We start from the raw sequence: 55923 nt of genomic DNA on the forward strand, positions 1-55923 counted from the left end.
TCCTGTTTCGTCAGATTTCTCGCCAATTATGGGTTCGTACCAGCCTGATTGCCGCTCTCGCCGTGGTCAGCGCGGGGATTGGCACCTACCTCGGCGGCTTCGTCCCCGACTTTCTCGCACAACGGCTGAGCACCGAGGCCGTGGCGAAGATCCTCGGCATTCTGGCGTCATCCATGCTGGCGGTCACGACCTTTTCGCTGTCGATCATGGTCGCGGCACAACGATGGGCCTCGAACCAGTCCTCCCCGCGCGCCCAGCAGGTGATCGAAGAAGACAGCGTCTCGCAAAACGTGCTGGCCACGTTTCTCGGCGCATTCATCTTCGCGCTCGTATCGCTGATCCTTGTCGAAACCGGGGTCTACACCCAGCAGTCCATCGCCGTTGCGCTTGCGTTCACCTTGGTGGTGATCTTTTTGGTGACACTGGCGCTCTTGCTCTGGATCGACCAATTGCCCAGCTATGGCAGCATCTCCGAAACGGCACGCAAGATAGAAAAAAACGCCAGGGACACCATGACCCGAGCCATGGAGCTGCCGTGCCTCGGCGCCGTTCCATATCAAGCCGCCGCGGATGTTCCGCAAACCGGTCACGACGTGCGGGCTAGTTCGACAGGGAACGTGCGCCACGTGGATGTCGGCATGCTGACTTCCTGCGCCGAAGAGAACGACTGCGAAATCTGGATCATGGCGCTACCGGGGCAATTCGTGACCGAAGGCCAACCCCTGGCCAGAGCGACCCGAAAAATGGATGGTGAAACCATCCGGGAAGCCTTCGTGATCGGGACCGAGCGCAGCTTCAATCAAGACCCCCGCTTTGGCATTCAAACCCTGTCGGAAATCGCACAGCGCGCGCTCTCGCCGGGTATCAACGACCCAGTGACGGCAATTCAGATGGTCGAGAGGTTGCTCCGGGTTCTCCTGCCACTTGGCTCGCGGCCCACCCAGCCCGCCGACCCGCAGTTCCCGAAAATCCATGCCCCGGAGATCGCGATCGACACATTCCTTCGTGACGCTTATGCGGCCATTTCCCGGGATGCCGGCGACAAGGTCGAAGTCCACGAGGCCATTCTCAGCGCGCTGACCCGACTGACGCAGACTCAAGACGGAGCAATGACAACCGCGGCCCGGGCGGCTGCGAACCAGGCATTGACCGTTGCCGAGCGCGACCTCAGGCTGGAGGCCGACAAGGCACGCGTGCGCGAAATACCCAATCAGGTCACAGTCGAACCTGCTATCTGAGAGCAAAAGAAAACCCCGGGCAGCATGACCGCCCGGGGTTCGAATTTCCGAAAGAACGTGTCGGCTTATTCGCCCGAAGCTAGCGCCACATCCACGGTCACGCCGGGGCCCATGGTCGAGCTCAGCGCGATTTTCTTCATATAGGTGCCCTTGGCACCCGACGGCTTCGCCTTGGCAACGGCCGAGATGAAGGCACGGACGTTTTCCGCCAGCTTGGCTTCGTCGAACGACGCCTTGCCAACGCCTGCGTGCACTACACCACCTTTTTCCGCCTTGAACTGGACTTCACCACCCTTGGCCGCTTCCACGGCCGCTTTCACGTCCATGGTCACGGTGCCGACCTTGGGGTTCGGCATCAGGTTGCGGGGGCCCAGAACCTTACCCAGACGACCGACGATCGGCATCATGTCCGGGGTTGCGATGCAACGGTCAAAGTCGATGTTGCCGGCCTGGATGCTTTCCATCAGGTCCTCGGCGCCGACGATGTCCGCACCGGCTTCTTTCGCCTCTTCAGCCTTGGGGCCGCGCGCGAAGACAGCAACGCGCATGTCCTTGCCGGTACCGTTCGGCAGACCGACGACGCCGCGCACCATCTGGTCTGCGTGACGGGTGTCGACGCCCAGGTTCATGGCGATTTCGATGGTTTCGTCAAACTTCGAGGTTGCGTTGGCCTTGACCAGTGCAACTGCCTCTTCGACCGACAGGTTTTCCTTGCCGGCGACGGCTTCGCGCGCTGCGCGGGTACGTTTACCGAGTTTTGCCATCTTACTTCACCTCGATGCCCATGGAACGGGCCGAGCCCAGGATGATCTTCATTGCGCCTTCGACGTCGTTGGCGTTGAGATCCTTCATTTTGGCTTCGGCGATCTCGCGCACCTGCTTGGTGGTCACGGTTGCCACGGTCTCACGGCCGGGGTTCTCCGCGCCACGGGGGCGGTTACGCTTGCCGACCGGCTTCAGACCGGCCGCCTTCTTCAGGTAGTAAGACGCGGGCGGCGTCTTGATGTCCATGGTGAAGGACTTGTCCTGATAGTAGGTGATCACGGTCGGGCACGGAGCGCCGGGCTCCATGTCTGCGGTCTTGGCGTTGAACGCCTTGCAGAATTCCATGATGTTGATGCCGCGCTGACCCAGCGCCGGACCAACTGGCGGCGACGGGTTCGCCTGACCTGCAGGAACCTGCAGCTTCATCGTACCAGCAAGCTTCTTGGCCATTTGGTTTTCCTTTCAACGTGAATGGGACGCGTCCCATCCGGATTTATGTTGCGTGGTCCGATCCGGAATCGCGATCCCTGGGATCTCCCACGAGAGAATCTCGCCCGAAGACGATAGGGGCGGCGTTTACAGGGGAACGAATGGGTTGGCAAGAGCATGCCACTGAAAACAGGATGGCTGGCGAAGCCGCGGTCTCAACGGCGTTCGTCGGCATTCAAGGGCCCTCGCTATGGGTCAGCAGTCGCCTCCGGCTGCACGGCGCGTTGGTAGAGATGCCAAGTGGTATGCCCAAGGATCGGCAACGTGAAGACTAGCCCCAGAAACGCCGGCACCAGCGACAACAGCATCGTGACCGAGATGATGGCCGCCCAGCCAAGCATGACCACAGGGCTTTCGGCGACAACGCGGAGCGATGTAAGCATGGCCGTTACGAAATCGGTGTCGCGATCCAGCAGCAAGGGCATGGCAACAACAGTCACCGAAAACAGAACGGCGGACAGAAACGCACCGACGCAGGTGCCAACAGCCAGGAAAGCCCAGCCTTGGGGGGTAAAGAACACGGTGTTCAGGAAACCGTCGAAATCCGAAAACGAGGCATTCTGCAGGATGATCGCCAACCAAAGCCGAACCTGGTAGATCCATACCCAGAAAACAAACAGCGTAACGAAGGCCATCCAGCCCATTTCCCGCTTACGCTGATTGGCCATGACCGTCAGTATTTCCGACCAGCCAAAATCCTCTCCGGCCTGAAGTCGACGCGACATCTCATAGAGGCCTGCAGCAGCGAAAGGGGCGACCAGCGGAAATCCCACGACGGCAGGAATGATCATCCAAATCTTGCCAAGCCAGACCAGGCTCCAGACCAGCAGAAACCCGAAGACGGCATAGAACAGTCCGAAAAATCCGCTCATTATGGGACGCGCCAGAAAGTCGGAAAACCCGGCCTTCAGCGAGTCGGTGATGTCGGCGGCGGTGACCGTGTTGACCACAGGCATCGTCCGCTGAGGCGGGGTCAGCTTGTCGGGTGGCGTGGGGCCTGCAGCCTTGGATGTCATGACAGAGTCCTCCCAAAGCATCACTGCGCGCAAATCCTCTGGCCCATGAGCCCGGCTGCGCAACGGTCATACCTGTACCAAGCACAAGTGTGCATCAGGCAAGGAGTTAGGGCAAGCGGCCAAGGCTGTGGCGAAACCTTACCGGCAACCACCAGAAACAGTTGCGCCGCCTGTTACGGCGGCGCGTTCGGTTCCTGCAAAGTCAGTTCCTGAAAGAAAGATCAGCTCTGCTTGGTGACCTGCGTAAAGTCCAGCTCGACCGGAGTTTCGCGCCCGAAGATCGAGACGGTAACCTTCAGCTTCTGGTTCTCGTCGTCCACGCCCTCGACCATACCGTCGAAATCCTCGAACGGGCCGTCGTTGACTTTGACCTTCTCGCCAACCTCGAAGCTGATCATCAGCTTGGGTGCTTCCTCACCTTCCTGAACACGGTTGAGGATCTGGTTCACCTCGGCGTCGCGCATCGGCATCGGGCGGCCCTGAGGACCCAGGAAACCGGTGACCCGGTTGATCGAGTTGATCAGGTGATAGCCTTGATCCGACATTTCCATGTGCACCAATACGTAGCCGGGCATGAAACGGCGTTCAGTCGTGACCTTCTTGCCCCGGCGCACCTCGATCACCTCTTCGGTGGGAACCAGAACCTCGTCGATCTCGTCCTCAAGGCCGTGCTCGGCCACCGACGTGCGGATCTGCTCTGCGATCTTCTTTTCGAAATTCGAAAGAACGCTGACCGAGTACCACCGTTTCGCCATGAACCTGTCGTCCTTGTTTGCCTTTGGCGCGCCGCGTCGGGCGGACACACCTGAATTGAAATTTTGTCGCGGTCCGGCCGCGTGTTCCGGAATAAAAAGCGGCGCGCAGTCCGAATCGCCGCACGCCCATCCCGAAAGGTCCCGCGTCAACTACTCTGACATTGCCTGCTGTGCAAGGGGGCAGTGCCGGTCGGGCGCCCGAAGCGGGCGCGTCTCGGCGCGATCCGACGGGACCCGGCAGTCGGCTTTAGCTGAACATACCCAGGATCAGTTGCAGACCGCCGCGAATGCCCAGATCCACCAGAGCAAAGAACACGGCAGTCAGAGCCGCCATGATGAACACCATGACCGTGGTCAGCAGAACCTCGCGCCGCGTCGGCCAGACGACCTTTGCAACTTCGGCACGGACTTGCTGAATGAACTGGATCGGGTTTGTGGTGGCCATTAGGCTTGGTCTCTCTGCTAGCGGATGGGCCGGACATAGCCGGGCATTGCGGCAATTTCAAGGGCCGTCGGCATCACGATTGCACCCGGTCAGGACTTGGGGCGATCATCCCACTCGTTGCTCAGAATCCGTCGGGCATCGCCTTCGGGGTCGTCATATTGGTTGCTGCGGACCGTATAGATGAACGCCACCAGCCCAACACCGCCCAACAGCAGCGAAATCGGTATCAGATAGGCCAGAACTTCCATTCGGATCACCTCAGGCGCAGAGCGTTCAGGGATACGGTAATCGACGATGTGGACATCGCCAAGGCCGCGATCAAGGGCGTCGCAAGGCCGGCAACGGCCAAAGGCACCGCGATGACATTGTAGATCGTCGCAATCTGAAAATTCTCGCGGATGCGCTGCGTCGCCCGGACAGCAGTATGGCAGGCATCGGCGATCGGCGACAGGTCATTGCCTAGCAGAACGATGTCCGAAGCTACACGGGCCGCATCCAGTGCCGAAGCCGGAGAGATCGAGGCATGGGCCGCCGCCAGCGCGGCTGTGTCGTTCAACCCGTCACCGACCATCAAAACCCGGCGGCCTTGGTCTGCCAGCTTCTGAATGTGTCCCGCCTTGTCCTGCGGCAGTGCCCGCGCGATCCAGGTCTCGATCCCCAGCTTCTCGGCCAGAGCTTTCACGGCGTTGGTCGTGTCCCCGGACATGAGGATGACGTCCTTGCCCGCATCGCGCAAAGCCGCGACCGCGTCGGCGGCGCCGGGGCGCAATGAGTCGGCAAAGCGGAACTCGACCGGGCGATCGTCCCCCACCGCCAACCAAGCCGCGGTGTAATCACCTTCCGTCGCGCCCACCCATTCGGCTCGGCCCAGCCGCACGAGTTGCCCCTGAAACTGGCCTTCGGTCCCGCGACCGGGAATCTCGGTGACGTTTTCAACCTCGGCCGGGGTATACCCCTCGGCCCGAGCGGCCCGGGTCAGGGCGACCGCCAGCGGATGCGCCGAAGCCTGTGCCAAGGCCAGAGCGATCTCGATCTCACGGCATGTGTGTTCGCCACCGTTGACCAGTTGAGGCGCGCCTGATGTGAGCGTTCCGGTCTTGTCGAACACTACGGTGTCGACCTCGGCCAACCGCTCCAACGCGGTGGCGTCCTTGATCAGCATCCCCTTGCGGAACAGCCGCCCCGAGGCTGCGGTGGTGACCGCAGGAACCGCCAACCCCAACGCACAGGGGCAGGTGATGATCAGCACAGCGGCGGCGATGTTCAGAGCTGTGCGCAGATCGCCAGAATAGATGTACCAGCCAACGAAACTGAGTGCGGACAGGATATGAACCCCGGGGGCATACAGCTTGGCCGCCTTGTCCGCCAAGGACGTATAGCGCGACCGCCCGGATTCCGCGATGGCCACAAGATCTGCCATGCGGTGCAGCGAAGTCTCTTCGCCCACCGCCGTTGCCTGAATGGTCAGCGGCCCGGTCAGGTTGACCTCACCCGCGCTGACCTGTGTTCCCGGCTGGGCAAATACCGGCAGGGTTTCACCGGTCAGCAACGACCGGTCCAACTCGGATTCACCGGTCACGATCTTGCCGTCCACCGGCATCCGCCCCCCTGGTCGCACCAGGATCAGGTCACCGACGGCCAGTTCGGCAACAGCGACCTCGCGCTCGGCCCCGTCAACAAGACGGATGGCGCGCGGCACCTCGAGGGCTGTCAGCTCCTCGGCGGCGGAGCGGGCCGCGGCACGGGTGCGGTAATCCAGATAGCGCCCCGCCAGCAGAAAGAACGTCAGCGTCAAAGCCGCATCGAAATAGGCGTGCTCACCGCTCAGCGCCGTTTCCCAAAGCGAAGTGACCAAGGCCAGCAGGATTGCCAGAACGATCGGCACGTCCATGTTCAGGCGGCGAACACGCAGTGCGCTCCACGCGTTGGCAAAAAACGGTTGGGCCGAGAACGCAATGGCCGGGAGGGCGATGGCCGCCGAAATCCAGTGAAACATGTCGCGCGTCGCGTCGGTGGCGCCGGACCAGACCGACACTGACAGCAGCATCACGTTCATCGATGCAAAGCCGGCGACTGCGAGCCGCATCAAAAGGTCTCGTCCGGCCTTGTCCGATTGCGTGGCTGACAGGGCACCTGGATCCAGCTCATGCGCCTCGTACCCGGCCCGATCGAGGACCGGGATCAGATCCGTTGCCCGAACCTCGGGCCCCGCCTTGATCAGAGCGCGCTTGAGCGTCAGGTTGACCCGCGCGTCCTGTACGCCGGGGTGCGCGTTCAACGCACGTTCGACATTGGCAATACAGGCCGAGCAATGAATGCCCGGCAGTGACAGCGCGATCTGAACGTCGACCGGAACCGGCCTAGCCGGTTCCGCCGGAGCCGCGATGCAGCCCGGACAGGCTGCGGTCCCGGATGTCACCTGCGACGACATCAGCCTAACCCTTGATGTACAACGGAATGCGCCGACTGAATTCCGCGCCGTCCGCATCGCGCGCGACGATACGAACATTCCAGTTGCCTTTTCCAAGTGTCGCCGGGGTGGAATACGCCACACCGTCAAAGGTGAAGTCCGGCGAAAAATCCTCGCGCATATGAGTCGCGCGGCCGACCACGGCCTGCAGTTCGGCCACCCGCACAGGCACGCCTTGCGCATCCGTGATGCGAAGGATCAGCAGGCCGCCCTTGGTTTCCACGTCTGCATCCCAGCCCAGAGATTGCTGCTCCTGCAGCTTTTCATTGAACTCCTGACTGGCAACGTAGGAGTTCTTGACCTCGAGCCCGGGAAATGTCGCGACTGCCTTGTAGGCCAGCACCAGATTGACGGCGATGATGACCCCGAAGGCCCCGACAAAAACCGCAAGAGCGTGCTTTCCGGTGAATTTGCGCTCGGCCATGGTTCAGTTCCCCCGCCCGTTGAACGTGGTGTCCTTGTAGGCGCGCTCGCCGCTTTGCAGGTCTTCGACCCAGATCCGGACCGGTGTCGTTTCCGCCGTTGCGGGCGCTGTATCTTTCGCGGCAACGATGTAGACCCGGGTCAACTGCGCCGTGTCCGCAGTTACGTTTACCGTATCCAGTTCCGTTCCTTCAATCTGAACCTGCAGACTTGGATCGCCGACCAGGGACAGTTTGAACAGGCGGTCTTCGCCATGCTTGTTCCGCAACCGCACGTCGTAGGTGTTGCGGATCGAACCGTCGGACATGGTCACGAATGTCGGATTGCGCACCGGCGCCACCGTCAGATCGATATCCGACCGGATGAACAACGCAAACAGCAGGCCAAAACCCACCAGCGACCAAAGCGCGGTATACATGATCGTCCGGGGCCGCAGGATGTGTTTCCACACGTTCTTGGGAGGCTGGCCAGCGCGTTCACGCGTTTCATCGCTGAGCGCCATATAGTCGATCAGACCGCGCGGCTTGCCGATCTTGGCCATCATGTCGTCGCAGGCATCGATGCACAGCGCGCAGGTTATGCACTCCAGCTGTTGGCCATCACGGATGTCGATCCCGACCGGGCAGACATTGACGCAGGCCATGCAATCGATGCAGTCGCCCAGTTCAGAGTCGGCCGTCCGTTTGCCCTTGCCGCGCGGCTCGCCCCGCCATTCTCGGTAGCCAACCACCAGCGTGTCCTCGTCCATCATCGCCGCCTGAATTCGCGGCCACGGACAGGCATAGATGCAGATCTGCTCGCGCGCGAACCCGCCGAAGAAAAAGGTCGTGCCGGTCAGAACCAGCATGGTGGTATAGGCGATCGGATGCGCGTTGCCGGTCACAAGGTCCCGCGCCAGGGTCGGCGCATCCGCGAAATAGAACACCCAGGCCCCGCCGGTCGCCAGACCGATCAGAAACCAGACCACCCATTTGGTCAATCGCAGGCGGGCCTTGCGGAAATCCAGCTTCTTCTGACGATGAAGGCGCAGGCGGGCGTTTCGATCGCCTTCGATCCAGCGCTCGACCAGAATGAAAAGGTCGGTCCAAACCGTCTGTGGGCAGGCATAGCCGCACCACACCCGCCCCAAGGCCGACGTAAACAGGAACAGGCCCAAGCCGGCCATGATCAGCAGACCGGCCACAAAGTAGAATTCGTGTGGCCAGATCTCGATCCAGAAGAAGTAAAAGCGGCGGTTCGCAAGATCCAGCAGCACCGCCTGATCCGGAAGGCTGGGGCCCCTATCCCATCGGATCCACGGCGTCACATAGTAGATGCCAAGCGTGACGGCCATTATGATCCATTTGAGGTTCCGAAACTTGCCGGAAACGCGCCGTGGAAAGATCGGTTCCCTTGCGGCGTAAAGGCTGGGGGCTGGGGTGTGATCGCTCACGGCATGGCTCCGGATCTTGCTGTTGGTCGGGCGACTTGTTCCAGATCATACACCGGACAACTTTGACATGGGTCAAAAGCGCATCGCACAGACACCTTTTGTCACACCTGGTTCGCTTGGCGTTTCAACCACCCGACGAATGTCTTCACCGCCTTTCTTTGCGGCGTTTGCGCCGTCACAATGTGGTAGCCTCGGGCGTCCGGTGCGACATGAAGTTCAACTAGTCTTCCGGCCACGATATCACGTTCGACGAAATGTCGCACCGTCACCGTGACCCCCTGCCCCGCGCGCACGCCCTCAAGGACCAGATTGCCCGGCAAACTGGTCCGTCCGGCGCCGGGGTCCATAGCCGCCCCATGTTGTGCCAGCCATGTGCTGGCTTCGGTCGTGCCCACCTCTTCCAGCCACGGCAAACGGGCCAGATCAGCCGGCGACCACTCGGACCTGGACCCTAAGAGACTGGGCGCGGCAACGATGACCATCGGGGTTTTCAACAACATCTCGGATCGGACGCCCGGCCAACCGCCTGCCCCGTATCGAATCGCGACATCCACCCCGCCGGGGCGCAGATCGACCAGTTCCGGTGACGGATCCAAGGTCAGATCGATCCCAGGGTGATCCGACCGGAAAATCGGCAACCGCGGCATCAGCCATGAAGCAGCAAATGAGGAGGTCAGCGAAACGTGCACCGGCCGATCCTCGCCCGCGTTCACCAAGTCCGAAACCGCCGCATGGATGGCGCCAAACCCCAGCTGAACGCTGCGCGCCAGGTGTTCGCCATCCGACGTCAGGACCAGCGTCTTGCCCGACCGGTCCAACAGGGTCACGCCCATATGCGCCTCAAGCGCGCGCAACTGCTGGCTTATGGCGGCATGACTTACATTCAACGCATCGCCAGCCTTGACGATGTTTCTGTGCTCGGCGAATGCAGCGAAAGCCCGTAGCGCCGATAGTGGCGGAAGGTTCAGCCAGTCCATATGTAACCTTTGCTTACATGTGAACACGGTAATTGAGTCGCAAATATCCGGTCAAGAGCCGATGCTGGAACCTGAGTTCAACGCATCAGGAGAAAGACCATGCTGAACATCTACGCTGCTTCCTTCATGACCGCCACGCGGTTGAACGCACCCAAGCTGCGCGACGCGCCCAAACCGAATGCGCCAAAAAGGAAAAAATGGCTGCCCGCCGGACACTGGTGGGTCAGCAAGAGCCGCGAGTTGGATCCGCGCAACCTTTAGGATCAGTTTGCGTGCCCGCGCTGGACCGGGGCCATTGTCGGCACTATTTTCGGAAAATGCGGTGCCGGCTGTTCAGGAAACGCGCGAACAGATGGAACAGCCGGCACCTGGGCCTTCGGGCGGCACGCCGCCCGAAGGTGTTCCTGGATTTTATTGACCGCCACCCAACTGGTGGACATAGGCCGACACGGCGCGGATCTGCGCTTCGGTCAGACGCGTGTCCCAGGGGGGCATGACGCCAAACCGGCTGTAGGTCACCGTTTCGGTCAGCGTTTTCTCATCGCCGCCATACAGCCAGATCGCATCCGTCAGGTTCGGTGCGCCCTGCGCGATATCGCCCTTGCCGTCTTCACCGTGACAGGCCGCGCAATTGTCCTCGTAGACAACCTTGCCCGCCTGCGCCGCAGCATCGTCGGTTTGGGCGTTGGTCAGCGACATCACATATTGCACGACCTGGGTGATTTCCTCGGGCTCGAGGATCTCGCCGAACGCCGGCATTTCGGAGTAGCGCGCGTCGTCGCTTTCTTCGTTGCGAATGCCGTAGCTGACCGTTGTGACGATGTCATCCAAGGTGCCGCCCCACAGCCAGGCGTCGTCCAGAAGGTTCGGGAAACCTTTCGCACCCTGCGCGCCCGAACCGTGGCACTGCGCGCACCAGGTGCGGAACACGGCGCCACCGGCGTTGACCGCATATTGCTGCAGCTCGGCATCCTTGGCGATGTCATCCAGCGGTGTCTCGACCAGCTTGGCGTTCCACGGAGCGTTGGCCTCTTCGAACGAAACCATCTCCTTCTGCACCAGCTCGCGCGAAGACCAGCCAAGCACACCGGCGGTTGCGGATTGCACCAGCGGCCACGCCGGATACATGATCGTGTAGATCACACCCCAGAAGATGGTCGCGTAAAAGGTCCACAACCACCAACGCGGCATCGGGTTGTCGAATTCCTCGATGCCATCCCAGCTGTGACCGGTCGTCTTGGGATCACCCGGCTGTTTTTCAGGTGTCTTGCTCATTTCCGCGCCTCCTCGGATGTGGCGGGTTTGTCTTGATGCCGGAACGGGATGTTTGCGGTGTCCTTGTATTCCTTGCTGGCACCGGGGCGGAACACCCAGATGACGATGCCGACAAAGAAGGCGAACAACAGAAGCAGCATCCAGCTATCCGCGAATTGCCTCAGGATCGTGTATTCTTCCATCACACCCTCCTTTAGCGGCTTGCATCCGGGGTGAAGGTCGAGAAGTCGACCAGCGTTCCCAGCATCTGCAGATATGCAACCAACGCATCGGCTTCGGTCAGTTCCGGCTGACCATCGAAGTTGCGCACGTTGACGTTTTCGCCATAACGCTCCAGCAGCCCGTCATAGTCGCTGTCCGGATCGGCCTGCGCCCGGAAATCGGCAACTGCGTTTTCCAGCATCTCGTCTGTGTAAGGCGTGCCCAAAACCGCATTGGTTGCCATGATGTCACCGATATACCGGCCGTCGATCTTGCGGTTTTCCAGGAAGCCGTATTTCGGCATCACGGATTCCGGCACCACCGATTGCGGATCACGCAGATGGTCCACGTGCCATTGATCCGAGTAGCGGCCACCCACACGGGCCAGATCGGGCCCGGTGCGCTTGGACCCCCACTGGAACGGGTGGTCGTACATCGACTCGGCCGCCAGCGAGTAGTGGCCATAACGCTCGACCTCGTCCCGCATCGGGCGGATCATCTGACTGTGGCAGACATAGCAGCCTTCGCGGATGTAGATCTCACGCCCCGCCATCTCGAGAGGGGTGTAGGGGCGCATTCCCTCCACCTTCTCGATTGTATTCTCAAGGTAGAACAGCGGAGTGATCTGAACGATGCCACCGATGGTCACGACCAGGAAGCTGAAGATCAGCAGGAGGGTCGCGTTGGTCTCGAGGATCTTGTGTTTGTCGAGAATTGCCATTGCTCCGGCCCTCCTTATTCAGCCGGGACCGCGACGGTCAGGCTGGCCTCTTTGGCCGGGGCCCGCCGGACGGTCATCCACAGGTTGTAGCACATGATCAGCGCACCAGCGACGAACAGAACACCGCCCAGCGCACGCACCACATACATCGGGAACTTGGCCGCCACGGTGTCGGCGAACGAGTTCACCAGGAAGCCGTTGGCATCCACTTCGCGCCACATCAGGCCTTCCATGATACCGGTGACCCACATCGACGCGGCGTAGAGCACGATACCGATGGTGGCGAGCCAGAAGTGCCAGCTGACCATCTGCAGCGAGTACAGACGTTCACGTTTCCAAAGAACCGGCACCAGGAAGTACAGCGCACCAAAGGTGATCATGCCGTTCCAGCCCAGCGCGCCGGAATGTACGTGACCAATGGTCCAGTCAGTGTAGTGCGACAGCGAGTTCACCGCGCGGATCGACATCATCGGACCTTCGAAGGTGGACATGCCGTAGAAACCGACCGAGATGACCATCATGCGGATGACCGGGTCGGTACGCAGCTTGTCCCAAGCGCCCGACAGGGTCATCAGGCCGTTGATCATGCCACCCCACGAAGGCATCCACAGCACGACCGAGAACACCATGCCCAGCGTCGAGGCCCAGTCAGGCAGCGCGGTGTAGTGCAGGTGGTGCGGACCAGCCCAGATATACAGGAAGATCAGCGCCCAGAAGTGGATGATCGACAGTTTGTAGCTGAAGACCGGGCGTTCGGCCTGCTTGGGAATGAAGTAATACATCATGCCCAGGAAGCCCGCGGTCAGGAAGAAGCCCACGGCGTTGTGCCCATACCACCACTGGATCATGGCATCCTGCACACCAGACCAGACGATGACCGATTTCGAACCCCAGATGCTGACCGGAATGGTCATGTTGTTGACCAGGTGCAGCATCGCGACGGTAACGATGAACGCCAGGTAGAACCAGTTCGCCACATAGATGTGGGGCTCTTTCCGCTTGACGATCGTCCCCAGGAACACGGCCAGATAGGCCACCCAGACGATGGTCAGCCACAGGTCCACATACCATTCAGGCTCGGCATATTCCTTGGACTGGGTCCCGCCCAGCACATAGCCGGTCGCGGCAAGAACGATGAACAGCTGATAGCCCCAGAACACGAACCAGGCCAGGTTGCCGCCCCACAGACGCGCGGCGCTCGTGCGCTGCACGACATAGAAGGATGTGGCGATCAGGGCGTTGCCGCCAAACGCGAAAATAACCGCTGATGTGTGCAGCGGGCGCAACCGGCCAAAGTTCAGAAGCCCTTGCGCCCATTCGAAGTTCAGCACCGGAAAGGCCAGCTGGAACGCGATGAAGGTTCCCACCAGGAACCCTACGACACCCCAAAAAGCGGTTGCGATCACGCCATAGCGGATCACGCCATCCATGTACTCACCCGAACGATCGACAAGAATATCCGGCTCATCCGTGTTTCGCAGCGTCCAGATGAACAGGCCACCGGCGATGAGCATCACCAGTATCGCGTGCACCTGATACGCCAAATCCCGCGCATAGTTGGATCCGATCGCTGCGAACAGCACGACCAGACCAAGCGCGATCAGCTTGATGTAATTCGACATATTGCGTCCCTTTGCCATGCTCCGGGCGATTCTTGTGCCGCATAGAGCTTTCGTTGACTGGTTGCTGTATGATCCATGCACAACCAATGCTGCTTTGATCTGCATCAAGACAATAGCCTGAAAACTGTGACAGGCATAAGCAAATGAATGGGTTACCTGGTCGCACAGGTTTCAGAACCCGAAACACGAGGTCGAAATGGCTTATAAATCTCTTCTCACCGTCATGACGGAAACCAATTTTGCCAAGCCGGCTCTGGCCCAGTTGGTCGCCTTGGCCGAAGCGCAAGACGGCCATGCCGAAGCGCTGTGCCTCGGTGTCGACCGTAGCCAGACCGGCTACTACTACGCGGGCGCAAACGCCCTGATCCTTCAGGAGACCTTGAAGCGTGCAAATGCCGAGGCCGATGAAGTGCTTGCCTTTGCCGAGGATTTCCTGGGCAAGTCAGGCGTACGCTGGTCCGCTGAAAACGGCGTGGCGCAGATCGCCGACTTGGGTCGGCACGTCGCACATCGGGCCCGTTTCTCGGACCTTGTCGTTCTGCCGCAGCCCTATGGCAAAGATCGCGGCGCCGAGGCCGAACCGATCATCGAAGCCGCCATGTTCGAGGGTCACGCCCCGGTTCTGGTGGTCCCGGATGACGCGAAACCATTCGCAAGCCCTCGGACAGTGCTGATCGGCTGGAATGAGAGTGTCGAGGCGATGAATGCCATTCGGCGCGCGCTGCCGTTCCTGCGAGCGGCCGAACTGACCCGGATCGTTGTGATCGATCCGCCGCGTCACGGCCCTGATCGCTCGGACCCGGGCGGTATGCTGTCGCAAATGCTGTCCCGCCATGGCGTGAAATGCGAAATCGACGTGCTGAGCAAGACGATGACACGTGTGTCCGACATTCTGAACCGTCACGCCGCAGACGTCGAAGCCGACATGATCGTGATGGGCGCCTATGGTCACTCGCGGTTCCGCGAGGCCATTCTGGGCGGTGCGACCCGGAACATGTTGGAACAGTCCTCGGTTCCGGTTTTCCTGGCCCACTGAACTGCGGGCACGGCAAAAGGAATATCCGCCCCAGACGGGGCGGTTATTTCGTCAGACCTTTTTGACCAAACCGATCAGGAACAGAAGGATGACGGCTCCGATCGTTGCAAAGAAAATCGACGACACCATACCGCCGCCGACGGAAAACCCGAGTGCGGGAAAAATCGTTCCGGCGAGAAAAGCGCCAACGATCCCGACGATGATGTTCCCGATCACGCCAAAGCCGCGGCCCTTCATGATCCTGCCCGACAACCAGCCCGCGATCGCGCCGATGATCAGCATTGCCAATAGGCTACTGAATTCCATGCCTTGCTCCTGAATATTGTTTCACGCAAAGGCATTAGAACACGGCCGGGCCGTTGGGTCACGCACGAACGTAGTGCATCCCCTGGAACCCGGATCGCAGATCCCGCACCTTGGGCGCGACCGATGCGGGATCATCCGCAGACAGCGCCTCGGCGAACAGGGCCACAAGTTCGCTGGCATGTTCGGGCGTCACGCCCCGCCGGACCAATTCGGGCGTTCCGATCCGCAATCCGTTCATGTCACCCGCAACCGGGGCGATCGGCAAACCGATACCACATGCCAGGAACCCAGCCCGCCGCAGGTGTTTTGACACCGCCTGCCCGCCCCCATAGTCGGCGGCCTTCAGCGCGAATTGGTGCGAGGTGGTGGCTCCACCAGCCCCTTTGAACACTGGCAATCCCTGATCTTCCATCTTGCTGGCCATTGCCTGCGCAAGATCGATCATCGCTTGTCCATAGGCCGGCCCGAAGTCGACCCAGTCCAGCAATGAGATTGCCAGAGCCGCCGATTTCGCGGCATCGAAATTGGCCGTCATTCCGGGAAATGCAATGGCGTCCAGCCGTTCGGCAATTTCGGCGTCGTTGGTGACGATCAGCCCACCCGCCGGGCCGCCCAGGCTTTTGTAGGTGCTCATCGTCATCAGATGCGCGCCTTCATCCAACGGATTCGCCCAAGCCCCGCTGGCGATGATCCCGCATTGGTGGGCCGCATCGAACAGAACCTTGGCCCCGATTTCGTCGGCAATTTCGCGCACGGCCGACACAGGATGCGGAAACAGGTTCAGCGAGCCACCGACGGTGATCAACCGGGGCCGGTGCGTTCTGGCCATGTCGCGCAGAGCGGCCAGATCCAGACTGTACCCGTCCGCATCCACTGGTGAATTGACCGTTTGCAGACCATAAAGCCCTGCGCAGCCACCCTCATGGTGGGTGACATGCCCGCCGATCGCGGCCGGAGGCGCGATGATCGTATCGCCCGGCCGTGTCAGAGCCATGAAGCCATACAGATTGGCCAAGGCGCCGGATGCCACTCGGATTTCGGCGTATCGCGCGTTGAACACGCGGGCCGCAAGCTCGGCCGCGATCACCTCGATCTCCTCGATGGCCTCGAGACCCATCTCGTATTTGTCGCCCGGATAGCCCAAAGATGGACGACTGCCCAGACCCGCGGCCAGTGCTGCCTCGGCCCTTGGATTCATGACATTTGTCGCCGGATTCAGATTGAAACACTCGGCATCATGAATATCCGAGTTTCGCGCTATCAGCGCGTCGATCCGGGCCTCAATCGCCTCCGAGCTGCTGTCGGAAACCTTCCGGGCGATGGTCTGAACAAGGTTTTCGCAGTGGCCCGGAACCCAGGCACGGTGAGCAAGGTGCTGCATCTGATCCTCCGTCTTCGCGGCCAACGATGCAAAGATCCTGACTTGCGCGCAAATCAGTTTTGCGAAAAATTAGGGTCAGAAAAATTGAGCCTAAATCCATGCCCGTTGCTCCACCGCGCCCCAAGCCCCTGCCCCTGAACGCGCTGCGTGCGTTCGAGGCCGCAGCCCGCCTGGGAGGATTCTCGGCCGCGGCTACGGAACTTGGCGTCAGCGCAGGCGCGGTGTCAGCCCATGTCAAAACGTTGGAAGACGAACTGGGTGCGCCCCTTTTCGAGCGCACCGCAAGAGGCGTTGCCCTGACCGCGCTGGGACAGAAGGCATTGCCGGACCTGACCAAGGCCTTCGACACCTTGGGGCAAGCCACATTGGCCATGCGCGCCCAGGCACAGTCGCAGGTGGTGCATATCGTGACGCTGCCCTCGATTGCACAGCTGTGGCTGTCGCCAAGGTTGCCCGAACTTCGAGCCGCAGAGCCGGAAATCGAAGTTTCGCTCACGGCCGAGGAAACCCCGCCCAACCTCAAGCGCGCGCCCTTCGACATCTACCTGTTTTTTGGCGGAGATTTGGGGGACCCCATCGCCGAAGACGCCATCTTTCCGATTTGCGCGCCGGCCTTGGCGCGTCGCCTGACTACGCCCGAGGACTTGGCGAATGTGACCTGCCTGTCCGACTCTACCTGGTTCGACGATTGGCGAACCTGGGTGGCCGCGGCGCGACCCGGATGGGCGTTCACACCCCGCGGGCCGGTTTTCTCTTTGTACGCGCTGGCCGTCGAAGAAGCGCTGAACGGTGCGGGTGTGTTGATGGGACACAAGGCGCTGGTTCAGCCGCATCTGGACAGCGGTCGACTGGTGGCTCCGTTCGAAACGGTGGTCACTCTTCCCGACAGGCTCAAGCTGTGGTCGCCACGTGCCGTCCGATCGCAGACACCGGTCGGGTGCGTCGTCGAGTGGCTCAGAAAAACCGCTTAGACCAGAAACCCGCCGTCCGAATCATCCCCGGCCTCTTCCATCAGGCGGCCGATATCCGGAACGGTCACGTGGCGCTTGCCCTGCAGCAGGATCACTTCATCCTTTTTAAGCGCAGAAATCTGACGGCTGACTGTCTCCAGTGTCAGACCAAGGTAGTCGGCCATCGCCTCGCGGGTCAGCGGCAGGTCGAAGACGATGGGGCCGGATGAGCCCTTCTGGCTGGCAGACGCATCCCGGCGCGCGATGATCGACAGCAGGCTGGCGATCTTCTCTCGCGCGGTCTTGCGGCCAAGAACAAGCATCCATTCACGCGCCGCGTCCAACTCGTCCAACGTCATCTGCAGCAAGCGGTGGGCAATATGCGGCGTGCTGCCCATGAGGTCCTCGAACGGTTTCTTGCGGAAACAGCACATGACCACGTCAGTGGTCGCTTGAACGTCATAAGGCGCCGAGTCGCGCCCCGGCCGCCCTACGAAGTCGCTGGGCAGCAGCAGGCCCACCATCTGGGTGCGCCCGTCCTCCATGGTTTGGGTCAGAGACGCGATCCCGGACACAACCGAGCCTACGAAATTCATCTGATCGCCCGACCAGATGATCGTCTGACCGGCCTCGAAGCTGCGGTAATACTTGATTTCTTCCAACGCGACCAACTCGTCCGCATCGCAGCGCGCGCAGACGGCTCGATGCCGAATTGGGCAATCTTCGCAATTGGAGTGGTCAACGAGGGTATTAAGTGTCATGCGCGCGTCCACTTGATCTCGGTCAAGGTTTTCTGGTCGTCGAGCCTATACCGGTGTCGTCATGATAGTAAAACCTCAATTGGCAAAGCTCGGACTATTTGACGCGAAGGTACCGCGTTATACCAGCTATCCGACCGCCCCCCACTTCAGCAATGACGTGGGGCCCGACATGTTCAGCGACTGGATTTCCGCCATCCGGCCGGGCAGTTCGATCTCGCTCTATGTCCATGTGCCGTTCTGTCGCCGGCTGTGCTGGTTCTGCGCCTGCCGCACTCAGGGCACCCAGACCGACAACCCCGTCATCGCCTATGTCGATGTCCTCAAGGCCGAGCTGGACTTGCTGGCCGCGCGCCTGCCCAGCGGGGTGACCCTGTCGCGCCTGCACTGGGGCGGGGGTACGCCCACGCTGCTGAACCCCGACCTGATGCGTGAACTGGCTGCGCATATTCTGGGCATCGTCCCACTTGGACCCAACGCGGAATTCTCGGTCGAGATCGACCCCAACGAGGTGGATGCCGCTCGACTGGATGCGCTGGCCGAAGCCGGGATGAACCGCGCCTCGATCGGGGTTCAGGATTTCGACGACGAGATCCAGAAGACCATCGGGCGCATCCAGAGCTATGACACCACCCGCGAGGCGATCGACATGATCCGCGAGCGCGGTGTGCCCAGCCTGAACGCCGACATCCTGTACGGACTGCCGCACCAGACCAAGGCGCGGATGACCGAAAGCGTGCAGAAGCTGCTGTCCCTCAACCCCGACCGGGTGGCCCTGTATGGCTACGCGCATGTGCCGTGGATGGCGAAACGCCAGCAGCTGATCCCGTCCGACGCCCTTCCGACGCCGGAACAGCGGCTTGATCTGTTCGACACCGCGCGCCGTCTGTTCCTGTGGGACAATTACGAAGAAATCGGCATCGATCATTTCGCCACCAAGGATGACGGGCTGACCCACGCGCTGAAGGCCGGGCGGCTGAAACGCAACTTCCAGGGCTATACCGACGACCAGGCCGAGGTTCTGATTGGCGTCGGCGCCAGTTCGATCTCGCGCTTCCCGCAGGGCTATGCGCAGAATGCACCGGCCACGTCGGCCCATACCAAAGCGGTGCGCGATGGCCGGTTCTCGACCTCGCGCGGGCATCTGTTCAAGGATCAGGACATTCTGCGCGCCCGCCTGATCGAGGCCCTGATGTGCGACTTCCGCATCGAAACGGCCGAGATCCTGCGCGACCACGACATCTCGGCGGCCGAGCTGAAGGCGATGTACCAGCGCGCCAATGACGCCTTCGACGGGTTGTTGCAAATCACCGATGACGGGCTGTTCATCCCGCCCGAAGCGCGCGCCTTGGCTCGGATGATCGCCCGGACCTTCGACGCTTATGACCTGAGCAAGGCAGGCCACAGTTCGGCGATCTGACGACGGGCGACAGGCCGCAAGCCGGCCAGTCGCCACAATGCAAAAAAGCGGGGGGTTGACGCGCGCGGGGGGTTTTCCCCACACTCGGAAGGCGGGCGGCAGGCCGCCCGACGCCGAGGCAGGCCATCATTCAGACAGACTCGCCGGCGCATCCGCGTTCGACAGCTCCTTTCGTGCAACCACTCTGCAACTTGACGAAGGGACAGCACCCATGCGCGTTTTTACCGTCCTCGGCCCTAGCCAATCGGGCAAGACAACACTGGTCGAGGCCATCAGTCGCCTTGATGGCCGGCCCACCACATTCGACCTGTCCGGAACCGTGCATCTGCACGGTTTTTCTTATCTGGACGAACCGTGGTGCGCGATAGATGTCGATGGCGGCGGCGATGCGCTGGCCTATGCCGGACCCGCCATTGCCATTTCCGACGCGGCCGTGGTGGTGGTTCCGCCGGACCCCGACGCGGCGGTTCTGTGCGCCCCCTATCTGCGGCTGGTCGAGGAGGCGGGCATTCCCTGCTTTCTGTTCATCAACCGGATGGACAACCCCAACGGCCGCATCCGCGACATCATCGCCGCGCTGCAGACCTATTGCAGCCATCACATCACCCTACGGCAGGTGCCGATCCGTGAAGGCGAAACCATCGTCGGGGCCGTCGACCTGATCTCGGAGCGCGCGTGGAAATATCAGGAAGGTCAGCCCTCGGCGCTGATCGAACTGCCGCAATCGGTGGCCGATCGCGAGGCCGAAGCCCGCACTGAACTGCTCGAAACCTTGTCGGATTTCGACGACCACCTGCTCGAGCAGCTGATCGAGGACAAGCAGCCGCCAAGCGCCGAGATCTATGACCTGGCCGCGCAGGTGTTGCAGAACCACCAGCTGATCCCGGCCTGTCTGGGCGCGGCCAGCCATGGCAACGGGCTGACCCGCCTGATGAAGGCCCTGCGGCACGAGGCGCCCGAATTCGACATCGCCGCCGACCGGGACGCGGCGCCCGAGGCCGCCCGCGCCATCGCCGGGTTCGCCGACGTCAAAAAGCACATTGGCAAAATCATCGTCCTGCGGGGGCTGGGCGAGGGAATCAAGGCGCATGACCCGCTGGGCGGCGAAACTGTTGGCAACCTGACCGCGCTGGACGCAAAGACCCAAATCGACGGGCTGAAGGCCGGCGAGATCGGGCTGGCGGTGAAATCCGATCACCTCAACCCCGGCAATATCTATGACAGCAGCGGCTCCACGCCGCTGCCGGATTGGGCCACGGCGCATCCGGTCGCCTATCGGCAGGTGGTGTCGCCGGCCCATGAACGCGACGACGTGCGCCTGTCCAACGCGCTGTCCCGGCTGGTCGAGATCGACCCGGGCCTGACGCTGGAACAGGACGAGCTGAGCGGCCACGCCGTTCTCGGTTCCCAAGGGCCGCAGCACATGCGGCGGGTGGTCGCCAAGCTGGCCGAGGATTTCGGGATCGAGATCGAAACCTCTCCGGTCGAGACCGCGTATCGCGAGACCATCCGCGCCACGGTCGAACACCGACACCGCCACCGCAAGCAATCCGGCGGAGCGGGGCAGTTCGCCGATGTGGTGATCTCGGTCGCGCCGCTGCCGCGCGGATCGGGATTTCAATTCGACGAGGTGGTCAAGGGCGGCGCCGTGCCCAAGAACTATATCCCCTCGGTCGAACAAGGCGCGGTCGATGCATTGGCGCAGGGCCCCGAGGGCTTTCCGGTGGTGGATGTGAAGGTCACCCTGCATGACGGCAAGCATCACAACGTAGACAGTTCCGATTTTGCCTTCCGGACGGCAGGCAAGAACGCCGTGCGCGAAGCATTGCCACAGGCCAAGCCGGTTGTTTTGCAGCCGATCCTGAACGCCGAGATCCATGTTCCGTCGGCCTTCGTGGGCGATCTGGTGCCCACGATCAGCTCGCTTCAGGGGCAGGTACTGGGGTTCGAGGGCAACCCGAACGCGCCGGGCTGGGAGATATTCAACGCCCAACTGCCCGCCGTGGCCGAGGACGAACTACACCGCACACTGGCCAGCGCCACACGCGGCACCGGCTGGGTCAAGCTGCAGTTCGACCACTATGAAGAGCTGCGCGGCCCGGTGCCGAAATCGGCGGCGCGCGAAGCGGCCAACGCCTAGCCCGCCGCAGCGATCAGTTCGCGGGTATAGTCATCCTGGGCGTTGACGAAAAGATCTTCGGCAGCGCCCATCTCGACCACGTCTCCGTTGCGCATGACGATCACCTTGTGTGACATCGCCCGCACCACCTTCAGGTCGTGGCTGATGAACAGGTAGGCCAGCCCGTATTTCTTCTGCAGGTCGCGCAGCAATTCGACGATCTGCACCTGCACCGTCATGTCCAGCGCACTGGTGGGTTCATCCAGCACCAGCAGCTTGGGCCGCAGCACCATGGCGCGGGCAATCGCGATGCGCTGGCGTTGCCCGCCCGAAAACTCGTGCGGATAGCGGTCCATGGCCGCCGGGTCCAGACCCACCTCGGTCATCACCTCGGCCACCAGTTCGCGCGGGGCCCGGTGCGGGTCGACCTTGTGGATCGCCAGACCCTCGGCAATGATCTGCTGGCAGGTCATCCGCGGGCTGAGGCTGCCGAACGGGTCCTGAAACACGATCTGCATGTCCTTGCGCAAGCGGCGCAGCTCGCGCGTGGACCAGCGGCGCACATCCTGCCCGCGGAAGGTGATCCCGCCCTCGGAGGCGATCAGCCGCATGATCGCCAGCGCCAGCGTGGTCTTGCCCGAGCCGCTTTCGCCCACGATCCCAACGGTTTCGCCCGCCCGCACGCTGAGTGTGGCGTCGTTCACCGCCTTCACATAGCCGACCGTGCGCTTCAGGAACCCGCGCTGGATCGGAAACCAGACCTTCAGATGCTCGGTCCGGGCCACTTCTTCGGCGGCGGGGTCGATCGGGTCGGGTATGCCCGTGGGTTCGGCCGCCAGCAGCTTGCGGGTATAGGGGTGCTGAGGGTTGTCGAAGATCTCGGCCACGGGGCCGGTCTCGACGATCTCGCCATCCTTCATCACGCAGACCCGGTCAGCGATGCGTCGCACGATGCCCAGATCATGGGTGATGAACAGCATCCCCATGTTTTCCGATTTCTGCAGTTCGGCCAGCAGTTCGAGGATCTGCGCCTGAATCGTCACGTCCAGCGCAGTGGTCGGCTCGTCCGCGATCAGGATGTCGGGCTTGTTGGCCAGCGCCATGGCGATCATCACCCGCTGCCGCTGTCCGCCGGACAGCTGATGGGGATAGGCGTCCAGCCGTTCCTCGGGGTCGCGGATACCGACCTTGTTCAACAATTCGACGATCCGGGCGCGCGCCGCGTCGCCCGTCAGACCCTGGTGCAGGGCCAGCGATTCCGCCATCTGCTTCTGGATCGTGTGCAGCGGGTTCAGCGAGGTCATCGGCTCCTGGAAGATGAAGCTGATGTCGTTGCCGCGCACCTCCATCAGGCGCTGCTCGGATGCGCCAATCATCTCCTGCCCGTCATAGGTGACCGACCCTTCGACGATCGCGCTGTCGCCCAGCAGCGACACGGTGGACAGCGCGGTGACCGATTTGCCCGAACCGGATTCGCCCACCAGCGCCACGGTTTCCCCGCGATCGACATGGAACGACACGCCCCGAACCGCCGTGGTCACCTGCCCGTCCTGACGGAACGAGACCTTGAGGTTTTTCACATCCAGCAAGCTCATGAGAAGGTCTTTCGCGGGTCGAACGCGTCACGCACGCCTTCGAAGATGAAGACCAGCAGCGACAGCATGATGGCAAAGGTGAAAAAGGCAGTGAAGGCCAGCCATGGCGCCTGCAGGTTCTGCTTGGCCTGCAGAGTCAACTCGCCCAGCGAGGGCGCCGAGGACGGCAGACCGAAGCCCAGAAAATCGAGGCTGGCCAGCCCCCCGATCGTGCCGGTCACGATGAAGGGCATGAAGGTCAGCGTGGCCACCATCGCGTTGGGCAGCATGTGGCGGAACATGATGGTCAGGTTGCCCACGCCCAGCGCCTTGGCCGCGCGCACATATTCCAGGTTGCGGGCGCGCAGGAACTCGGCCCGCACCACGCCCACCAGACCTGTCCAAGAGAACAGGATCATGAGGAACACCAGCAGCCAGAAACTTCGCCCCAGCACCGCGAACATGATGATGATGACGTAAAGCGAGGGCGTCGCCGACCAGATCTCGATGATGCGCTGGAAGATCAGGTCCAGCCAGCCGCCGAAAAAGCCCTGCAGCGCGCCGGCAAATATACCGATCAGGCTGGCCGCGCCGGTGACGATCAGGGTGAACAGGATCGACAGGCGGAATCCGTAGATGACGCGCGCCAGAACGTCGCGTTTGGTGTCGTCGGTGCCCAGCAGGTTCTGCCCGTTGGGCGGCAGGGGCGCCGCACCGGGACGGTCGACGCTGGTGTTGTAGGAATAGGGGATCGGCGGCCAGATCGCCCAGCCGCGCTCGAATCCTTCGGCCTGGAACGTCCCCGCCTCGATCTGCTCGATGATGCCTTCGGGGTCGTCGAAACAGTCTTCCAGCCCGCCGCTGTCGATCAGGCAACGGACCTCGGGGTCGCGATAGATCGCCTCGGTCTGGAAGTCGCCGCCGAACTCGGTCTCGGCGTAGAAGTTGAAGATGGGCGTGTAGAACTCGCCCCGATACTTCACCAGGATCGGTTTGTCATTGGCGATGAATTCCGCGAACAGCGACAGGCCGAACAGCACTGAGAAGATGATCAGCGACCAAAAGGCCCTGCGGTTGCGGCAGAAATTGCGCCAGCGGCGCTGGTTCAGAGGAGAAAGTGCCATTTACCCCTCGCGTTTCTCGAAATCGATGCGCGGGTCGACCAGCACATACATCAGGTCGCTGATGATGCCGACGACCAGACCGAGCAGACCGAAAATGAACAGCGTCCCGAAGATCACCGGATAATCGCGCGCCACTGCGGCCTCAAAGCCCAGACGGCCCAGACCATCCAGCGAGAAGATCGTCTCGATGATGATCGACCCGCCGAAGAATACGCCGATGAACACCGCCGGGAAGCCGGCGATCACGATCAGCATCGCGTTGCGGAATACGTGGCCGTACAGAACGCGCTGCTCGCTCAGCCCCTTGGCGCGGGCGGTCATGACGTATTGTTTCTTGATCTCGTCCAGAAACGAATTCTTGGTCAGTAGCGTCAGCGTGGCAAACGCGGAAATCGTAAGTGCGATGGTCGGCAGGGCGATGTGCCAGAAGTAGTCGGCCACTTTGCCCAGCAGGCTGAGGTCTTCCCAATTGTCCGAGGTCAGCCCGCGCAGCGGGAAGATCTGCCAGTAGGAGCCGCCCGCAAACAGCACCAGCAGCAGGATCGCAAACAGGAAGCCGGGGATCGCATAGGCCACGATGATGGTCGCGCTGGTCCATGTGTCAAAGCGTGAACCATCCTTGACCGCCTTGCGAATGCCCAGCGGGATCGAGACCAGATAGGCGATCAGCGTCGACCACAGGCCCAGCGAGATCGAGACCGGCATCTTTTCCAGCACCAGGTCGATCACCGAGACCGAGCGGAAGTAGCTTTCGCCAAAATCCAGCGTCAGATAGTTGCCCATCATGTTCAGGAACCGCTCGACCGGCGGCTTGTCGAAGCCGAACTCTTTCTCCAGTTCGGCGATGAATTCCGGCGGTAGGCCGCGGGCGCCCACGTATTTGTCATCGAAAACGCCACCGGCGGGTTCGGCCCCGGCACCCGCGTCACCGGACCCCGCAAAACCCGCGAATACATCGCCCTGCCCTTCGATCTGGGCGATGATCTGCTCGACCGGACCGCCGGGCACGAACTGCACCAGCGTGAAGTTGACGATCATGATGCCCAGAAGGGTCGGAATGACCAGCAACAGGCGTCGAAGAATATATGCGCCCATGTTAACGCAGCGCGCCTTCTGCTTTCAGGGCCGCTTCCTTCTCGGGATTGATCCACCACAGATCAAGGTATCCCAGCGCATAGGGCGGCAACTGATCGGGGTATTCGTACATGTTGTAGTAGGCTGTCCAGTATTCCGCGATATACCCATCCGGTATGATGAAGAACTCATAGCGCAAGGCGCGATCCAAGGCCATAAGCGCTGCATCCTGATCGGTTTGATTGTTGGTCGCGAAAGACGCCTCGATGATGGCGTCCACCAACGGGCTTGCAAGGCCTGCCGGGTTGAACAGGCTGAACTCGGCCTCTTTCGAGCCATACATCTGACTGAGGCCGCCGCCAGTCGACAGGAACGCGCCATAGCGTGTCGAATAAACCATGTCATAGTCACGCTCGCGGCTGCGCAGGGTGTACTGCGCCGGATCGACCTTTTCGGCCGAAGCATCCACGCCCAGCGCCTGAAGGTTCTGGACAAAGGTCTCGATCATCGTGGCCGTCGATGTCGGCAGGTTGGACGGATAGGGGATGTTCACCCGCAGGGTCTGACCCTGAGCATTGCGGCGCAAGTTGCCGTCGCCCACCGGCCATCCGGCTTCGTCCAACAGTTTTGAGGCTTTGCGCAGGTTGCGCCGATCGTTCAGGCGCGCCGGGTTGGATTCGTGAACGGTCGTCACCGGTTCGGACAACAGCTCGGGTGGAACCACGTCGCCCAAGGCCTGCAGAAATGCCAGCTCTGCCCCCTGCGGTGTATCCATCGCTTCAAGCGGCGTGCCTTCGATGAACGAATCGCGGGGAGAGTTCAGGCCGAACAGCAGAGATTCATTGGCCCATTCAAAGTTGAATGCCAGCGCCAGTGCCTTTCGAACATTCTTGTCCGCGAATTGCGGACGCGCGAGGTTGAACACAAAGCCCGACGGGGTCGGTGGGCTGCCATTCGCAATCGCGTCCTTGACCACGTAGCCCTCTTTCAACTTGGGGAAGTCATAGCCGGTCGCCCACAGTTTGGGGTCGCTTTCGATCCGCAGCGTGTATTCGCCTGCCTTGAAGCCTTCAAAGGCGGCTGTCTGGTCCGCGAAATACTCGACTCGGATGGTATCGTAGTTGTGCCGGCCCTTGTTGAACGGCAAGTCCTTGCCCCAGTAGTCGTCCCGGCGTTTGTAGACGATGCGCCGGTTGATATCGTAGCTGTCCAATTTGTAAGGCCCAGATCCAACGGCGACTTCCAGGCGCGGCTCGTCGAGACGGCGGGACGGGTCTGCCTCGAACCACGCTTTCGAGAATACGGGCGTCGCGCCGACGGTTTCGATCCGGCTGCGGGCCGTCAATTCGGGATTGAACGTGAACTTGACCGTGTGCGTATCCAGCGCCTCGGCGCCGGTCACCATCCGCCCGACGGCCTGCGCATATGACGGCAGGCCCTGTTCGATGAACAGGCGGTGGCTGTAGACCACATCCTCGGCGGTGACGGGCGTGCCATCCCAGAACGTCGCTTCGGGGCGCAGGTGGAAAATGACCCAGTTGCGGTCGGCGTCATACTCCAGGCTCTCAGCCAATACGCCGTAGTACTGGCCGACACTGTCATCGGTGCTGTCCATCAGCCGATCGTATTGCAGTGTCGTCAACGCTCCGGGGCGACCTTTGCGTGAATATGGATTCAGGGAATCAAACGTGCCCGATGCGGCCAATGACAGCTCGCCGCCCTTGGGTGCATCCGGGTTGGCATAGTTCAAGTGCGTGTAGTCGGCGGGGTAGTCGAGATTGCCGAAGTACGAGTAGCCATGGCTGCGAATGATCTGGTCCTCGTCGGCCCGGACTGGCCCCGCCTGCCCCAGAACCAACGCCGCCGAAATGCCCAATGCCGCGACCCAATGACGAAAACCTTGTTCGCGCGCGCCAGGCAGATGGGAGATCATACGGGTCATCCTTCGATGTTGTCTTCTGTCCATGTCCTTGTGCGCAAGCTAAAAGCCCAGCACTGACACTTGCAAGTTTAGAATGCGTGAGCGCTTTGTTAAGTTTTGCTCAGACAAAAAAAGCCGCTGCACATGGCAGCGGCTTTCGCTTTTCGGTGTCTGGGTGGGCAGATCAGCCGCCAATCGTCTGCAGGTACGCGATCAGGTCTGCGCGTTCCTGAGCCTTTTTGAGACCGGCAAAGCTCATCGAAGTGCCTTGGATATAGCCTTTGGGGTTTGCAATGAACGCATCCAGCTCTTCCGGGGTCCAGTTGCCGCCATGCGACTGCATCGCCGCCGAGTAGCCGAAGCCCGCAGCCGCCGCCACAGGGCGGTCCACGACGCCATACAGGTAGGGACCGGTGCCATTGGCGCCTTCTTCCAGCTTGTGGCAAGCCGAACACTTGCGGAAAACCTTCGCGCCCTTTTCCGGGTCAGCTGCGGCCAGCAGATCGGCAAAGACCACTTCTTCGCCGTCAGCGCTTTCGCCCGAGCTTTCGGTTTCAATAACATAGGCGGCTTCGCCGTGCCCCCCGACATGGTAGAGAACATCGCCCCCCCATTTTGCCAGGAGGAGTACAAGGAAGGCACCGAACAGGCCGGCTGCGGCCTTGGTAACTGTCATCGTGTCGAACATTGATCGCGAGTCCATTTCAGCTGTCTTCGGGGTGTCTAAGGCTTCCCCTTGCAAGAGGCAAGGTATAGACACCGCGACGAAACGCCCAATTCTGGAACTTGTTGCACGGAATCGACCAAATGACCAAACGCATCGCCTTTCAGGGGGAACCCGGCGCCTACAGTCACGAAGCCTGTCGCAATGCGCGTCCGGATATGGAGGCGCTGCCCTGCCGAACATTCGAGGACGTGATCGAATCGGTGCGCTCGGGCGAGGCCGATCTGGCCATGCTGCCGGTCGAGAACAGCACCTATGGACGAGTGGCCGATATCCACCGCCTTCTTCCGCACAGCGGGCTGCACATCGTGGACGAGGCCTTCGTGCGGGTTCACATCAACTTGCTGGGCGTGCCGGGCGCAAAACTCGAAGATATCACCGAAGCCCATTCGCATCTGGTGCTATTGCCGCAATGCGCAAACTTCCTGAAGGCCCACGGCATCCGCGGGCGGGTCAGCCCTGACAACGCCCGCGCGGCGCGCGAGGTCTCGGAAGCGGGTGAGAAACATTCGGCGGCCCTGGCCAGCGAACTGGCTGGCGAAATCTATGGCCTTGAACTGCTGGCGCGCCACATCGAAGACAGCGACGACAACACGACCCGCTTTCTGGTGATGTCCCGCGAGGACGACCGCAGCCGCCGTGGCGAGCACGGGATGATCACCAGCTTCGTGTTCCAGGTCCGGAACATTCCGGCGGCGCTGTATAAGGCCATGGGCGGTTTTGCCACCAACGGCATCAACATGACCAAGCTGGAAAGCTACATGGTTGATGGCTCGTTCACGGCGACTCAGTTCTACGCCGACATCGTCGGCCACCCGGAAGACCGCAACGTGCAGCTCGCGATGGATGAACTGCAGCATTTCACCACGAATGTGGAAGTGCTGGGCGTGTACCCCGCTGCTCGACCACGCGGTTAGTCTGCTCCCACGCGCAGGCAGCTTGGGACTGCTCACCGCCAGTCAAACGCCGGCTCTCAAGCCCCGTGCAGATAGCGTTCTTCCATTTCGCGCGCAAAATCGCTCAGTCGCATCTGGAACTGGCGCCGGAATCTGGCCTTGCCCAGCTTCAACGACTGCAGAAGCAGACGCGCAGGCAAGGTCTTGGCCGCCAGTGACATCTCGATGCTCAGCCGCGTCTGCTTTTGCGACAGCGACAGAAGATCAATCGTGGTCAGGCCGTTCATCCCCTTGCTGGTCGATCGAAACCGCATGGCTGTGGGGCGATCGAACTCGGCCACCTCGATCGCGACGTGGCGTGGCTTGCCACGGATCATGATATCGGCTTCCCAGCACGACCCGACCCAGTGGCCCGGCATTTCGACAGTGCGTCGAACCTCGACACCGCGGCGCATCGCCATGCGCTCGAACCGTTCGAAGTCCGCGACCATGTCGAACACCGCATCGATCGGCGCCTGGATATCTTCGCGTGCTGAAACCTGCATGTCGGCCTTTTCTGCTCAGTCAGGGTGTCAGTGTTTCGTCAGTCCAGCGTATCTGCAAGCCAGTTACGCAAAAGAAAATGCGCGATTGCCCCCTTTCGCGCCGGCAGAAGCTTGGGGTGCTCGCCTGCAAAAGCCTGCATCATCTCGGACTTGGTGACCCACATCGCGTCCTCGATCTCGACCGGGTCGATCGTGATCTCGCGGGACAGCGCCTGCGCTGCACACCCGAACATCAGCGACGACGGAAATGGCCAGGGTTGACTTGCCAGATAGCTGACGTGTCCGACCGGAACGCCAGCCTCCTCCATGACCTCACGCCGCACGGCGGCTTCGAGGGTCTCGCCCGGCTCGACGAAACCGGCCAACAGTGAATACATGCCGTCGGGCCACCCCGGAGATCTGCCCATCAGGACGGAATCGCCATGCGTGACCAACATGATCACCACCGGATCGGTCCGTGGAAAGTGCTGACCGCCACAGGCCGGGCACAGTCGTTGCCACCCCGCCTGTGAAATGTTGGTCGGGTTGCCGCAGCGCGCGCAGAACCTGTGCGTCTCGTGCCAGCCGATCACGGCTTTGGCGGTGGCTGCCAATTCGGCGTCCCGGGCCGACAGCCGGGTCATGATCCGACGAAGCTCGGCGAACACGTGGCCCACGGGCAGCCCCGGATGCTGCTGTTCGGTTCGGTCCACGAACGCTCCAACGCCCGACAGGTCCAACCCGTCGGCAGACCAATTCGAAATGTCCATTGCAAACAGCGGCGCACCCGCATCACTGCGCCCCAGCAAGATCGGTTGGTCAATCGCCCCGCCGAGTCCGTTCTCAACCAGATCGTGGTCTATCGGAACCAAGGCCAACTGGTCCAGCGCTTCGCCCATGACCAACGGTTTGCCCCGCCACATAAGGATGCACCGCGCCGTAGTATCGGACCGTGCTGCCTCCAAGGCTCTGGCATCGGTACGGATCTGCGCCGCCCGGTCCAGTCCAGAGCCGCCAAATGTCACGCTTTCCGCCCGTTTCATGCCTGTCCCTTTGGAATTTGCACAAGGGCTGCCACGACTTGGGCACTGGTGCAATGGGAATTCACACTCGCAAAAAGCATCGTTGTCGCAAAGGACGCATGGAAGCCCTGACGATTGCCTGTATTCTACCTTTCAGTGAAAACGTATGCACAACAGCACCTAAAAGAAGAAAATTGGCTCTGAAATCCTCCCTGCTTCAGGTACATCCCCACTTAAAAACCGCGCACATCCGGATTCTTGCAACGACCGATCTGCACATGAATCTGACCAGTTTCGACTATTATGCGGACCGGCCGGAACCAAGTGTAGGCTTCACCCGAACCGTCAGTTTGATCCGCTCTGCACGTCAAGAGGCGGAAGAGGCGAATGTAACTGTCCTGCTGTTCGACAACGGCGATTCCCTTCAGGGGACACTTCTGGGTGACTGGGCGGCCGAACAGACCGACACGACCCACCCTTTGATGTCCGCCTTTGGGCGCTTGGGCTACGACGCAATTGCGCTGGGGAACCACGACTTCGGCTTTGGTCTCCCAGCTCTGGGCCGGATCGTTTCTCGGGCACCTTGCCCGGTTTTGTGCAGCAACATGCAGTGTCTGACCGGGGTCGCGCCTTGGCAGAAACAGGCCATCCTGACCCGTCATGTCCACATCAACGGCCAAAGCATTGCTGTCCGAATTGGCGTTTTCTCGATCCTGCCGCCGCAGACGGTGAAGTGGGAAGCACCACAATTGCAAGGCCAGGTCGTAGCCGAGGATGCCGTCGCTACGGCGCGCCGGATGGCCGAGAATTTGCGTCGTCAGGGCTGTGCCCTGATTGTGGCTCTTGCACATTCCGGCCTAGGCGAGCCCGACGCCGCACCGATGTCGGAGAATGTGGTCGCACAGCTTTCTGCTCTGGACGGTATTGATGCAATCGTGGCCGGACACACGCACCTGACACTGCCCGACCCAAGCGATGGTAACCCGCAGCTGGCCAGACCCTTGGTCATGCCCGGATCAGCGGGGTCGCATTTGGGGGTGATCGACCTGACGCTTGCCGTGAACGCCACGGGAGAAGTGAGAATTGCTGGTCACAGCGCGCATCTGCGCGCGATCTGCCCGGGCGGGGCTGAAACCGGCGCTCGGGTCGTTCCTGAAGACCCTGAGATGGTCGAACTTTATGCCGCCGCCCATAAGGCGACCCGCAAAGCCGCTGCCCAGCCGGTGGGCCGGATCAATCGTACCCTGCACAGCTATTTCACCTTTTGCGGGGTGGATCAGGGGCTGAACTTGGTCGCCGCAGCACAGGCGGCAGCCCTGCGACCGGTTCTGGCCGGAACGACCTTTGAAACCCTCCCTGTTCTGTCCGCAGCCGCACCTTCGAAATTCGGAGGCCGGGCCGGACCACGGCATTACACCGAAGTCCCGGCTGGCGATGTCACCGTAAGGCATGTCTCGGACTTGCATGTGTTTCCAAACCAACTGGCCGCCATGCTGCTGGATGGCCGCCAGATCGCCGAGTGGCTGGAGATGTCGGCTGCCCAGTTTTCCCAACTTGGCAACAGCGACGAGCAGGTTCTGATCGACCCCGAGGGCACCGGGCACAATTTCGACGTGCTGCATGGGGTGACCTACAGGTTCGATCTGACCCAGCCCGCGCGATATGATTTAGGCGGCCAGTTGATCGACACGTCCCATTCCCGCCTGCGCGATCTTGCCTTTCAGGGCCGCCCCGTCGATCCGGATGAACAATTCGTCGTTGCATCAAACAGCTACCGAGCCAATGGCGGCGGCAACTTTCCCGTCCCAGACCCGGCCCGCCTGATCCCGGTGCCGCCGCTGAGCCTCCAGGGAATCTTGCGCGACTACCTGGCGGGACGATTGGGTCCGGATCCGGTGGAAAACACCGCCCAAAGCTTTTCCTTTGTTCCGCAGGCGGGCCGGTCCGTGATTCTGAAGACCGGGCCACGCGCTGCAAACTACCTGCACGAGCTCGACCACTTTGCAGCCACCACCGACGGGCAGGACGCGCGCGGGTTTCTTAGGGTACGCCTGTCTTTGTGACGGGTTGCCAAGCGGGTGCGTGATGCCTATATCGGCGGTCGAGAGGTTGGCGCGGGCAAGCGCCTCGCCAACCTGGTCAGGTCCGGAAGGAAGCAGCCACAACGAGCCCCGCTTGGGTCGATGTCCAACCTCTCACTTGACGCCGCGCCGCGTATTCGGCCCGGTCAATCCAACCTCTGCATTTCGTCGTTGTTCCTGAAAACCGCGCTTGCGGGCGGGTCAGGCGATCAATCGCGGCCAAACGGCACTGCTGCGCCGGGCGAAGGCGCCGATATGACCGATTTCGGACAGCCCGAAATCCTTGGGATCCAACAAGTGCCGACGGGCGGTCGGACCATAGAGTTCAGCCAGCCGCCAGACGGCGGGCGGTGGCACTGTCTGGTCATCCTCGAACGCAATGATATCCGCCGCGGCGTTCGCCCGGCTCCAATCCGCCTGGGGAAGCGTGTCTCCCAATTCTGGCAGATAGCTGGTGGGCGATGTACACCACTTGCGCCATTGCCAATAGACGCCCGCCGGCAAATCGGCTCCGAATCCCAGAAGTTTCCCCGGCAGGTACCCCAGAAGACGCACCAGAGGTGGCACGTGGCCATACCAGAACAGAGTCGCCAAGCCCTTGTAGGGCCACGGGTGATCGGCCACCGTCACCAAACCTGCGCACACACAGATCATCCGGTCGATCTGTTCGATTTCCGGTTGCAGCGGACCCAGCATTCCACCGACCGAATGCCCGATCACCCACAGTTTTGCCTGCGGGTATCGACGGTGCATCTCGGCACGCGCTGCGGGCATGTCGATCAGCGCCCAGTCCGCCATCGTGGCCTTCGAGTCTTTCAGCCGCCCGGTCAGCGAATGCTCGAAATCCCAGTAATCATATGTCAGGCAAGCCATACCGCGCTCGGCGGCCAGCCAGCGAGCAAAGTGCTGATAGTAGTCACGTGGCACTCCTGTTGCGCCGTTCAGCACAACAACGGTTTGCGGCTCGACCGCCGGAGTGTAAAGCCGCGCCGCCAGCTGGGTCTGGCCCGACGGAAACTTAAAGTCTTCCACGTCAACCGCGTGCTGCGAATCCAACATCTTTGCCTCCAAACACTCTGGACCGATCGGTCTAATGCTTTGTGTCTGGACCAATTGGTCTAGGCCTGTCAATATTTGGCCTGCATGACCCAACGTCCACCAAACACCAAAGATCGCCTGATCGTGACTGCCGCCAAACTGTTCCAGCGCTCGGGCTATAACGGTGTCGGTCTGGCGGAATTGCTGGCCGAAGCGCAGGCCCCCAAGGGTTCACTGTATCACCATTTTCCAAAGGGCAAGCCGGATCTGGCCCTGGCGGCGGCCAGTTGGGCCTCGGACGGGATGTTGAACATGATCGCTGCGGCATTCGACGACGCCGCGGGTTTTCGCGACGGGGTCACCACCCTGTGCCACAAAATCGCGAAGCTATTCGACACCTCGGCCCAGTGGGAGACCTGCCCCATCGCCGCCACCCTGTTCGAAAGCCCCGACAACCGCGCGTTTCGGGAACATGCCGACCGTCTGTATGAAAGCTGGATCATCGAAGTTCGAAACCACGCCGCGCGGTTCGGAGTTTCCGACCCTGAAAATGCTGCGGACACCCTGTTCATCGTAATGCAGGGCGGCTGGCAATTGGCGCGTGCCCGCAGGGATTCGAATGTGCTGCGCAGACTGCCTGATCTGTTCCCTTGGGACACACTCCGGCAACCGGGCTGAAACCGTCTTGACTCGATCCCGGATACACCGCTAGCGATGAGGGGATGGTTCCCGTACCGTTTCGGTCCGGGATGAAAAGGGAACACGGTGCGGTCCAACCCGGAACTCCGGAGCGGACCAAGGCCGCGACTGCCCCCGCAACTGTAGGCGGAGAGCGATGCCGAAATACCACTGACCGCAAGGTTGGGAAGGTCGGCAAAGCAAAGACCCGCAAGTCAGGAGACCTGCCATCAAACGTGAAACCGAAACTCGGACGGGGTGTCCGGGCAGGGTCTGGCTTTGAAACCGGCGTCTGTCCAAATCCACCCCGCCAGCGCGCGGAGGGCGCAACATGATTTGGAAGACCGATACCCATGAATTCGTGGCAACCATCTGCCAGCGCACCGGAAAGACCTGCCCGGCATTGGCGCGCATGGCACGGGCCATCGCGCAGGCAATGGCGACGGCGCAGGCCGCTACATCCCCCGACTTCCAAGTGGAAGGCAGCAGCGAACTGGCCCATTGCGAACATGGCTGCACGGCGCGGTTCGATGCACGTCCCGAACGGATCCGCGTGTATTGCGGAGCGGCCGCCGACACCCCACCCGACTGCCTTGATACCTTTGCCGACATGCTGTTTGACGACCAGCGCGACGCCCTGCCCGCACAGGTCATTGGTGATCGACCCTGTGCGATGCTGCAGGCCACGGCGATCATGCCGGTGGTCAGGGCCGAGCGCGAATTCCGCGCAACCGCCTGAAGGTCAGGTCGCCAGTGCCTCGCGCGCCGGGGCGACGGCCCAGTCCATCTGAGCATCAGTCTCGACCGCGCAGGGGCGTACGGCCCGCAGGCGTTTCAGGGCCTGTTCCGGCTGCTCGCCGCTTTCTATCATCAAGCGCAGGACAACCATGCCCGACCGTCCGCAACCGCCCCGGCAGTGAACCAGTACCCGCCCGCCGCCCGACAGCGCATGGCGGGCGGCGGCACTGACTTCGGGCCAGCGGCCGGATATCTCGGTCGACGGCACCGAGAAGTCGGCGACCGGTAGATGTGCCCACCGGCAGGCGCGCCGATGGATGTCACAACCCAATTCGCCCGCACCCACAGAAACCAGTTCGGCAAGGGTTGTCATCGAAATCACCAACCCCGGCGCCCAAGCTGAAATCAGGTCCAGGTCTCCCTCATAGTCGCCGCCACCGCCGGGAACCGAGGTCAGGGCCAGCGTTCCGCCGCCCACCTGCAATGCATGAACCACAAGATTTGTCATCAGACGTTCCCCCCGAAACTGGCTGATTGAACTTGATCCGCGCAGTATGCCTCACACCGCGCGCTCGCCAAAGCGAAAAACCTGCACCGGTGCTGTGGACGCGGGGCACCTGGAACTCTACCCTGCATCGTCAGTACGAATCCGTCAGAGCAGACATGACCACACAGTCCAGCCCCGCCTATCAGGTTCTCGCCCGAAAATACCGCCCGGAAACCTTTGCCGACCTGGTCGGTCAGGATGCCATGGTGCGCACGCTGAAAAACGCGTTCGAGGCGGACCGGATCGCGCAGGCCTTCATCATGACCGGCATCCGCGGCACCGGCAAGACGACCACGGCCCGGATCATCGCCAAGGGCATGAACTGCATCGGACCCGACGGCAATGGCGGCCCAACGACCGAACCCTGCGGCCAGTGCGAGCATTGCGTGGCCATCATGGAAGGTCGCCATGTGGACGTGCTGGAAATGGACGCCGCCAGCCGCACCGGCGTGAACGACATCCGAGAGATCATCGACAGCGTGCGCTATCGCGCCGCCAGCGCGCGGTACAAGATCTACATCATCGACGAAGTCCACATGCTGTCGACCAGCGCCTTCAACGCGCTGTTGAAAACGCTGGAGGAACCGCCCGAGCATGTGAAATTCATCTTCGCCACGACCGAGATCCGCAAGGTTCCGGTCACCGTGCTGTCGCGCTGCCAACGGTTCGACCTGCGCCGGATCGAGCCCGAAGTGATGATCGGCCTGCTGCGCAAGATCGCCACCGCCGAGGGCGCGGAAATCTCGGATGACGCGCTGGCACTGATCACCCGCGCCGCCGAAGGCTCGGCCCGGGATGCGACCTCGCTGCTGGATCAGGCAATCAGCCATGGTGCCGGCGAAACCACCGCCGACCAGGTTCGCGCGATGCTGGGACTGGCCGACCGGGGCCGCGTGCTGGACCTGATGGACATGATCCTGCGCGGCGATGCGGCCGGGGCCCTGACCGAACTGGGCGCGCAATATGCCGAGGGCGCCGACCCGCTGGCGGTGCTGCGCGATCTGGCCGAAATCACGCATTGGGTCTCGGTGGTGAAGATCACCCCCGACGCAGCCGAAGATCCCACCGTCTCGCCCGATGAACGCACCCGCGGCCAGCAGATGGCCGAGGCGCTGCCGATGCGGGCGCTGACCCGGATGTGGCAGATGCTGCTGAAGGCACTAGAGGAAGTCTCGGCCGCCCCCAACGCCATGATGGCCGCGGAAATGGCGGTGATCCGCCTGACCCATGTGGCCGATCTGCCCAGCCCTGAAGAGTTGATCAAACGCCTTCAGGACAGCCCTCCGCCGCCCGTCGGCGGGCCGGGGGGCGGCGTTCCGGTTGCCGGCAACACCGCCCCGCCCGTGACCGCGACGGCCTCGGCCTATGCGCCCACCCCGCGCGGTGTGGGCGGCGCGCCCACGGCGGCGTTGGCCCAAGACGTGCAGACCGCGCTGGCGCGTTATCCAACGTTTGAGCATGTGGTCGAGCTGATCCGCTCCAACCGTGACGTGAAGCTTCTGGTCGAGGTCGAGAACGGCGTCCGCCTTGTCTCGTACCAGCCGGGCCGGATCGAGTTCACGCCCACCGAAAAGGCGCCCACCGACCTGGCCGCGCGGCTCGGGTCCGCGCTGCAGCGCTGGACCGGCAATCGCTGGGCGGTCTCGATCGTCTCGGACGGGGACGCGCCCACCATCGCCGAACTGCGCGACGCGGCCGAGCTGGCGCTGAAGGCCAAGGCCGAAGAACACCCTTTGGTTCAGGCGGTTCTGACACAGTTCCCCATGGCCCGCATCACCCGGATCGAAACGCCTCAGGACCGTGCGGCCAAAGTCGAAACCGAAGCCCTGCCCGAGGTCGAAGACGAATGGGATCCGTTCGAGGAAGACTGATCATCCGCGCAGAAGGCGCGCTGCCCTTGTGAAGGACGCAGACGGCCCGTATTTAGGCCGCAAATCGAATGACAGGAGACATACAGATGCTCAAAGGACTCGGCGGTCTGGGCGACATGGCCAAGATGATGAAATCCGCGCAGGAACTGCAGACCAAGATGGCGCAGATGCAGGAAGAGCTGAACACTATCATGGTCGTCGGCGAATCCGGTGCGGGCCTGGTCAAGGCCACGGCCTCGGCCAAGGGCGAGCTGAAAGGGCTGGACATCGACCCGTCGATCTTCAACAGCGACGACAAGGAAGTGGTCGAAGACCTGATCCTGGCCGCCATCAAGGACGCGCAGACCAAAGCGGCCGAGCGGTCGCAGGAAGAAATGGCCAAGCTGACCGAAAGCATGGGCCTGCCGGCGGACATCAAGCTGCCGTTCTGATCTTTGCCCCTCGCCCCCCCGCCGCCAAAGCCACGCAGGACAGGCCATGAGTTCGAACAGTGACATCGACGCCCTGATCGATCTGATGGCCAAGCTGCCGGGGCTGGGACCGCGCTCGGCCCGGCGGGCGGTGCTGCACCTGATCCGCAAACGCGCCCTGCTGCTGACGCCGTTGTCGGACGCCATGCAGCAGGTCGCCGCCACCGCACGCGAATGCCTGAACTGCGGCAACGTGGGCACCACCGACATCTGCGACATCTGCAATTCCGAACACCGCGCCACCGGTGAGCTGTGCGTGGTCGAAGACGTGGCCGACCTGTGGGCGATGGAACGCGCGGGCGTGTTCAAAGGCCGCTACCATGTGCTGGGCGGAACGCTCTCGGCGCTGGACGGCGTCGGCCCGGAAGACCTGCGCATCCCCCGCCTGCGCGACCGCGTCACCGCCGAAAACATCACGGAAGTAATCCTGGCCCTGAACGCGACCGTCGACGGGCAGACCACGGCCCATTACATCGCAGATCAGTTGGAAGGACAGGTCCGCCTGACCTCGCTGGCGCAGGGCGTGCCGATCGGGGGCGAGTTGGACTATCTGGATGACGGGACCATCACCGCAGCGCTGCGGGCGCGGAAAGAACTGTAGCCGCCGCGTGCTGCCTGCAAGCAGCACGCTCTCGCCCCTCCCCGATTGCAAGGTACCACTTTACCCATCGGTCAGGTGTAGGCACCCGACGAGTAGGTCAATTCATAGGAATGGCTGTAGATCTCGAAGACTATCCCGAACGGATCCTCGACATAGACCATGCGGTAGGGTTTCTCGCCGGGGTAGTAGTATCGGATAGGCATGCGTTGTTTCCCGCCGGCCGCCACGATTTTTTCCACCAAGCCTTCGACATCAGGATCCTGGACGCAGAAATGGAACGTCCCGTTCCTGCGAAAGTCGATGTTGTTTTCCGGCGCGTAGTTTCCATCAAACTCAAAAAGCTCGATCCCGATACGATCGGCGGTCGCCAGATGCGCGATACGCAGTTTTTTCCAATTCGGGCCAAACACGTCCGTGCACATCACGCCGATGTCCGTGTCATCCTCGACCACGTCGGTTGGCGGCATGATCACGTAAAATCCCAAAACCTCGGAATAGAATTTCACGGCTTCGTCCACGTTCGGGACGGACAACCCGATGTGAGAGAATGTTCTTGGATGTTGAGGCATGGCTTGCTCCTTGGTCTATTGGGCAAGACGTATTTTGCAACGTCCTTGTTTCAAGCGCCCGCCCCACAAGGCAAAGCCGTGTTGTTCCATGCACATAGATCATCATGCACTGCTGCCGAGGCCTAGAATGATCTTTCCGTCGACCCCCCACCGTGTACTATGCCCTAGCCTGACCCATTTGATATCGGAACCCGCCATGAAACGCCTTCTCGCCCTGACCTTCGCCGCCTTCACCGCCACTTCCGCGTGGTCACAGCAACTGGTCGACAAGGGGTTCGTCGAAGGCTGGAACATCATGATGGACCCCAATCTGGGCAACGGCTGTCTGATCCAGACAGTGTATCAGGACCTGTCCGTGGTGCGCCTGGGCTATGATGCTCTGGACAATCGGGGCTATTTCACCGTTTTCCACAAGGGGTGGGGCAACATCGAGCCCGGCAAATCCTATCCGATCCGGTTCGAGCTGGACGGCAAGAGCTTTGACGCCACAGCCATCGGGTTCAAGCAGGATCGGGTGCCCGGTGCGACCGTGTTCTTCACCGACCGGAACTTTGTTGCGGCCATCGCCCAGAACAAGACGATGACGATCTACAACCCCGCAGGCGAGCGGGTTTTGGCGATCGATCTGAAGGGCACCGCCAAGGCATTGGACTATGCGCGGGACTGCCAGAACAAGAAGCTCTAGCGAATCGGATCGAACAACGCATCCGAAGCGGTGCAGTCCCGGATCACGTCCCGTCCACAGGGCACCGGGTCCAGATCACGTGACAGACAGACGCGCACTTCTTCGATGTAACCCTGCTTGCAAGTGACGGTGATCATGTCTGGCTCGAGCCCCGGATTGGCGTCGAGGAAGGCATCCTCGACCACGCGCGCCGGCAGTTTCACGGCTTTGTCCAACTTGCGAAACACCGGCGGTCGGGTGATGCGGTCATAGGCTTGCCGGGACAACGCGTAGTAGTCCGCTGCGGACAGGCCCGAACAGGTGCCGTGTTTCTTCCACTGGTGCCAGGCCAGACCCGAACTGCCTTGAATATCTTCCATCTGTCGGGTCATCGCACGGGACGGCGGCGCCTTGGCTGTCGGGCAATAGGAGGGCCAGCCTTGGTGATATTGCGGCCACAACCCGTGCAGGATCCAGCCGTGATCGTGGCGCGCATCGCATTGGTCGGATCCGCGCGCGTCGCCTTCGCGGGCGCACCAGTTGGGCGACCAGCTCAGCGACAGGACGTAATAGTCGAACACGCCCGACTTCTCGCCATCGGCCAGCGCGGCCGTCGCGCCCAAAGTCCACACCAGCAGCCCCAATAACGCCCAGCGCATTCGCCTCTTCCCTTCTTGCATCTGCACGACTATATACGGGCCAAGTTCCCCGACAACGGAAACCTGCCCCAAGACCACGGGGCCGCCGAATTCCGGCGACGGGACAGATGTATTCAAAGGAGACGGGCTGATGGCAAAACCCCTGATGGCCAAGGCAACCGCCGTTTGGCTGGTGGACAATACCACGATCAGCTTCAAGCAGATCGCGGATTTCGTGGGCATGCACGAGTTGGAAGTGCAAGGCATCGCTGATGGCGATGTGGCGGCAGGCGTTAAGGGGTTCGACCCGATCGCCAACAACCAACTGACTCAGGAAGAGATCGACAAGGCCGAGAACGATCCGCTGCACAAGCTGAAGCTCAAGTTCAACCCGGCCGCCGCCGGCGAGGAAAAGCGCCGCGGTCCGCGCTACACGCCGCTGTCCAAGCGTCAGGACCGACCGAACTCGATCCTGTGGCTGGTCAAGTTCCACCCGGAGCTGACCGATGGCCAGATCGCCAAACTGGTTGGAACCACCAAGCCCACGATCCAGTCGATCCGCGAGCGCACCCACTGGAACATCGCCAATATGCAGCCGATCGACCCGGTCGCGCTGGGCCTGTGCAAACAATCCGAACTAGATGCCGCCGTCCAGAAAGCCGCCGCCAAGAAGGCCGCCGAAGGTGGCGTCATGAGCGATGACGAGCGCCGCAAGTTGGTCTCTACCGAACAGTCGCTGGAAATGGATGCCGCTCCCAAGATCCCCACGGCGATCGAGGGGCTGGAAACCTTCTCGCTGTCCGATGACGGCGACGAGGAAAAAGAAGACGAAGCAGTGGTGGATGCCGACAGCTTCTTCAACCTGCCCAAGGGCGGCGCCGAAGAAGACGACGAGGACGACCTGCGCAACTGACACTGTGCTGGCCCCGGTCCGATGGACCGGGGCCTTTTTGGAACTGGACCATGCTGAACATTCTATCGTCTATCTTCGGGCCGCACCGGGCGGTTTCGATTTACGCTTTCGCAAAAACCAAGGGACTGGCCATTCTGGGCGGCGTGGCCGTTATCGCCGTAGCTGCCGGTCTGCTGCTGTTCAGCGGCGATGGGAAACACGAACACGAAGCGTATATGACCGTTCCTGTACTGTCGGCCACACCGATCAATGGTGATCTCAAGAACGGGGTCATCGCGTCGGTTCGATTGCCGGACGGATCGGCAACTTCAATCACCGCGACCGAGGCGCCGATCGCGCGCAGTGTCGGAACCACGGCCTGTGTGGAAAAACGGGTTTTCGTGGACAGCGGCGAACCGCGCTATCGGTTCAAATTGCCAAGCAACTGCGGCGCAAGCTGATATACAGAACCGCCCGAAGAATACTCCGGGCGGTTTTCTTCTTACAAAAGCTGGAACAGAATCCCTGCTGCAATGGCTCCGCTAATCCCAAGCCCGATATAGGCTGCGAACACACGGGGTTTGACCAGAGACCAGACAGCCGCCATGGCCGGAATGGAACTGACGGCCCCGGCGATCATGAAGGACATCGCCGCGCCCGCGCTCATCCCCTGCTCCATCAGGCCGGCCAGAAGAGGCGGCGCGACATACGAATTCAGGTAGGCCGGCATCCCGACAAAGGCGGCGATCACGATCGGCAAGGCACCGTCGCCACCAACCAGCCGCGCGATCAGATCAGCCGGAACATAGCTGACAAGCAGCGCCTCGAGCACATAGGCCAGAGCGAGCCACTTCAGCAGGAACAGGCCGTTCTGCACGAATTCCCGACGGAACCGGACGCGGCGTTCGGGCTCTTGCCAAAAGCGCCAAAGCAGCTTGTCTTTCTTCGGACCGCAGCCACAGCATCCGGCCGGTTCATAGTGGCGCAAAGGTTGGGCAAAGGCACCCTGACGCATGAGAAAACGCACCGCGAACCCGCCGAACAATCCCAGTGCAACGGCTGCAACGGCTTTGCCGATCGCAAACGGCCAGCCCAAAGCGCCCGCCGTGATCAAAAGCGTGGGCGGGTCAATCAACGGCGAGCTCAGCCAGAAGGCCATGACCGCCGACAAGGGCGCACCCAATGCAAGCAGGCCTGCGATGAACGGGATCACCTCGCAGGAGCAGAACGGAGCCAACCCGCCGAACAACGCGGCCAGCAGGATCATCCGGGTTTCGCGGCCCTCGAAGGCCCGGGCAACCATAGTCTCGGCCCCGCTGGCCTTGAGGTAGGACAGCAACAGCACTGCAAACAGGATGTACTGACCGGTGTGCACCAGAGCCTTGGCTGCAAAAGTCGTGACGTTCACCCAATTGCCCGGGTCCAGAATGGCCACAAGCACAAGGATCGCCACGATCAGGGCCCAGGGTGTCTTCAGCAGACCGGACAGGGTTTGACCAACGGCCTTCGGGGATTGGGTCAATTCAGCCATCGTTTGCGACCTTTCTGGATTCATCCGCGCAGCATTCGCTGAGGATGAACTGCGCCAGTGATCTCAATTCATCGAAACATGCTCGGTTGATTGTGGTCCGCCCGGATTTCTCCTGCTCGACCACGCCGCCTGTCGCCAGGAATCGCAGGTGATGAGCCAGGGTGGACGGTGCCATCCCAGTCCGACTTTGGATCTCTCCGACCGTCAGACCAGCCTGTCCGGCCCGCACAAGGGTCTTGAGCACCTGCAATCGCGCCTCGGACCCCATCGCCGAAAACCCTGCAGCAGCTTTTTCCCACATTTGGTTATCTCCATTAAACTAGATTTCTAGTTTTTTAGTGATGAGCAAAGCCCGAGTCAACCGTATGGATAAATTTCCGTTGATCCCGAATAAGTCCAGATTGCCCTGTATTTAAGTCCAACATATAACGAGGCATGGGAATTTCGGTCGATACCTTCTTTCTGAAACCGGGCGGTCAGGGCACTCTGCAGGCGCAGATCCAGCAGATGATTGCCGAGGGCATCCTGTCAGGCCGCTTTCATGTTGGTGAGAAACTGCCGTCGTCGCGCAAACTGGCCGCGCACCTGGGTGTCAGCCGCATCACGGTGACGCTGGCCTATACCGAGTTGCTGGCAAATGACTATCTGACGGCCAAAGGCCGGTCCGGGTACTACGTGTCACAGAACGCGCCGGTGCCACCGAAATACACACCGGTTCAGCGCAGCGAAGAAACCGTCAACTGGGACGCCGCACTGGCCCGCCGCTTTTCCGAGGGTGATTTTCTGGCCAAGCCACCGGATTGGCGGGAATACAGCTATCCGTTCATCTACGGCCAGGCCGACCGCACCCTGTTTGATCATGCTAACTGGCGCCTCTGCGCCGTTCGAGCCCTTGGCCACAAGGATTTCGACTCGCTGACCGGCGACTATGTGGATCAGGACGATCCGTTGCTGATCGAGTTCATTGCCCGCCACACCTTGCCCCGCCGCGGTATCGCCGCTCGGCCCGAGGAAATCCTGATCACGCTGGGCGCTCAGAACGCCCTTTGGCTGACCTCGCGCATTCTTCTGGGCCATGGGCGCAAGGCTGCGATAGAGGATCCCAGCTACTACGCTCTGCACGAGCTTATGCGCTGCTCGGATGCCTCGATGACACCATTGCGGGTGGACAAGGATGGGTTACCGCCCGAGTCCATCCCGGACGGCACCGACGTGATCTACACCACGCCCAGCCACCAATGCCCGACAACCGCGACAATGCCCGTCGCCCGGCGTCACGACCTGTTGAAACGCGCCCGCGAACTGGACGCGATGATCGTCGAAGATGACTATGAGTTCGAGATGGCCTTCTTGGGTGCCCCGTCCCCGGCGCTCAAGTCCTTGGACAAGGACGGGCGTGTGGTCTACGTGGGCAGCTTTTCCAAGTCTTTGTTCCCGGGATTGCGGTTGGGGTACATGGTCGGATCCGAACCGTTCATCCGCGAGGCCCGCGCGCTGCGGTCGCTCGTTTTCCGACACCCACCCGGCCATATCCAGCGAACGGCGGCCTATTTCCTGTCGCTCGGGCACTATGACGCCCAGATACGGCGTATGTCCAAGGCTCTGATGCAGCGGCGCAAGACGATCGAGGACGCGATCGAGGCGAACGGGTTGACCGTGGCCGGACGCGGCGTCTTTGGTGGATCGTCGATGTGGATGAAGGCACCGGACCACGTCGACACCGCGGAATTGGCGAAAACGCTTCAAAATCAGAGTGTTCATATCGAGCCCGGCGCTGCGTTCTTCTCGGGGCCGGATCGGCCAAGGAACTACTACCGCCTGGGGTACTCCTCGATTTCGGCTGACCGGATACCCGCGGGAATCGAGCGGGTTGCGGCCGCGATCCGGGACTGCTGAGGCCACACTGGACCTACTCCGGCGCCGTGTCTGGCCCTAACCCAGATGCCCCCGTTGCGCCAAAACCAATGGCAAGCCAAGGCGTATCGCCTGACCGTTTCCACCATTGCTTGGAGAGCGTCCAAATGAAAATGACGACAGAAGAGGCCTTTGTTAAGGTTCTGCAGATGCACGGCATCGAACACGCGTTCGGGATCATCGGCTCGGCCATGATGCCGATTTCGGACCTGTTCCCCAAGGCCGGGATCATGTTCTGGGACTGCGCTCACGAAGGCAGCGCCGGCATGATGGCCGACGGCTACACCCGCGCCACCGGCAAGATGTCGATGATGATTGCGCAGAACGGCCCCGGCATCACCAACTTCGTCACTGCCGTCAAAACCGCCTACTGGAACCACACACCGCTGCTGCTGGTCACACCTCAGGCGGCGAACAAGACCATCGGACAGGGCGGCTTTCAGGAAGTCGAACAGATGAAGCTGTTCGAAGACATGGTCGCGTATCAGGAAGAGGTCCGCGATCCATCCCGCGTTACCGAGGTTCTGAACCGCGTGATCATGAAGGCCAAGCGCGCCAGCGCCCCGGCCCAGATCAACATCCCGCGTGACATGTGGACTCAGGTCATTGACGTCGAACTGCCCGCGGTCGTCGATTTCGAGCGTCCCGCAGGTGGTGAAACCGCTGTCGCAAAGGCCGCCGAACTTCTGTCGAACGCCAAGAACCCCGTGATCCTGAATGGAGCGGGCGTGGTGCTGGCCAAAGGCGGCATCGAGGCCTCGAAGGCCCTGGCCGAGCGTCTGGATGCGCCGGTTTGCGTCGGCTACCAGCACAACGACGCCTTCCCCGGCAGCCATCCGCTGTTTGCCGGTCCGCTGGGCTACAACGGGTCCAAGGCAGCGATGGAGTTGATCAAGGAAGCCGACGTGGTCCTGTGCCTCGGCACGCGCCTGAACCCGTTCTCGACCCTGCCGGGCTATGGCATGGAATACTGGCCGGCCGACGCCAAGATCATCCAGGTCGACATCAACCCCGACCGGATCGGCCTGACCAAGAAGGTCTCGGTCGGTATCGTCGGCGACGCGGCCAAGGTGGCAAATGGCATCCTGGCGCAGCTGAGCGACACGGCCGGAGACGAAGGCCGCGCCGAGCGCAAGGCCAAGATTGCCGAGAAGAAGTCGCGTTGGGCCCAGCAGCTCAGCAGCATGGACCACGAGGACGACGATCCCGGTACCAGCTGGAACGAGCGCGCGCGCGCGGCCAAACCCGACTGGATGAGCCCCCGCATGGCATGGCGCGCCATTCAGGCCGCGCTGCCGAAAGAAGCCATCATCAGCTCGGACATCGGCAACAACTGCGCCATCGGCAACGCCTACCCGTCCTTTGAGGAAGGTCGCAAGTATCTGGCCCCCGGCCTGTTCGGACCGTGCGGATATGGCCTGCCCGCCATCGTCGGCGCCAAGATCGGCTGCCCGGACGTGCCCGTAGTTGGCTTTGCCGGTGACGGCGCCTTCGGCATCGCGGTGAACGAGCTGACCGCCATCGGCCGCGAGGAATGGCCTGCCGTGACGCAGATCGTGTTCCGCAACTACCAGTGGGGCGCGGAAAAGCGCAACTCGACCCTGTGGTTCGACGACAACTTCGTGGGCACCGAACTGGACACCAAAGTGTCCTATGCCGGCATCGCCCAAGCCTGCGGCCTGAAGGGTGTCGTCGCCCGCACCATGGACGAGCTGACCGCCGCCCTGAATCAGGCCATCGAAGACCAGAAGAATGGCATCACCACCCTGATCGAAGCCCTGATCAACCAGGAACTGGGTGAACCGTTCCGCCGCGACGCGATGAAAAAGCCTGTGGCCGTGGCCGGCATTTCCGCCGACGACATGGTGCCGCAGCAGGTCTGAGCGGGAACGGAGCTGGAGCGGATGACCCTGACACCCATCGAGTTGTTGCGTCAGCAAGCTCCGGCAATCCGGCCAGTCGTTGCTCTGAGCGAAGGCAGTGATCCCCGCATCGTTGCGGGGGCGCTTGCCGCCCGGTCCGCAGGGCTGTCCGACATCATCCTTGTCGGTCCGCGGGCAGAAATCGAAGCCGAGTTGCTGGCGCAGGGCGCCGCACCGGGCGATGGCCTTTCCATCCATGACCCGACCGAGTCGCCGCTGACCGAGGAGTTCGCGGCCATCTACCACGATCTGCGCCGGCACAAGGGCGTGGATGCGGTGTCGGCCCGGTCCGCCGCCGAAACGCCCTTGGTCTACGCGGCCATGCTGGTCCGGACAGGGCGCGCCACGGGAACGGTCGGTGGCGCTGTCCACACGACCGGTGATGTAGTTCGCACGGCGATTCAGGTGATCGGCCTGGCCCCGGATGCCGGATTGGTGTCCTCGTTTTTCCTGATGTACCCGCCGGATCCGGGTGGACCCGATGCGCGCGCGATGCTGTTTTCCGATTGCGGGCTCGTAATTGATCCGACCGCATCGGAGCTGGCCCATATCGCGGCGGCCTCGGCCCAGTCGGCCCGGGCCATCCTACGGGAACAGCCGTCGCTGGCGATGCTGAGCTTTTCAACCAAAGGCAGCGCAAGACATCCCGGTGTCGACAAGGTCACCGAGGCAACACATATTTTGCGCGAACAGCATCCCGAGCTGCATGTCGACGGCGAGCTGCAATTCGACGCGGCTTTTCACCCCCCCGTCGGCCAGAAAAAGGCTCCGGGATCGACAGTGGCCGGAAAGGCCAACGTCATGATCTTTCCCAATCTGGACGCGGGGAACATCAGCTACAAGATCACCCAGAGGATCGGTGGATACATGGCGATCGGCCCGGTGCTGCAGGGTCTGGCCCGACCGGCGAATGATCTGTCCCGCGGCTGCAGCGCCGAGGATGTCGAACAGATGATCGCCGTGACCGTGCTGCAGGCATTGGGAACATGACCATCAAATCTGGCGCCATCGTCAGAACAGTATTCTAAATCCGGGCTGAAAGTGACAAGTTCGTCCCGACGCAAACGAATGGATCCGCAAATGACCCATCAGCAGCCAATCCTCGACACGTCCCCCAAGGTCTCGGACGAGGTTCGCAAGACAACCTGCTACATGTGTGCCTGCCGGTGCGGGATCAACGTCCACATGAAGGATGGCAAGGTCGCTTACATCGAGGGCAACCGTGACCACCCGGTGAACAAGGGGGTTCTGTGCGCCAAAGGCAGCGCGGGCATCATGCAGGTCAACGCCCCGTCACGCCTGCGCGCTCCGCTCAAGCGGGTGGGTCCGCGCGGGTCAGGTGAGTTCGAGGAAATAAGCTGGGACGAAGCGTTGGACATCGCCGTCGGCTGGCTCAAACCGTTGCGCGAGGACAACCCCGAGAAGCTGGCCTTTTTTACCGGCCGCGACCAGTCGCAATCCTTTACCAGTTTCTGGGCCCAGAATTTCGGCACCTGCAACTATGCCGCCCATGGCGGTTTCTGCTCGGTCAACATGGCGGCCGGCGGCATCTACACGATGGGCGGCGCGTTCTGGGAATTCGGCCAGACCGATTGGGACCGCACCAAGCTGTTCATGCTGTTCGGCGTGGCCGAGGACCATGACAGCAACCCGATCAAGATGGGCATCGGAAAGATCAAGGCGCGTGGTGCCCGCGTGATTGGGGTGAACCCGATCCGCACCGGCTACAACGCAGTGGCCGATGACTGGGTCGGCATCACGCCCGGCACCGACGGGCTGTTCATCCTGTCGCTGATCCATGTGTTGATGAAAGCCGGCAGGATCGACCTGGATTACCTGAGCCGCTATACCAACGCCCCTGTCCTGATGAATGCCGCCGAAGGTCCTGAAAAGGGCCTGTTTCTGCGGGACGCGGACGGCAAGCCGTTGGTGATTGACCGGGTCACGGGGCAACCGACGGCCTTCGACAAACCGGGCGTCCGGCCGGACCTGACCGCCACCTATGAAATGGACGGCATCACCCACCGGCCGGTCTTTCACCTGATGGCGGAAAAATACCTCAGCGACGAATACGCCCCCGAAGCGGTGGCCGAAGAATGCGGCATACCCGCCAGCCGGATCCGCGCCATCGCCGGTGAACTGGCGCGCGTCGCCTTTGACGAGGCCTTCGAGCTGGACCAGGAATGGACTGACTTCCGGGGCGAAAAGCACAGCAAGATGATCGGCCGCCCGGTGGCCATGCACGCGATGCGCGGCGTTTCGGCCCATGCCAACGGGTTTCAGACCTGCCGTGCGCTGCACGTGCTGCAGATCCTGCTTGGCACGGTCGAAGTCCCGGGTGGGTTCCGCTTCAAGCCGCCCTATCCGAAGCCAGTCGAAGCACACCCCACCCCCCATTGCAAGGTCACTCCAAACTCGCCCCTGGACGGCCCGCATCTGGGTTTCGTGCGCGGCCCCGAGGATCTGGCCCTGAAGGCTGATGGCAGCCCGGCGCGCATCGACAAGGCCTTTACTTGGGAAAACCCGATGTCCAGCCACGGGCTGATGCACATGGTGATCTCGAACGCTCACGCGGGCGATCCCTACAAGATCGACACGCTGTTCATGTACATGGCCAACATGTCCTGGAACTCGACCATGAACACCAAGGGCGTGATCGAGATGCTGACGGACAAGGATGACAACGGAGACTACGTGATTCCGCGGATCATCTACTCCGATGCCTATTCCTCGGAAATGGTGGCCTATGCCGACCTGATCCTGCCCGACACCACCTATCTGGAGCGGCATGACTGCATCTCGCTCCTCGACCGCCCGATCTGCGAGGCCGACGGTGCCGCAGATGCGATCCGCTGGCCGGTGATCGAACCCGATCGCGACGTGCGCGGATTTCAGACGGTGCTGATCCAACTGGCCAACAAGCTGGGTCTGCCGGGTTTCACCGATGAAGACGGCTCGGCCAAATACACGGACTACGCCGATTACATGGTCAACCATCAGCGCAAGCCCGGCATCGGCCCGTTGGCTGGGTTCCGCGGCGCAGATGGCTCGCAGGTGGGTCGAGGCGACGTGAACCCGAACCAACTGGACCACTATATCGAGAATGGCGGCTTCTACCTGGAACACATCCCGGACGAAGCCCTGTTCTACAAACCCTGGAACGCCGCCTATCAGGATTGGGCGGTGGGTATGGGCCTGTATGACAGCCCGCAACCCTACCTGTTCCAGCTCTATTCCGAACCGATGCGCAAGTTCCAGCTGGCCGCCGAAGGCCATGGTGACCGCCAGCCCCCCGACCACCTGCGCGGCCGGATCAAAGAAACCATGGACCCGCTTCCGATCTGGTACGAGACCGACCAGACCGGAAACGAAGGCTTCACCGTAAACGCCCTGACCCAGCGCCCCATGGCGATGTATCACAGCTGGGGCACCCAGAATGCCTGGTTGCGGCAACTGCACGGGCGCAACCCGCTGTATGTTCCCACCAAGCTGATGTGCGAACACGGACTGAAGGACGGGGACTGGGCCAAAGTCAGTTCTCCGCACGGAGAAATCACTGTGCCGGTGATGGAAATGGCGGCGTTGAACGACAACACCGTCTGGACATGGAACGCCATCGGCAAACGCAAAGGGGCATGGGCGCTGCAGCCCGACGCACCCGAGGCGACCAAGGGCTTTCTGCTCAACCACCTGATCCACGAATTGCTGCCGCCCAGGGGCGACGGTCTGCGCTGGGCCAATTCCGACCCGATCACCGGACAGGCCGCGTGGTTTGACCTCAAGGTCAAGATCGAAAAAGCCGAAGCACCGGCAGACGCCCAAAGCCAGCCGGAATTCCCGTCAATCAAATCTCCGGTCGGTACCGGCCCCAAGGATCTCGCATGGAAGGTTGGCAAATGACCCTGCGCCACACTCCATTTGGCCCGCAATACTCCGGGGATGAATTGAGCCGAGCGGCTCAGGAGGGGGCTGCCCCCCTTTCGGCCCCGGCCCTCGACAAAGAGCAGACGCCATGACCCAACTTCCCCAATCCACCGAGCGAAAAATGGGCCTGGTCATTGACCTTGATACCTGCGTCGGCTGTCATGCCTGCGTGATCTCCTGCAAGGGCTGGAACACCGAGAACTACGGCGCCCCCCTGTCCGATCAGGACGCCTATGGCGCCGACCCCTCGGGCACGTTCCTGAACCGGGTGCACTCCTACGAGGTGCAGCCGGCCGAAGGTGCCGCCCAGCTGATCCATTTCCCCAAGTCCTGCCTGCATTGCGAGGATGCGCCCTGCGTCACCGTCTGCCCCACCGGCGCCAGTTACAAGCGGGTCGAGGACGGGATCGTGCTGGTCAACGAAAGCGACTGCATCGGCTGTGGCCTGTGCGCCTGGGCCTGCCCCTATGGCGCGCGCGAACTGGACGCCGCAGAGGGCGTCATGAAGAAATGCACCCTTTGCGTCGATCGCATCTACAACGACAACCTGCCCGAGGAAGACCGCGTTCCCGCCTGCGTGCGGACCTGCCCCGCGGGCGCCCGCCATTTCGGTGACCTGGGCGATCCCAACAGCGCGGTCAGCCAACTGGTGGCCGAGCGCGGCGGAATGGATCTGATGCCCGAAATGGGTACCAAACCGGTCAACAAATACCTGCCACCCCGCCCCAAGGATACGGTCGAGGACCAGATCGACATCCTGGCGCCCCTGCTGGCGCCCGTCGCCGAAGAACCCAAAGGCTTCCTTGGCTGGCTGGACAAGGCATTGGAGAAGCTCTGACATGCATCCCGCACCTTCCGTCATCCTGTTCACCACTCTGTCCGGGCTGGGCTTCGGCCTGCTGTTTTTTCTGGGCCTCGGCTTTCCGAATGTCTCGGGCTGGGTGGCCTTCGTGTTCTTCGCCATCGCCTATGCACTGTCTGTGGGTGGGCTTATGGCCTCGACATTCCACCTCGGCCACCCCGAGCGCGCGCTCAAGGCGTTCACCCAATGGAAGACGAGCTGGCTCAGCCGCGAGGGCTGGTGCGCAGTTCTGGCCCTTTTGGTCATGGGGCTCTACGCGATCGGCGTGATCTTTCTGGACCAGCGCTGGTCCGGTCTGGGTCTGATCGGTTCGCTGCTCTCATTGGCGACCGTATTCACCACCTCGATGATCTACACGCAACTCAAGACGATCCCGCGGTGGAACCTGACACTGACGCCCGTGATGTTTCTGAGCTTCAGCGTGGCCGGTGGCGCGCTTCTGGCGGGGCAGACCGCATTTGCGATCCCGCTGCTGTTGATCGCCGCGCTGGTTCAGATTCTGTACTGGCGTTCGGGCGATCAGGCCTTGGCCAATTCGGGAACCAATCTTGGTACGGCAACTGGTCTTGGCGACAGGGGTTCTGTCCGCGCGTTTGAACCGCCGCATACAGGAACCAACTATCTGCTGCGCGAATTCGTTCACGTTGTCGGACGCAAACACGCAGACAAGCTGCGGGCCATTTCCTTTGCCTTGGCCTTCGTGGTTCCCGTCGGTCTGTTGATCCTACCGTTCAACCACCTGGTCGGAGCGCTGGCGGTGCTGTCTCATATGGCGGGTATCGCAACCTCGCGCTGGCTGTTCTTTGCCCAGGCCGAACATGTGGTCGGGCTGTACTACGGCAAGCGCTAAGTCGCTCTGCAGGCAAGCAAAGGGCGGTGCCGGTTCTCCCGGACACCGCCCTTTTTCTTTCGGAACACGCCTGATCAGATCAGGCCCGCATGCTCCATCGCGGCATCAATCGCGGCCTTTGTGCTGTCTTCCAGCGTCGTCAGCGGCGACCGCACTTCTTCGGTGCAGCGTCCCAGTTTGCTGAGCGCGTATTTCGCACCCACCAGGCCCGGTTCGATGAATATAGCCTCGTGCAGCGGCATCAACCGATCCTGATATTCCAGCGCCGTCGCATAGTCGCCCGACAGGGTCGCCTGCTGGAACTCGGCGCACAGCTTGGGGGCCACGTTTGCGGTGACTGAGATACAGCCGATGCCACCATGGGCGTTGAAACCCAGGGCCGTCGCGTCCTCACCCGAAAGCTGGCAGAAGTCTTTGCCGCAGGCAGCGCGCTGCTGGCTGACGCGGGCAAGATCGCCCGTGGCGTCCTTGACACCGATGATCCGAGGCAGTTGCGCCAGCGCACCCATGGTGTCAGGGTTCATGTCGATGACCGAGCGGCCCGGAATGTTGTAGATGATGATCGGAATATCCGCACAGTCATGCAGTGCCCGAAAATGGGACAACAGGCCTTTCTGAGTCGGCTTGTTGTAGTAGGGCGTGACGACCAACGCCGCATCCGCACCCACTTTCTGTGCGAATCGCACGAACCGGATGGCTTCGACCGTGTTGTTCGACCCGGCCCCGGCAACTATCGGCACGCGCCCCGCGGCGGCCTTGACCACCTCGGCCACTACGGTTTCGTGTTCCTCGTGGCTCAGCGTCGGGCTCTCGCCGGTCGTGCCGACGGGCACCAGACCGGTCGACCCTTCGGCAATCTGCCATTCCACCAATTGTTTGAGCGTATCCAAGTCCAACTCGCCGTTGCGGAACGGGGTGACGAGAGCTGGCATCGAGCCTTTGAACATGGAACGCTCCTTGAGGTTCAATCGTGTGATGTGCGCCGCGGGCCGACACGAATTTAGGTTTCTTGAGTTGATCCCGGCGGCGCAAGGTTTATCCTGAATGGCTGTATCCTCGGTTGGTCGGGAAATGCAAGGGATGACACGGATTCTGTCGCTGATCGCGACGATGATTCTAGCTTTGACGCTTCAAACTCAGGTCGTGCGGGCCGATGCGGTTTCCGATCTTCGGGCCGCAATGTCCGAAATGCGCAAAGGCGACTGGAACGCCGCCTTGCGCGTGGCCGGCACCCGCGGCTCGGTCGCGCGCGACATCATCGTGTGGCACTGGCTGCGCCAAGGCTTCGGCAGCTCGGGGGATGTTCTGGTCTTTCTGGACCGGCGGCCCGATTGGCCGGGTCTTGCCTGGCTTCGCCGCAAAAGCGAGCCGTCCTTTACCGGCGCGGACCCGGACCGGGTGATGAAGTTCTACAAGGACAACCCGCCACAGACCGCCGAAGGAGCTCTGAACTATGCCGTGGCACTGAAGGCCAAAGGCCGGACCGGTGAGGCCGAGGCGGATATCGTCACTGCCTGGCGGACGATGCCGATGGGCTCGGGCCTGCAGCAGGACTACGTTCAGAACTTCGGGTCACTGCTGAAACCGCATCACGAGGCTCGTCTGGACCGGATGCTGTGGGATGGTCATCTGATCAGCTCGGCCCAGATGCTGCCGCTGGTCAGCGAAGACTATCGCAAACTGGCCGAAGCGCGGATCGCCCTGCAAAAGCGCCAACCCGGCGTGGATGGCAAGGTTGCCGCCGTTCCGAAGGCGCTTGCCGATGATCCGGGGCTGGCCTTTGACCGGTTCGTATGGCGGGACCGCAAAGAGCTGGACGACAGCGCCATTGACCTGATGCTGGCGCGCTCGACCAGCCCGCAGGCACTGGGCGAACCCGACAAGTGGGCCGAAGGGCGACGCAGGCTGGCGCGGCTGGAGATGCGTCAGGGTGATGCGAACCGGGCCTATGCCATCGCTGCCAATCACCACATGACACCCGAGATGGGGTATGGTTATGCCGACCTCGAGTGGCTGTCGGGTTTCCTGGCTTTGCGCAAGCTGAACGACCCGGCCACAGCCGTTCGGCATTTCCAGAACTTCCTCGGCGCTGTGAAGTCTCCGATCTCGATGGGTCGGGGCGGGTATTGGTTGGGCCGGGCCTACGCCGCAACCGGAAACGCCGAGAAAGCCTACGAGGCTTATGCAATCGGCGCCGACTACCAGACCTCGTTCTATGGCCTGCTGGCTGCAGAACAGATCGGTCGGCCATTTGACAGCGACCTGGCTAACCCGCGCCGGGCGCCCCATTGGAAACAAGCCGAGTTCGCCAAGTCCAGTGTGCTTGAGGCGGGGCTGCTGCTGATACGAGCTGGCGAGCCGGAATTGGGCGAACGGTTCCTGACGCACCTGGTCGAGAGCCTGGATCCGGTGCAGGCCGGCCAGCTGGGTGATCTGGCGGTCGAGTTGAAGGAGCCGCATCTGGCGGTGATGATCGCCAAACGGGCCGCGACGAATGGAGTCGTATTGCCCGCGGCGTATTACCCGGTGCATCCCGTTGCGGATATCGGATTGCCAATGGCCAAAGAAATGACCCTGGCCATCGCCCGCCGCGAAAGCGAATTCGACCCGGTCGTGATCAGCGGTGCCGGGGCGCGCGGCCTGATGCAGGTGATGCCTGCGACCGCCAAGCTGGTCGCGCAGGAACTGGGCATTCTCAGCGGCCATCAGACGGGACGTTTGACCTCGGATTGGCGCTACAACGCCAAACTGGGGGCAAACTATCTGGCCGGGCTGGCTGCCGAATTCAACGGCAACGTCGTGATGATGGCCGCAGGTTACAATGCCGGCCCCAATCGCCCGAAATCATGGATGGACCGCTACGGCGACCCGAGAACCGGCGCGGTGGATATCGTCGACTGGATCGAGACGATCCCCTTCAACGAGACCCGCAACTATGTGATGCGGGTGACCGAGAGCCTGCCTGTCTACCGCGCAAGGCTGGGCAAACCCGCGCTGCCGATCCCCTTCTCGCAGGAGTTGGTCGGATCAACCCTGTCTGCGTTCGCGCCATAGGGTAAACAGACCCGCCGCCACCACCAGCCCCGCCCCGGCGACCACCGCGGGGCGCAGGGTCTCGTCAAAGATCGTGATGCCCAGAATTGCGCTCCACATCAGGTGGAAATAGGCGAAGGGCTGTACCGCGCTGGCCTCGGCCATCTCGTAGCACTTGATCAGCAGCCAATGCCCCAGAACGCCGGTAATGCACAGCAGCCCCATCCAGAACCAATCCCGCGGCACCATCGGCTCCCAGAACCACAGGCCGATGCAGGTCATGACCAATGCTCCGACGATCCCGGTCCAGAAGAAGCTGGTTGCGGTGCTGTCCTGACGCGCGGCATAGCGGGTCAGCAGACCATAGAACGCAAACATCAGCGCCGAGATCAGGGGGATTACTGCCCACGGATTGAAAACGCCCATGCCGGGCTGCAGAATG

At 61.8% G+C, this 55923-nt stretch carries 55 protein-coding genes, 1 other RNA gene and 1 riboswitch (2 of these 57 running past the window's edge); of the genes, 24 read left to right on the top strand and 32 right to left on the bottom strand.

From position 1 onward, the window contains the following. A protein-coding gene (locus ACR3EK_RS13115) for a DUF2254 domain-containing protein (protein ID WP_170439381.1) crosses the window boundary here: on the top strand, positions 1–1238 show its 3' portion. The gene continues 34 nt to the left of window position 1, outside the view; only the last 1238 of its 1272 coding nucleotides appear in the window; its start codon lies beyond the left edge, outside the window; its stop codon occupies positions 1236–1238. 65 nt (positions 1239–1303) lie between these two features. Here the strand turns inward: ACR3EK_RS13115 and rplA are convergent, their stop codons facing one another. From rplA to ACR3EK_RS13165, 10 genes are all read right to left on the bottom strand, one after another. Beyond that, a complete protein-coding gene (rplA, locus tag ACR3EK_RS13120; protein ID WP_480633586.1) occupies positions 1304–2002 on the bottom strand; it encodes a 50S ribosomal protein L1 in 699 nt (232 codons plus the stop codon). A 1-nt stretch (position 2003) separates the two neighbouring features. Next, complete coding sequence (rplK, locus tag ACR3EK_RS13125; protein WP_093964340.1) at positions 2004–2453, bottom strand: 50S ribosomal protein L11; 450 nt, start codon at positions 2451–2453, stop codon at positions 2004–2006. 227 nt (positions 2454–2680) lie between these two features. Further along, entirely contained in the window at positions 2681–3508 is an 828-nt protein-coding gene (locus tag ACR3EK_RS13130) for a DUF2189 domain-containing protein (protein WP_480633587.1), read from the bottom strand. A 221-nt stretch (positions 3509–3729) separates the two neighbouring features. Next, the gene (gene nusG, locus ACR3EK_RS13135; RefSeq protein ID WP_093964422.1) at positions 3730–4263 is read right to left on the bottom strand and encodes a transcription termination/antitermination protein NusG; all 534 of its coding nucleotides are present in this window, start codon (positions 4261–4263) and stop codon (positions 3730–3732) included. A gap of 247 nt (positions 4264–4510) precedes the next feature. Continuing rightward, the gene (gene secE, locus ACR3EK_RS13140; protein WP_093964338.1) at positions 4511–4708 is read right to left on the bottom strand and encodes a preprotein translocase subunit SecE; all 198 of its coding nucleotides are present in this window, start codon (positions 4706–4708) and stop codon (positions 4511–4513) included. A gap of 89 nt (positions 4709–4797) precedes the next feature. Then, on the bottom strand, positions 4798–4956 hold the full coding sequence (gene ccoS / locus ACR3EK_RS13145; RefSeq protein ID WP_093964337.1) for a cbb3-type cytochrome oxidase assembly protein CcoS: 159 nt from the start codon (positions 4954–4956) through the stop codon (positions 4798–4800). Between the two features lie 5 nt (positions 4957–4961). After that, positions 4962–7139 carry a heavy metal translocating P-type ATPase gene (locus ACR3EK_RS13150; RefSeq protein ID WP_480633588.1) on the bottom strand — a complete coding sequence of 726 codons (2178 nt, stop codon included), beginning with the start codon at positions 7137–7139 and terminating at the stop codon, positions 4962–4964. Between the two features lie 4 nt (positions 7140–7143). Further along, positions 7144–7602, bottom strand: coding sequence for a FixH family protein (locus tag ACR3EK_RS13155; RefSeq protein WP_170364356.1), 459 nt, complete (start codon positions 7600–7602; stop codon positions 7144–7146). Positions 7603–7605: 3 nt separating this feature from the next. Beyond that, positions 7606–9033, bottom strand: coding sequence for a cytochrome c oxidase accessory protein CcoG (gene ccoG, locus ACR3EK_RS13160; RefSeq protein ID WP_170369979.1), 1428 nt, complete (start codon positions 9031–9033; stop codon positions 7606–7608). A gap of 101 nt (positions 9034–9134) precedes the next feature. After that, positions 9135–10010 (bottom strand): LysR family transcriptional regulator, encoded by an 876-nt coding sequence (locus ACR3EK_RS13165; RefSeq protein WP_170342403.1) that lies wholly within the window; start codon positions 10008–10010, stop codon positions 9135–9137. Positions 10011–10109: 99 nt separating this feature from the next. Here ACR3EK_RS13165 and ACR3EK_RS13170 point away from each other — a divergent pair, with 99 nt between their 5' ends. Continuing rightward, complete coding sequence (locus ACR3EK_RS13170; protein ID WP_170342401.1) at positions 10110–10271, top strand: hypothetical protein; 162 nt, start codon at positions 10110–10112, stop codon at positions 10269–10271. Between the two features lie 150 nt (positions 10272–10421). Here the strand turns inward: ACR3EK_RS13170 and ccoP are convergent, their stop codons facing one another. From ccoP to ccoN, 4 genes are read right to left on the bottom strand one after another with little or no spacing between them, the layout of a single operon-like run. Further along, positions 10422–11285, bottom strand: coding sequence for a cytochrome-c oxidase, cbb3-type subunit III (ccoP, locus tag ACR3EK_RS13175; protein WP_170342399.1), 864 nt, complete (start codon positions 11283–11285; stop codon positions 10422–10424). Beyond that, complete coding sequence (locus ACR3EK_RS13180) at positions 11282–11467, bottom strand: cbb3-type cytochrome c oxidase subunit 3 (RefSeq protein ID WP_093964331.1); 186 nt, start codon at positions 11465–11467, stop codon at positions 11282–11284. The genes ccoP and ACR3EK_RS13180 overlap by 4 nt, the downstream gene beginning before the upstream one ends. Before the next feature lie 11 nt (positions 11468–11478). Next, positions 11479–12207 (bottom strand): cytochrome-c oxidase, cbb3-type subunit II, encoded by a 729-nt coding sequence (gene ccoO / locus ACR3EK_RS13185; protein ID WP_093964330.1) that lies wholly within the window; start codon positions 12205–12207, stop codon positions 11479–11481. Positions 12208–12221: 14 nt separating this feature from the next. Continuing rightward, positions 12222–13829, bottom strand: coding sequence for a cytochrome-c oxidase, cbb3-type subunit I (ccoN, locus tag ACR3EK_RS13190; protein WP_093964421.1), 1608 nt, complete (start codon positions 13827–13829; stop codon positions 12222–12224). 196 nt (positions 13830–14025) lie between these two features. Here ccoN and ACR3EK_RS13195 point away from each other — a divergent pair, with 196 nt between their 5' ends. Continuing rightward, positions 14026–14865, top strand: a complete 840-nt coding sequence (locus ACR3EK_RS13195; RefSeq protein WP_480633589.1) for a universal stress protein — start codon at positions 14026–14028, stop codon at positions 14863–14865. A gap of 51 nt (positions 14866–14916) precedes the next feature. On the opposite strand, the gene ACR3EK_RS13200 is transcribed toward ACR3EK_RS13195, so the two are convergent. Both ACR3EK_RS13200 and ACR3EK_RS13205 read right to left on the bottom strand, forming a co-directional pair. Next, positions 14917–15171, bottom strand: a complete 255-nt coding sequence (locus ACR3EK_RS13200; RefSeq protein ID WP_093964328.1) for a GlsB/YeaQ/YmgE family stress response membrane protein — start codon at positions 15169–15171, stop codon at positions 14917–14919. A 58-nt stretch (positions 15172–15229) separates the two neighbouring features. Continuing rightward, on the bottom strand, positions 15230–16552 hold the full coding sequence (locus tag ACR3EK_RS13205) for an aminotransferase class I/II-fold pyridoxal phosphate-dependent enzyme (protein ID WP_480633590.1): 1323 nt from the start codon (positions 16550–16552) through the stop codon (positions 15230–15232). A gap of 98 nt (positions 16553–16650) precedes the next feature. Between ACR3EK_RS13205 and ACR3EK_RS13210 the strand changes: the two genes are divergently transcribed. Beyond that, entirely contained in the window at positions 16651–17523 is an 873-nt protein-coding gene (locus ACR3EK_RS13210; protein ID WP_480633591.1) for a LysR family transcriptional regulator, read from the top strand. Here the strand turns inward: ACR3EK_RS13210 and fnrL are convergent. Continuing rightward, positions 17520–18263 (bottom strand): transcriptional regulator FnrL, encoded by a 744-nt coding sequence (gene fnrL / locus ACR3EK_RS13215; RefSeq protein WP_170360914.1) that lies wholly within the window; start codon positions 18261–18263, stop codon positions 17520–17522. The genes ACR3EK_RS13210 and fnrL overlap by 4 nt on opposite strands. A 61-nt stretch (positions 18264–18324) precedes the next feature. Between fnrL and hemN the strand changes: the two genes are divergently transcribed. Together hemN and ACR3EK_RS13225 are read left to right on the top strand one after the other, a co-directional pair. Further along, on the top strand, positions 18325–19680 hold the full coding sequence (gene hemN, locus ACR3EK_RS13220; protein WP_170434050.1) for an oxygen-independent coproporphyrinogen III oxidase: 1356 nt from the start codon (positions 18325–18327) through the stop codon (positions 19678–19680). Between the two features lie 211 nt (positions 19681–19891). Next, a complete protein-coding gene (locus tag ACR3EK_RS13225) occupies positions 19892–21820 on the top strand; it encodes an elongation factor G (RefSeq protein ID WP_480633592.1) in 1929 nt (642 codons plus the stop codon). Here ACR3EK_RS13225 and ACR3EK_RS13230 read toward each other — a convergent pair. The 5 genes from ACR3EK_RS13230 to ACR3EK_RS13250 form a co-directional block, all read right to left on the bottom strand. Further along, the gene (locus tag ACR3EK_RS13230; protein WP_170342383.1) at positions 21817–23394 is read right to left on the bottom strand and encodes an ABC transporter ATP-binding protein; all 1578 of its coding nucleotides are present in this window, start codon (positions 23392–23394) and stop codon (positions 21817–21819) included. The two genes, ACR3EK_RS13225 and ACR3EK_RS13230, sit on opposite strands and share 4 nt — an antisense overlap. After that, positions 23391–24497 carry an ABC transporter permease gene (locus ACR3EK_RS13235; RefSeq protein ID WP_170342380.1) on the bottom strand — a complete coding sequence of 369 codons (1107 nt, stop codon included), beginning with the start codon at positions 24495–24497 and terminating at the stop codon, positions 23391–23393. The genes ACR3EK_RS13230 and ACR3EK_RS13235 overlap by 4 nt, the downstream gene beginning before the upstream one ends. Continuing rightward, positions 24498–25592, bottom strand: coding sequence for a microcin C ABC transporter permease YejB (locus tag ACR3EK_RS13240; protein ID WP_170420060.1), 1095 nt, complete (start codon positions 25590–25592; stop codon positions 24498–24500). It abuts the gene before it with no gap. A 1-nt stretch (position 25593) separates the two neighbouring features. Then, on the bottom strand, positions 25594–27504 hold the full coding sequence (locus tag ACR3EK_RS13245) for an extracellular solute-binding protein (RefSeq protein WP_170420564.1): 1911 nt from the start codon (positions 27502–27504) through the stop codon (positions 25594–25596). A gap of 172 nt (positions 27505–27676) precedes the next feature. Beyond that, positions 27677–28180, bottom strand: coding sequence for a c-type cytochrome (locus tag ACR3EK_RS13250; protein ID WP_170341467.1), 504 nt, complete (start codon positions 28178–28180; stop codon positions 27677–27679). A gap of 119 nt (positions 28181–28299) precedes the next feature. Here ACR3EK_RS13250 and ACR3EK_RS13255 point away from each other — a divergent pair, with 119 nt between their 5' ends. Then, positions 28300–29133, top strand: a complete 834-nt coding sequence (locus ACR3EK_RS13255) for a prephenate dehydratase (RefSeq protein WP_170360906.1) — start codon at positions 28300–28302, stop codon at positions 29131–29133. 56 nt (positions 29134–29189) lie between these two features. Here ACR3EK_RS13255 and ACR3EK_RS13260 read toward each other — a convergent pair whose 3' ends face one another. Both ACR3EK_RS13260 and nudC read right to left on the bottom strand, forming a co-directional pair. After that, the gene (locus ACR3EK_RS13260; RefSeq protein ID WP_170360904.1) at positions 29190–29657 is read right to left on the bottom strand and encodes an SRPBCC family protein; all 468 of its coding nucleotides are present in this window, start codon (positions 29655–29657) and stop codon (positions 29190–29192) included. Positions 29658–29695: 38 nt separating this feature from the next. Further along, a complete protein-coding gene (nudC, locus tag ACR3EK_RS13265) occupies positions 29696–30679 on the bottom strand; it encodes an NAD(+) diphosphatase (RefSeq protein ID WP_480633593.1) in 984 nt (327 codons plus the stop codon). A 173-nt stretch (positions 30680–30852) separates the two neighbouring features. Between nudC and ACR3EK_RS13270 the strand changes: the two genes are divergently transcribed. Together ACR3EK_RS13270 and ffs are read left to right on the top strand one after the other, a co-directional pair. Then, on the top strand, positions 30853–32721 hold the full coding sequence (locus ACR3EK_RS13270; protein ID WP_480633594.1) for a 5'-nucleotidase C-terminal domain-containing protein: 1869 nt from the start codon (positions 30853–30855) through the stop codon (positions 32719–32721). 39 nt (positions 32722–32760) lie between these two features. Beyond that, positions 32761–32859: signal recognition particle sRNA small type (gene ffs / locus ACR3EK_RS13275), an RNA gene on the top strand. An 81-nt stretch (positions 32860–32940) separates the two neighbouring features. Here ffs and ACR3EK_RS13280 read toward each other — a convergent pair. Beyond that, positions 32941–33798 (bottom strand): alpha/beta hydrolase family protein, encoded by an 858-nt coding sequence (locus ACR3EK_RS13280; RefSeq protein ID WP_480633595.1) that lies wholly within the window; start codon positions 33796–33798, stop codon positions 32941–32943. 84 nt (positions 33799–33882) lie between these two features. Between ACR3EK_RS13280 and ACR3EK_RS13285 the strand changes: the two genes are divergently transcribed. Together ACR3EK_RS13285 and ACR3EK_RS13290 are read left to right on the top strand one after the other, a co-directional pair. Further along, entirely contained in the window at positions 33883–34455 is a 573-nt protein-coding gene (locus tag ACR3EK_RS13285) for a TetR/AcrR family transcriptional regulator (RefSeq protein WP_480633596.1), read from the top strand. A 30-nt stretch (positions 34456–34485) separates the two neighbouring features. Further along, a riboswitch (cobalamin riboswitch) is annotated at positions 34486–34701 on the top strand. Between the two features lie 85 nt (positions 34702–34786). Further along, the gene (locus tag ACR3EK_RS13290) at positions 34787–35194 is read left to right on the top strand and encodes a hypothetical protein (protein WP_480633597.1); all 408 of its coding nucleotides are present in this window, start codon (positions 34787–34789) and stop codon (positions 35192–35194) included. Between the two features lie 3 nt (positions 35195–35197). Here ACR3EK_RS13290 and ACR3EK_RS13295 read toward each other — a convergent pair whose 3' ends face one another. After that, entirely contained in the window at positions 35198–35701 is a 504-nt protein-coding gene (locus tag ACR3EK_RS13295; RefSeq protein ID WP_480633598.1) for a protein-tyrosine phosphatase family protein, read from the bottom strand. A 155-nt stretch (positions 35702–35856) separates the two neighbouring features. Between ACR3EK_RS13295 and ACR3EK_RS13300 the strand changes: the two genes are divergently transcribed. The 3 genes from ACR3EK_RS13300 to recR all read left to right on the top strand — a co-directional run bounded on the left by ACR3EK_RS13300 (position 35857) and on the right by recR (position 38682). Further along, a complete protein-coding gene (locus ACR3EK_RS13300) occupies positions 35857–37611 on the top strand; it encodes a DNA polymerase III subunit gamma/tau (protein WP_480633599.1) in 1755 nt (584 codons plus the stop codon). An 86-nt stretch (positions 37612–37697) separates the two neighbouring features. Beyond that, positions 37698–38042, top strand: coding sequence for a YbaB/EbfC family nucleoid-associated protein (locus ACR3EK_RS13305; RefSeq protein ID WP_005980576.1), 345 nt, complete (start codon positions 37698–37700; stop codon positions 38040–38042). A gap of 46 nt (positions 38043–38088) precedes the next feature. Then, positions 38089–38682, top strand: a complete 594-nt coding sequence (recR, locus tag ACR3EK_RS13310; protein ID WP_480633600.1) for a recombination mediator RecR — start codon at positions 38089–38091, stop codon at positions 38680–38682. A 71-nt stretch (positions 38683–38753) separates the two neighbouring features. Here recR and ACR3EK_RS13315 read toward each other — a convergent pair whose 3' ends face one another. Next, the gene (locus ACR3EK_RS13315; RefSeq protein WP_093964418.1) at positions 38754–39251 is read right to left on the bottom strand and encodes a lactoylglutathione lyase family protein; all 498 of its coding nucleotides are present in this window, start codon (positions 39249–39251) and stop codon (positions 38754–38756) included. A 196-nt stretch (positions 39252–39447) separates the two neighbouring features. Between ACR3EK_RS13315 and ACR3EK_RS13320 the strand changes: the two genes are divergently transcribed. Further along, positions 39448–39936, top strand: a complete 489-nt coding sequence (locus ACR3EK_RS13320; protein WP_170341383.1) for a hypothetical protein — start codon at positions 39448–39450, stop codon at positions 39934–39936. On the opposite strand, the gene ACR3EK_RS13325 is transcribed toward ACR3EK_RS13320, so the two are convergent. Continuing rightward, entirely contained in the window at positions 39933–40574 is a 642-nt protein-coding gene (locus ACR3EK_RS13325; protein ID WP_170341381.1) for a ribonuclease T2 family protein, read from the bottom strand. The two genes, ACR3EK_RS13320 and ACR3EK_RS13325, sit on opposite strands and share 4 nt — an antisense overlap. A gap of 130 nt (positions 40575–40704) precedes the next feature. Here ACR3EK_RS13325 and ACR3EK_RS13330 point away from each other — a divergent pair, with 130 nt between their 5' ends. Together ACR3EK_RS13330 and ACR3EK_RS13335 are read left to right on the top strand one after the other, a co-directional pair. Beyond that, positions 40705–41466, top strand: a complete 762-nt coding sequence (locus ACR3EK_RS13330; RefSeq protein ID WP_170341379.1) for a DUF1013 domain-containing protein — start codon at positions 40705–40707, stop codon at positions 41464–41466. A gap of 50 nt (positions 41467–41516) precedes the next feature. After that, positions 41517–41906, top strand: a complete 390-nt coding sequence (locus tag ACR3EK_RS13335; protein ID WP_170341377.1) for a hypothetical protein — start codon at positions 41517–41519, stop codon at positions 41904–41906. Positions 41907–41947: 41 nt separating this feature from the next. Here ACR3EK_RS13335 and ACR3EK_RS13340 read toward each other — a convergent pair whose 3' ends face one another. Together ACR3EK_RS13340 and ACR3EK_RS13345 are read right to left on the bottom strand one after the other, a co-directional pair. Continuing rightward, entirely contained in the window at positions 41948–42976 is a 1029-nt protein-coding gene (locus ACR3EK_RS13340; RefSeq protein ID WP_170434031.1) for a permease, read from the bottom strand. Beyond that, positions 42969–43277, bottom strand: a complete 309-nt coding sequence (locus tag ACR3EK_RS13345; protein ID WP_480633601.1) for an ArsR/SmtB family transcription factor — start codon at positions 43275–43277, stop codon at positions 42969–42971. The genes ACR3EK_RS13340 and ACR3EK_RS13345 overlap by 8 nt, the downstream gene beginning before the upstream one ends. Before the next feature lie 134 nt (positions 43278–43411). Here ACR3EK_RS13345 and pdxR point away from each other — a divergent pair, with 134 nt between their 5' ends. The 6 genes from pdxR to ACR3EK_RS13375 all read left to right on the top strand — a co-directional run bounded on the left by pdxR (position 43412) and on the right by ACR3EK_RS13375 (position 52448). Then, a complete protein-coding gene (gene pdxR / locus ACR3EK_RS13350) occupies positions 43412–44872 on the top strand; it encodes a MocR-like pyridoxine biosynthesis transcription factor PdxR (RefSeq protein WP_480633602.1) in 1461 nt (486 codons plus the stop codon). Between the two features lie 125 nt (positions 44873–44997). Next, positions 44998–46773, top strand: a complete 1776-nt coding sequence (gene xsc / locus ACR3EK_RS13355) for a sulfoacetaldehyde acetyltransferase (RefSeq protein ID WP_093964302.1) — start codon at positions 44998–45000, stop codon at positions 46771–46773. Between the two features lie 21 nt (positions 46774–46794). Next, positions 46795–47802, top strand: coding sequence for a phosphate acetyltransferase (pta, locus tag ACR3EK_RS13360; protein WP_480633603.1), 1008 nt, complete (start codon positions 46795–46797; stop codon positions 47800–47802). A 90-nt stretch (positions 47803–47892) separates the two neighbouring features. Next, a complete protein-coding gene (locus ACR3EK_RS13365; protein WP_480633604.1) occupies positions 47893–50712 on the top strand; it encodes a molybdopterin oxidoreductase family protein in 2820 nt (939 codons plus the stop codon). A gap of 112 nt (positions 50713–50824) precedes the next feature. Continuing rightward, positions 50825–51574: a 4Fe-4S dicluster domain-containing protein gene (locus tag ACR3EK_RS13370; protein WP_480633605.1), complete on the top strand. Its 750-nt coding sequence runs from the start codon at positions 50825–50827 to the stop codon at positions 51572–51574. Position 51575: 1 nt separating this feature from the next. Further along, positions 51576–52448, top strand: coding sequence for a dimethyl sulfoxide reductase anchor subunit family protein (locus tag ACR3EK_RS13375; protein WP_170364299.1), 873 nt, complete (start codon positions 51576–51578; stop codon positions 52446–52448). 74 nt (positions 52449–52522) lie between these two features. On the opposite strand, the gene dapA is transcribed toward ACR3EK_RS13375, so the two are convergent. After that, positions 52523–53395 (bottom strand): 4-hydroxy-tetrahydrodipicolinate synthase, encoded by an 873-nt coding sequence (gene dapA / locus ACR3EK_RS13380; RefSeq protein ID WP_480633606.1) that lies wholly within the window; start codon positions 53393–53395, stop codon positions 52523–52525. 133 nt (positions 53396–53528) lie between these two features. Here dapA and ACR3EK_RS13385 point away from each other — a divergent pair, with 133 nt between their 5' ends. After that, complete coding sequence (locus ACR3EK_RS13385) at positions 53529–55502, top strand: lytic transglycosylase domain-containing protein (protein WP_480633607.1); 1974 nt, start codon at positions 53529–53531, stop codon at positions 55500–55502. On the opposite strand, the gene ACR3EK_RS13390 is transcribed toward ACR3EK_RS13385, so the two are convergent. Next, on the bottom strand, positions 55476–55923 hold the 3' portion of the coding sequence (locus ACR3EK_RS13390; RefSeq protein ID WP_093964295.1) for a DMT family transporter. It continues 422 nt past the right edge of the window; only the last 448 of its 870 coding nucleotides appear in the window; the start codon falls outside the window, past its right edge — the gene reads right to left on this strand; it ends in the stop codon at positions 55476–55478. The genes ACR3EK_RS13385 and ACR3EK_RS13390 overlap by 27 nt on opposite strands.

This window comes from Ruegeria sp. BC8 (genome assembly GCF_056535705.1).

Coding starts and splice junctions, on each gene's coding strand:
- ACR3EK_RS13300 (WP_480633599.1), top strand. CDS start 35,857: ATGACCACACAGTCCAGCCCCGCCTATCAGGTTCTCGCCCGAAAATAC.
- ACR3EK_RS13315 (WP_093964418.1), bottom strand. CDS start 39,251: ATGCCTCAACATCCAAGAACATTCTCTCACATCGGGTTGTCCGTCCCG.
- ACR3EK_RS13320 (WP_170341383.1), top strand. CDS start 39,448: ATGAAACGCCTTCTCGCCCTGACCTTCGCCGCCTTCACCGCCACTTCC.
- ACR3EK_RS13305 (WP_005980576.1), top strand. CDS start 37,698: ATGCTCAAAGGACTCGGCGGTCTGGGCGACATGGCCAAGATGATGAAA.
- ACR3EK_RS13225 (WP_480633592.1), top strand. CDS start 19,892: ATGCGCGTTTTTACCGTCCTCGGCCCTAGCCAATCGGGCAAGACAACA.
- ACR3EK_RS13295 (WP_480633598.1), bottom strand. CDS start 35,701: ATGACAAATCTTGTGGTTCATGCATTGCAGGTGGGCGGCGGAACGCTG.
- ACR3EK_RS13235 (WP_170342380.1), bottom strand. CDS start 24,497: ATGGCACTTTCTCCTCTGAACCAGCGCCGCTGGCGCAATTTCTGCCGC.
- ACR3EK_RS13255 (WP_170360906.1), top strand. CDS start 28,300: ATGACCAAACGCATCGCCTTTCAGGGGGAACCCGGCGCCTACAGTCAC.
- fnrL (WP_170360914.1), bottom strand. CDS start 18,263: ATGACACTTAATACCCTCGTTGACCACTCCAATTGCGAAGATTGCCCA.
- pdxR (WP_480633602.1), top strand. CDS start 43,412: ATGGGAATTTCGGTCGATACCTTCTTTCTGAAACCGGGCGGTCAGGGC.
- ccoP (WP_170342399.1), bottom strand. CDS start 11,285: ATGAGCAAGACACCTGAAAAACAGCCGGGTGATCCCAAGACGACCGGT.
- ACR3EK_RS13230 (WP_170342383.1), bottom strand. CDS start 23,394: ATGAGCTTGCTGGATGTGAAAAACCTCAAGGTCTCGTTCCGTCAGGAC.
- ACR3EK_RS13385 (WP_480633607.1), top strand. CDS start 53,529: ATGACACGGATTCTGTCGCTGATCGCGACGATGATTCTAGCTTTGACG.
- ACR3EK_RS13375 (WP_170364299.1), top strand. CDS start 51,576: ATGCATCCCGCACCTTCCGTCATCCTGTTCACCACTCTGTCCGGGCTG.
- ACR3EK_RS13345 (WP_480633601.1), bottom strand. CDS start 43,277: ATGTGGGAAAAAGCTGCTGCAGGGTTTTCGGCGATGGGGTCCGAGGCG.
- ACR3EK_RS13365 (WP_480633604.1), top strand. CDS start 47,893: ATGACCCATCAGCAGCCAATCCTCGACACGTCCCCCAAGGTCTCGGAC.
- ACR3EK_RS13370 (WP_480633605.1), top strand. CDS start 50,825: ATGACCCAACTTCCCCAATCCACCGAGCGAAAAATGGGCCTGGTCATT.
- ACR3EK_RS13250 (WP_170341467.1), bottom strand. CDS start 28,180: ATGTTCGACACGATGACAGTTACCAAGGCCGCAGCCGGCCTGTTCGGT.
- hemN (WP_170434050.1), top strand. CDS start 18,325: ATGATAGTAAAACCTCAATTGGCAAAGCTCGGACTATTTGACGCGAAG.
- ACR3EK_RS13240 (WP_170420060.1), bottom strand. CDS start 25,592: ATGGGCGCATATATTCTTCGACGCCTGTTGCTGGTCATTCCGACCCTT.
- ACR3EK_RS13165 (WP_170342403.1), bottom strand. CDS start 10,010: ATGGACTGGCTGAACCTTCCGCCACTATCGGCGCTACGGGCTTTCGCT.
- secE (WP_093964338.1), bottom strand. CDS start 4,708: ATGGCCACCACAAACCCGATCCAGTTCATTCAGCAAGTCCGTGCCGAA.
- ACR3EK_RS13325 (WP_170341381.1), bottom strand. CDS start 40,574: ATGCGCTGGGCGTTATTGGGGCTGCTGGTGTGGACTTTGGGCGCGACG.
- xsc (WP_093964302.1), top strand. CDS start 44,998: ATGAAAATGACGACAGAAGAGGCCTTTGTTAAGGTTCTGCAGATGCAC.
- ACR3EK_RS13280 (WP_480633595.1), bottom strand. CDS start 33,798: ATGTTGGATTCGCAGCACGCGGTTGACGTGGAAGACTTTAAGTTTCCG.
- ACR3EK_RS13290 (WP_480633597.1), top strand. CDS start 34,787: ATGATTTGGAAGACCGATACCCATGAATTCGTGGCAACCATCTGCCAG.
- ACR3EK_RS13180 (WP_093964331.1), bottom strand. CDS start 11,467: ATGGAAGAATACACGATCCTGAGGCAATTCGCGGATAGCTGGATGCTG.
- rplA (WP_480633586.1), bottom strand. CDS start 2,002: ATGGCAAAACTCGGTAAACGTACCCGCGCAGCGCGCGAAGCCGTCGCC.
- pta (WP_480633603.1), top strand. CDS start 46,795: ATGACCCTGACACCCATCGAGTTGTTGCGTCAGCAAGCTCCGGCAATC.
- ACR3EK_RS13245 (WP_170420564.1), bottom strand. CDS start 27,504: ATGATCTCCCATCTGCCTGGCGCGCGCGAACAAGGTTTTCGTCATTGG.
- ACR3EK_RS13285 (WP_480633596.1), top strand. CDS start 33,883: ATGACCCAACGTCCACCAAACACCAAAGATCGCCTGATCGTGACTGCC.
- recR (WP_480633600.1), top strand. CDS start 38,089: ATGAGTTCGAACAGTGACATCGACGCCCTGATCGATCTGATGGCCAAG.
- ACR3EK_RS13200 (WP_093964328.1), bottom strand. CDS start 15,171: ATGGAATTCAGTAGCCTATTGGCAATGCTGATCATCGGCGCGATCGCG.
- ACR3EK_RS13150 (WP_480633588.1), bottom strand. CDS start 7,139: ATGTCGTCGCAGGTGACATCCGGGACCGCAGCCTGTCCGGGCTGCATC.
- ACR3EK_RS13155 (WP_170364356.1), bottom strand. CDS start 7,602: ATGGCCGAGCGCAAATTCACCGGAAAGCACGCTCTTGCGGTTTTTGTC.
- ccoO (WP_093964330.1), bottom strand. CDS start 12,207: ATGGCAATTCTCGACAAACACAAGATCCTCGAGACCAACGCGACCCTC.
- rplK (WP_093964340.1), bottom strand. CDS start 2,453: ATGGCCAAGAAGCTTGCTGGTACGATGAAGCTGCAGGTTCCTGCAGGT.
- ACR3EK_RS13130 (WP_480633587.1), bottom strand. CDS start 3,508: ATGACATCCAAGGCTGCAGGCCCCACGCCACCCGACAAGCTGACCCCG.
- ccoN (WP_093964421.1), bottom strand. CDS start 13,829: ATGTCGAATTACATCAAGCTGATCGCGCTTGGTCTGGTCGTGCTGTTC.
- ACR3EK_RS13205 (WP_480633590.1), bottom strand. CDS start 16,552: ATGCAGCACCTTGCTCACCGTGCCTGGGTTCCGGGCCACTGCGAAAAC.
- dapA (WP_480633606.1), bottom strand. CDS start 53,395: ATGTTCAAAGGCTCGATGCCAGCTCTCGTCACCCCGTTCCGCAACGGC.
- ACR3EK_RS13330 (WP_170341379.1), top strand. CDS start 40,705: ATGGCAAAACCCCTGATGGCCAAGGCAACCGCCGTTTGGCTGGTGGAC.
- ACR3EK_RS13260 (WP_170360904.1), bottom strand. CDS start 29,657: ATGCAGGTTTCAGCACGCGAAGATATCCAGGCGCCGATCGATGCGGTG.
- ccoS (WP_093964337.1), bottom strand. CDS start 4,956: ATGGAAGTTCTGGCCTATCTGATACCGATTTCGCTGCTGTTGGGCGGT.
- ACR3EK_RS13170 (WP_170342401.1), top strand. CDS start 10,110: ATGCTGAACATCTACGCTGCTTCCTTCATGACCGCCACGCGGTTGAAC.
- nusG (WP_093964422.1), bottom strand. CDS start 4,263: ATGGCGAAACGGTGGTACTCGGTCAGCGTTCTTTCGAATTTCGAAAAG.
- ACR3EK_RS13335 (WP_170341377.1), top strand. CDS start 41,517: ATGCTGAACATTCTATCGTCTATCTTCGGGCCGCACCGGGCGGTTTCG.
- ACR3EK_RS13340 (WP_170434031.1), bottom strand. CDS start 42,976: ATGGCTGAATTGACCCAATCCCCGAAGGCCGTTGGTCAAACCCTGTCC.
- ACR3EK_RS13210 (WP_480633591.1), top strand. CDS start 16,651: ATGCCCGTTGCTCCACCGCGCCCCAAGCCCCTGCCCCTGAACGCGCTG.
- nudC (WP_480633593.1), bottom strand. CDS start 30,679: ATGAAACGGGCGGAAAGCGTGACATTTGGCGGCTCTGGACTGGACCGG.
- ACR3EK_RS13195 (WP_480633589.1), top strand. CDS start 14,026: ATGGCTTATAAATCTCTTCTCACCGTCATGACGGAAACCAATTTTGCC.